This window comes from Nostoc sp. 'Peltigera membranacea cyanobiont' 232 (assembly GCF_002245985.1).
Lineage (GTDB): Bacteria > Cyanobacteriota > Cyanobacteriia > Cyanobacteriales > Nostocaceae > Nostoc.
Window position 1 is genome coordinate 1 of sequence record NZ_NOLK01000004.1, and the last position, 57671, is coordinate 57671.

43 protein-coding genes, 1 tRNA gene, 2 pseudogenes and 2 riboswitches (1 of these 48 running past the window's edge) are annotated in these 57671 nt (G+C 40.7%); of the genes and pseudogenes, 30 read left to right on the top strand and 16 right to left on the bottom strand.

Annotated elements, in window-relative coordinates; genetic code table 11:
- Positions 1-570, bottom strand: a pseudogene (locus CDG79_RS02210) (hypothetical protein); the annotation flags it as partial.
- Between the two features lie 265 nt (positions 571-835).
- Here CDG79_RS02210 and CDG79_RS02215 point away from each other — a divergent pair.
- The 7 genes from CDG79_RS02215 (at position 836) to CDG79_RS02245 (ending at position 12881) form a co-directional block, all read left to right on the top strand.
- Positions 836-1264 carry a DUF3110 domain-containing protein gene (locus tag CDG79_RS02215; RefSeq protein WP_094340191.1) on the top strand — a complete coding sequence of 143 codons (429 nt, stop codon included), beginning with the start codon at positions 836-838 and terminating at the stop codon, positions 1262-1264.
- Between the two features lie 102 nt (positions 1265-1366).
- On the top strand, positions 1367-2293 hold the full coding sequence (gene murQ / locus CDG79_RS02220; protein ID WP_094340193.1) for an N-acetylmuramic acid 6-phosphate etherase: 927 nt from the start codon (positions 1367-1369) through the stop codon (positions 2291-2293).
- 506 nt (positions 2294-2799) lie between these two features.
- Complete coding sequence (locus tag CDG79_RS02225) at positions 2800-4053, top strand: response regulator (RefSeq protein WP_094340195.1); 1254 nt, start codon at positions 2800-2802, stop codon at positions 4051-4053.
- Between the two features lie 621 nt (positions 4054-4674).
- The gene (locus CDG79_RS02230; RefSeq protein WP_094329653.1) at positions 4675-5040 is read left to right on the top strand and encodes a response regulator transcription factor; all 366 of its coding nucleotides are present in this window, start codon (positions 4675-4677) and stop codon (positions 5038-5040) included.
- Positions 5041-5156: 116 nt separating this feature from the next.
- Entirely contained in the window at positions 5157-5630 is a 474-nt protein-coding gene (locus CDG79_RS02235) for a chemotaxis protein CheW (RefSeq protein WP_094340198.1), read from the top strand.
- A 125-nt stretch (positions 5631-5755) separates the two neighbouring features.
- Positions 5756-9064 (top strand): GAF domain-containing protein, encoded by a 3309-nt coding sequence (locus tag CDG79_RS02240; protein WP_094340200.1) that lies wholly within the window; start codon positions 5756-5758, stop codon positions 9062-9064.
- Between the two features lie 193 nt (positions 9065-9257).
- A complete protein-coding gene (locus CDG79_RS02245) occupies positions 9258-12881 on the top strand; it encodes a hybrid sensor histidine kinase/response regulator (RefSeq protein WP_094340202.1) in 3624 nt (1207 codons plus the stop codon).
- 128 nt (positions 12882-13009) lie between these two features.
- Here the strand turns inward: CDG79_RS02245 and CDG79_RS02250 are convergent, their stop codons facing one another.
- From CDG79_RS02250 to CDG79_RS02260, 3 genes are read right to left on the bottom strand one after another with little or no spacing between them, the layout of a single operon-like run.
- Entirely contained in the window at positions 13010-13714 is a 705-nt protein-coding gene (locus CDG79_RS02250; protein ID WP_094340205.1) for a Uma2 family endonuclease, read from the bottom strand.
- A gap of 53 nt (positions 13715-13767) precedes the next feature.
- Positions 13768-14661, bottom strand: a complete 894-nt coding sequence (locus CDG79_RS02255) for an ABC transporter permease (protein ID WP_094340207.1) — start codon at positions 14659-14661, stop codon at positions 13768-13770.
- Between the two features lie 42 nt (positions 14662-14703).
- Positions 14704-15789, bottom strand: a complete 1086-nt coding sequence (locus tag CDG79_RS02260; RefSeq protein WP_094340209.1) for an ABC transporter substrate-binding protein — start codon at positions 15787-15789, stop codon at positions 14704-14706.
- Positions 15790-16318: 529 nt separating this feature from the next.
- Here CDG79_RS02260 and cruF point away from each other — a divergent pair.
- The gene (gene cruF, locus CDG79_RS02265; RefSeq protein WP_094329647.1) at positions 16319-17227 is read left to right on the top strand and encodes a gamma-carotene 1'-hydroxylase CruF; all 909 of its coding nucleotides are present in this window, start codon (positions 16319-16321) and stop codon (positions 17225-17227) included.
- Positions 17228-17340: 113 nt separating this feature from the next.
- The gene (gene cruG, locus CDG79_RS02270; RefSeq protein ID WP_442946160.1) at positions 17341-18570 is read left to right on the top strand and encodes a 2'-O-glycosyltransferase CruG; all 1230 of its coding nucleotides are present in this window, start codon (positions 17341-17343) and stop codon (positions 18568-18570) included.
- Positions 18571-18652: 82 nt separating this feature from the next.
- Here cruG and rnhA read toward each other — a convergent pair whose 3' ends face one another.
- Entirely contained in the window at positions 18653-19561 is a 909-nt protein-coding gene (gene rnhA, locus CDG79_RS02275) for a ribonuclease HI (protein ID WP_094340213.1), read from the bottom strand.
- Between the two features lie 488 nt (positions 19562-20049).
- Between rnhA and CDG79_RS02280 the strand changes: the two genes are divergently transcribed.
- From CDG79_RS02280 to CDG79_RS02325, 9 genes are all read left to right on the top strand, one after another.
- Entirely contained in the window at positions 20050-21234 is a 1185-nt protein-coding gene (locus CDG79_RS02280; RefSeq protein WP_094340215.1) for an esterase-like activity of phytase family protein, read from the top strand.
- Positions 21235-21520: 286 nt separating this feature from the next.
- Positions 21521-23143 (top strand): serine/threonine protein kinase, encoded by a 1623-nt coding sequence (locus tag CDG79_RS02285; protein ID WP_442946161.1) that lies wholly within the window; start codon positions 21521-21523, stop codon positions 23141-23143.
- A gap of 102 nt (positions 23144-23245) precedes the next feature.
- On the top strand, positions 23246-24769 hold the full coding sequence (locus CDG79_RS02290) for a serine/threonine protein kinase (protein ID WP_094340218.1): 1524 nt from the start codon (positions 23246-23248) through the stop codon (positions 24767-24769).
- 110 nt (positions 24770-24879) lie between these two features.
- A tRNA-Asp gene (locus tag CDG79_RS02295) sits at positions 24880-24953 on the top strand.
- A gap of 135 nt (positions 24954-25088) precedes the next feature.
- Entirely contained in the window at positions 25089-26534 is a 1446-nt protein-coding gene (gltX, locus tag CDG79_RS02300) for a glutamate--tRNA ligase (protein ID WP_094340395.1), read from the top strand.
- Positions 26535-26757: 223 nt separating this feature from the next.
- Positions 26758-27252 (top strand): hypothetical protein, encoded by a 495-nt coding sequence (locus CDG79_RS02305; protein ID WP_094340220.1) that lies wholly within the window; start codon positions 26758-26760, stop codon positions 27250-27252.
- A 371-nt stretch (positions 27253-27623) separates the two neighbouring features.
- Entirely contained in the window at positions 27624-29510 is a 1887-nt protein-coding gene (ftsH2, locus tag CDG79_RS02315) for an ATP-dependent zinc metalloprotease FtsH2 (RefSeq protein WP_094340225.1), read from the top strand.
- A gap of 133 nt (positions 29511-29643) precedes the next feature.
- Positions 29644-31941, top strand: a complete 2298-nt coding sequence (locus CDG79_RS02320) for a site-2 protease family protein (RefSeq protein ID WP_223277981.1) — start codon at positions 29644-29646, stop codon at positions 31939-31941.
- Between the two features lie 137 nt (positions 31942-32078).
- Complete coding sequence (locus CDG79_RS02325) at positions 32079-32624, top strand: hypothetical protein (RefSeq protein WP_094340227.1); 546 nt, start codon at positions 32079-32081, stop codon at positions 32622-32624.
- Positions 32625-32794: 170 nt separating this feature from the next.
- Here the strand turns inward: CDG79_RS02325 and CDG79_RS02330 are convergent, their stop codons facing one another.
- Positions 32795-34105 carry an aminopeptidase P N-terminal domain-containing protein gene (locus CDG79_RS02330; protein WP_094340229.1) on the bottom strand — a complete coding sequence of 437 codons (1311 nt, stop codon included), beginning with the start codon at positions 34103-34105 and terminating at the stop codon, positions 32795-32797.
- 913 nt (positions 34106-35018) lie between these two features.
- On the opposite strand from CDG79_RS02330, the gene CDG79_RS02335 reads away from it, so the two are divergent.
- Positions 35019-36260, top strand: a complete 1242-nt coding sequence (locus CDG79_RS02335; protein WP_094340232.1) for an FG-GAP repeat domain-containing protein — start codon at positions 35019-35021, stop codon at positions 36258-36260.
- A gap of 225 nt (positions 36261-36485) precedes the next feature.
- Here the strand turns inward: CDG79_RS02335 and CDG79_RS02340 are convergent, their stop codons facing one another.
- The 8 genes and pseudogenes from CDG79_RS02340 to CDG79_RS02380 all read right to left on the bottom strand — a co-directional run bounded on the left by CDG79_RS02340 (position 36486) and on the right by CDG79_RS02380 (position 43070).
- Positions 36486-37253 carry an MBL fold metallo-hydrolase gene (locus CDG79_RS02340; RefSeq protein ID WP_094340235.1) on the bottom strand — a complete coding sequence of 256 codons (768 nt, stop codon included), beginning with the start codon at positions 37251-37253 and terminating at the stop codon, positions 36486-36488.
- A gap of 15 nt (positions 37254-37268) precedes the next feature.
- Complete coding sequence (locus tag CDG79_RS02345) at positions 37269-37856, bottom strand: anthranilate synthase component II (protein WP_094340237.1); 588 nt, start codon at positions 37854-37856, stop codon at positions 37269-37271.
- Between the two features lie 237 nt (positions 37857-38093).
- Entirely contained in the window at positions 38094-38549 is a 456-nt protein-coding gene (locus CDG79_RS02350) for a diacylglycerol kinase family protein (protein WP_094329634.1), read from the bottom strand.
- Between the two features lie 152 nt (positions 38550-38701).
- The gene (gene ybeY / locus CDG79_RS02355; protein WP_094340397.1) at positions 38702-39229 is read right to left on the bottom strand and encodes an rRNA maturation RNase YbeY; all 528 of its coding nucleotides are present in this window, start codon (positions 39227-39229) and stop codon (positions 38702-38704) included.
- Between the two features lie 113 nt (positions 39230-39342).
- The gene (locus CDG79_RS02360) at positions 39343-39498 is read right to left on the bottom strand and encodes a DUF3285 domain-containing protein (RefSeq protein ID WP_094329633.1); all 156 of its coding nucleotides are present in this window, start codon (positions 39496-39498) and stop codon (positions 39343-39345) included.
- A 229-nt stretch (positions 39499-39727) separates the two neighbouring features.
- Positions 39728-40850, bottom strand: a protein-coding gene (gene prfB, locus CDG79_RS02365; protein ID WP_143855395.1) for a peptide chain release factor 2 whose coding sequence is annotated in 2 segments (ribosomal slippage) — positions 39728-40777 and positions 40779-40850 — 1122 coding nt in all. Because the reading frame shifts where the segments join, the coding sequence is not laid out codon by codon here.
- Between the two features lie 117 nt (positions 40851-40967).
- Positions 40968-42099, bottom strand: a pseudogene (locus tag CDG79_RS02375) (PCRF domain-containing protein).
- A 242-nt stretch (positions 42100-42341) separates the two neighbouring features.
- Entirely contained in the window at positions 42342-43070 is a 729-nt protein-coding gene (locus CDG79_RS02380; protein ID WP_094340245.1) for a Bax inhibitor-1/YccA family protein, read from the bottom strand.
- Positions 43071-43602: 532 nt separating this feature from the next.
- Between CDG79_RS02380 and CDG79_RS02385 the strand changes: the two genes are divergently transcribed.
- Positions 43603-44388 carry an RNA polymerase sigma factor SigF gene (locus tag CDG79_RS02385; RefSeq protein ID WP_069069688.1) on the top strand — a complete coding sequence of 262 codons (786 nt, stop codon included), beginning with the start codon at positions 43603-43605 and terminating at the stop codon, positions 44386-44388.
- A gap of 72 nt (positions 44389-44460) precedes the next feature.
- Here CDG79_RS02385 and bchD read toward each other — a convergent pair whose 3' ends face one another.
- Positions 44461-46497: a magnesium chelatase ATPase subunit D gene (gene bchD, locus CDG79_RS02390; protein WP_094340247.1), complete on the bottom strand. Its 2037-nt coding sequence runs from the start codon at positions 46495-46497 to the stop codon at positions 44461-44463.
- Between the two features lie 95 nt (positions 46498-46592).
- Here bchD and CDG79_RS02395 point away from each other — a divergent pair, with 95 nt between their 5' ends.
- The 5 genes from CDG79_RS02395 to rnc all read left to right on the top strand — a co-directional run bounded on the left by CDG79_RS02395 (position 46593) and on the right by rnc (position 50099).
- Positions 46593-47180, top strand: coding sequence for a Uma2 family endonuclease (locus CDG79_RS02395; protein WP_094340250.1), 588 nt, complete (start codon positions 46593-46595; stop codon positions 47178-47180).
- Between the two features lie 43 nt (positions 47181-47223).
- Positions 47224-47832, top strand: a complete 609-nt coding sequence (locus tag CDG79_RS02400; protein ID WP_094340252.1) for a hypothetical protein — start codon at positions 47224-47226, stop codon at positions 47830-47832.
- Between the two features lie 134 nt (positions 47833-47966).
- The gene (locus CDG79_RS02405) at positions 47967-48563 is read left to right on the top strand and encodes a Uma2 family endonuclease (RefSeq protein WP_094340255.1); all 597 of its coding nucleotides are present in this window, start codon (positions 47967-47969) and stop codon (positions 48561-48563) included.
- 516 nt (positions 48564-49079) lie between these two features.
- On the top strand, positions 49080-49316 hold the full coding sequence (locus CDG79_RS45350; RefSeq protein ID WP_094340258.1) for an HNH endonuclease: 237 nt from the start codon (positions 49080-49082) through the stop codon (positions 49314-49316).
- Between the two features lie 96 nt (positions 49317-49412).
- The gene (gene rnc / locus CDG79_RS02415) at positions 49413-50099 is read left to right on the top strand and encodes a ribonuclease III (RefSeq protein WP_094340260.1); all 687 of its coding nucleotides are present in this window, start codon (positions 49413-49415) and stop codon (positions 50097-50099) included.
- A gap of 58 nt (positions 50100-50157) precedes the next feature.
- On the opposite strand, the gene CDG79_RS02420 is transcribed toward rnc, so the two are convergent.
- Positions 50158-51348 (bottom strand): sensor histidine kinase, encoded by a 1191-nt coding sequence (locus CDG79_RS02420; protein WP_094340262.1) that lies wholly within the window; start codon positions 51346-51348, stop codon positions 50158-50160.
- 418 nt (positions 51349-51766) lie between these two features.
- A riboswitch (cyclic di-AMP (ydaO/yuaA leader) is annotated at positions 51767-51989 on the top strand.
- A 97-nt stretch (positions 51990-52086) separates the two neighbouring features.
- On the opposite strand from CDG79_RS02420, the gene ntrB reads away from it, so the two are divergent.
- From ntrB to CDG79_RS02445, 5 genes are all read left to right on the top strand, one after another.
- Positions 52087-52938 (top strand): nitrate ABC transporter permease, encoded by an 852-nt coding sequence (gene ntrB / locus CDG79_RS02425; RefSeq protein ID WP_094340264.1) that lies wholly within the window; start codon positions 52087-52089, stop codon positions 52936-52938.
- A 137-nt stretch (positions 52939-53075) separates the two neighbouring features.
- Positions 53076-54518, top strand: coding sequence for an ABC transporter substrate-binding protein (locus CDG79_RS02430; RefSeq protein WP_189524852.1), 1443 nt, complete (start codon positions 53076-53078; stop codon positions 54516-54518).
- Between the two features lie 154 nt (positions 54519-54672).
- The gene (locus tag CDG79_RS02435; protein ID WP_094340270.1) at positions 54673-55509 is read left to right on the top strand and encodes an ABC transporter ATP-binding protein; all 837 of its coding nucleotides are present in this window, start codon (positions 54673-54675) and stop codon (positions 55507-55509) included.
- A gap of 17 nt (positions 55510-55526) precedes the next feature.
- Positions 55527-55662: riboswitch (cyclic di-AMP (ydaO/yuaA leader) on the top strand.
- Positions 55663-55838: 176 nt separating this feature from the next.
- Positions 55839-56459 carry a universal stress protein gene (locus CDG79_RS02440; protein ID WP_094340272.1) on the top strand — a complete coding sequence of 207 codons (621 nt, stop codon included), beginning with the start codon at positions 55839-55841 and terminating at the stop codon, positions 56457-56459.
- A gap of 432 nt (positions 56460-56891) precedes the next feature.
- Positions 56892-57671, top strand: the 5' portion of a protein-coding gene (locus tag CDG79_RS02445) for an amino acid permease (protein WP_094340275.1). 531 nt of this gene lie beyond the right edge of the window; the window shows 780 of its 1311 coding nt (coding positions 1-780); its start codon is at positions 56892-56894; the stop codon falls past the right edge of the window.

Genomic DNA, 57671 nt, shown 5'->3' on the forward strand with positions numbered 1-57671 from the left:
CCCTGCTTCCCCTGCTTCCCCTGCTTCCCCTGCCTCCTCTACTCTCTTCTGCGGCATCAACGCCAGCTTGGCATTGCGAAACCGCAGGTAATCCAAATCGGTTTTAATGGCACCGCCTTCACCTGACGACGCGATGCTAGTGGAAACCCAGCGCTCTTGCTTATCCTGTTCAATATAAATATCTGGATTGACTAAGGTAACATCTAGCTTTAGATGGCGGTTAAAAATTAGTTGTAACAGGTCAAAACCCACTTCTACAGTTTCGACTGTAGCCCGATCTGGATCTGTGGGTGTAGCTGGGATAGATGAAGCCCCAAACTGAACTCCCATCAAGGAAAATTGTGTGACTCTTCCCAGTTTCACCGGACGATTGAGTGTAGTAGTCAGACTTTGTTGTGCCAGGGGTGTTAACTCTGTTTGGACAAAAGTCCACAACCGCCAAATACCAACGATAACTCCTAACAGTAAAAGTCCGCCCAAAGCAATACTACCCCGCCTCAACACCAGCAACCACAGACGCTTGCGGATAGGGCATGGAGAGTGAGTATCTTGATTGGGAGATTTAGTCATTTGCTTTCACTGTATTAATTGCCGGATGTCGCTGGCACACACAAGCATTAACTGACACATTGATTCAGTATGCCATTTCCAGGATACGCCAACTAAACCCAAGACCCCATTAGTTGAGTTACGGTATTTGCTTCATCCAATACTTATGCTTCATAATATTGGCGTTTTCAGGTAAATCTGATCTGAATAGAGTGAAAATTGTTCCTTTGACTTTTGCAGAGGGACAACCTAGAACTTTAATATGAATAGAACTTAAAAAAGACAGATGATTACACCAATGCGTGTTTTTGTGTTGATTTTTAATGCTCGAACGGAAAATGAGGGGATTCACACGATTCGGGAGGGCGAACGCAATAAAATTCTGATGTTCGAGTCAGAAGACGACGCGACGCGCTTTGCCCTGATGCTGGAAGCTCAGGATTTTCCCGCACCGACACCAGAGCCAATGGATGCTGAGGAAATCAAGGAATTTTGTGAAAGTGCTGGATATGAATGGGAAATCATCCCAGAAAACAGCAATTTAGTTGTCACTCCCCCAGAACTGAACGTGGAACAAACTGACTGGCAAGCGGATGCCCAGAAGGAGGATACTGTTGAAGACACCTTCCCTCTCAATCAACAGCCACTAGAAGAATCAGAATTATCTAATTCTGAATTAGAGAAGATGCGTCGCAAATTGGAAGGATTGCTGTAATTAGTCATTAGTCATTAGTCATTGGTCATTGGTCATTGGTCATTGGTCGCTAACTGACTAATGACAAAGGACAACGGACAAAAGACAACGGACAAAGGACAAATGACAAACTTGCAAGAACGCGGGCATCTTTTAACCGAGATGGTAAATTCTAACAGTCTTAACTTAGACCAGCTTAATTCTCTGGAATTAGTAGAACTGTTTAATAGCGAAGACCAAAAAGCAGTCGCAGCTGTTGCGGCGGCGAAAGTTCAGTTGGCTGAAGCAATTGATACCACCGCCGAGCGTTTGCGCCACGGGGGACGCTTATTTTATATCGGTGCAGGCACAAGTGGTCGGTTAGGGGTATTAGATGCTGCTGAATGTCCACCTACTTTTTGTACGCCCCCAGAGTTAGTACAGGGGATTATTGCTGGTGGTGCGGGTGCGCTGGTACGCAGTTCGGAAGATTTAGAAGATAGCATTGAAGATGGCGAGGCTGCGATCGCTGGGCGACACATTACCCAGCTAGATGTCGTCGTCGGCATTACTGCTGGTGGCACAACGCCTTATGTCCACGGTGCCCTTCATGCTGCTCGTCAACGGGGAGCCAGTACTATTTTTATCGCCTGTGTTCCGGCTGAACAAGTTAGCTTTGATGCCGATATTGACATTCGTCTATTGACAGGGCCAGAAATCATCGCCGGCTCAACTCGCCTGAAAGCTGGTACAGCCACTAAGTTAGCGTTAAATATCCTTTCCACTGGAGTAATGGTTAAACTAGGTAAGGTTTACGGCAATCGGATGGTGGATGTGGCAGTAACAAATCAAAAGTTACGCGATCGCGCTTTGCGAATTTTGCAAGACCTCACAGGTTTAAGTCGAGAAGCTGCTGGTTTTTTATTAGAACGCAGTGGGAAATGGGTTAAGCTAGCGCTATTGATGCACTGGACTAGTTTGGAAAAAGACGAGGGCGATCGGCTTCTTTCAGAACACCAAAGTAATCTTAGAGCAGCTGTTATGAGCTATCAAAACCACAATCAACCTTAAAGAAGTTTTCTTCAATAAATACTCTATAGGTGGCTGCTACTTGCCTGAGTAGCACACCTTTTTTAAGTATAAGATTCCCTAGAAAGCTCACTACAATTGGTGTGTATTAATAAAGGTATACTTAGATAAATATTGTTAACATTCAATAACTAAAGCAAAAATATCTAGAGACTGCTAATCTTTTTGTAAACAAAAATTCAGAACTTATACGGATATGATTCCGTATGGAAGTTATTAAAATAATGTATCAATACTGAATGCATCTTAAATGATGTGGACTATAGCAATATATTTGAGTTATAAAGCCTATTGATAATAAACTCTATTCTATAGGACTTATGGACTAGCAAGATATTTGCTCTTTTCCGATCGCTCTTGATTTTAATAAACTTGATTTAAACTGCTATATATCAAATGTATTTCCACTTTTTGAGGTGTCTGCTGACCACTATATAGCTAGGTGTTGGTTTATTCAATAACTGGCTTTTTAATCCAAGGAACAAAGTATGACCCACTCGGAACTTCTTCTTTCAAATAATCTGGTTAATGAATTTAAAACTTGTACTCAATTACAATATAATGGCAAATTAAATATTAAAAGTTCAAAAGGTAGCCAATGGACTTTTTACTATCGACTAGGACGGATAGTTTGGGCAACAGGTGGAACTCATCCCTTCCGACGTTGGCGTAGACAGATGGCTCAAAATTGTCCTCAGATTGAGGTTGATAAATTGCTGTTACGTTCGCAAGACGTATCAATGGATTACTGGGATTACCGTCTTCTAGAAATCTTTCATAAAAAACAGAAAATTCAGAGAGAACAGATTCAGTGTATTGCCGAAAACACCATAGCTGAACTATTATTTGACCTAGCTCTACAAGGAAATTTTGCTTCTATAAGTTGCAATCGCAGCCAAGAAGTTATCTTAGAAACACCAATAAGCTTCACGAGTGCAGAAATGTCTGTAAGGCACATGCAAGACTCTTGGAAAACTTGGTCAGAAGCTGGGTTAGCAAATTTTTCTCCTGACTTAGCACCAGTTCTGCGGCGACCAGAACAACTCCAGCAGATGGTAAGTCCGTCTGTCTACAAAAACTTTGTGAGTTTAATCAACGGCAAATTGACTTTGCGAGATTTAGCCGTGAAAATGAAGCAAAGTGTGCTACCGCTCACCCGTTCGTTGCTTCCCTATATCCTTAAAGGAATCATCGAATTGGTGGAAGTACTCGACACGCCCTTAGTGCCTTTAGTCGTGACTGAGGTCAATAATAAGCCTGTCACTGCACAACCAAAGAAATCAAATGCTCCACTAGTAGCCTGTGTGGATGATAGCCCTCAAGTCTGTAAAATGCTAGAGGATATTATCACTTCCAATGGATTAAGGTTTATGAAGATTCAAGATGCTGTACAAGCTCTCCCAACCCTTATTCAAGATAAACCAGACCTGATTTTCTTAGATTTAATTATGCCAGTCGCTAGTGGTTACGAAATCTGTACTCAACTGCGGCGAATATCTGCCTTTGCCAATACACCAGTGATTATATTAACAGGCAGTGATGGCCTTTTAGATCGAGTTCGTGCGAAGGTAGTCGGTTCTACAGATTTTATTACTAAACCCGTAGTGGCTGACAAGGTAATGAGTATAATACGTAAGTATTTACCTACATCGAGTGTCCCCATTGAGAAGAGCAAAGCTAAGGTCGATGTTTTTCAGGAGGCAGGAGGCAGGAGGCAGGAGGCAGGAGGAAGCCATGCTTAGAAACGCGAACTTCTCTTGTATGTAATTAGGGAGAATTAATCATTTTTATTGAAATTAATCATCAGCGAATCTGATGAGCTTGAAAATTTAATTTCTCAGCATTAACCTCCTGTCACAAACAGCCATAAAAAGTCCTTGCAAGGTATGTTTGCCGCCTCAATAAACATAAAATTACTGGGGTAATAAATAAGAAATCATAATTCAGAAAAAATTAGGTAGCAGTCTTAAAGCTACCTAATTTTTTGCAACTAATCAAATATTTATTTAGTGGATATATAGAATATACCTATTCATCCACTAATGCTACAAAATTACTCCTGAATTATAACGAATAATTCCTTTATTATTTATTGGTAAAATCATTTTGTATTCACAAATATATATATTAGGCTCTCTTCATTACGTACTTCTTCTGAGGTTAATACATAAAGATTGAATCAAAATTAGACAAATACAATTTTTTGTATTTATAGCAATTCTATTTGAATTGTGAAATAAATATTGGTTATAAAAAAGGCGTTAAGGTCTAGTCTCTAGTCTTTTCTATGTCTTTGTTCAGTAATCAGTTAGGATTTGTATATCTAATTTGTTTACATTCTTAAAAAATAAAGGGTAATTACCATGAATACTGTTTTAGTTGTTGAAGATGGCTTAACAGATATGGAGATAATCAGCCGTTACTTACAACAGGCAGGTTATTCTGTGATTAGCGCCACAAGCAGTGAAGAGGCTCAAGACAAAATAGATAAAAATAAGCCAGACCTAATATTTCTCGATGTAATCTTGCCAGGTAAAAGTGGCTTTGAGATTTGTCGAGAGCTAAAAAATAACCCCATCACTAGCAAAATACCTGTGGTTTTCTGTTCTACAAAAAATAGCGATGTAGATAAAATTTGGGGTAATATGTTGGGTGCTGAAGGTTATCTGTCAAAACCAATTGACAGAGACGAATTAGTAGTAATTGTAAAGCAACTAATTAATAAGTAGTAAATTAGTAGATAAATACTCAAAAAAGTCACTGTTTCTTAGAATCACCATCAGATTAAAGCATAACTGTAAATAGTGGCTAAAGATAAATCATCAAGGACAAAGGATCGATAACTTTGGAAACCAAGGAAAAGTTTTTAAGTTTTAATTTGGGAGTCAGGGATACAGCCGTAATTTCGTTACAACACATCACAGAAGTTTTGCAAGTATCATTACCAGAAATATGTGGCGTTCCTCAGATGCCTAGCTGCGTCTTGGGTATCTATAACTGGCGCGGTGAGATGCTTTGGTTAGTAGACTTAGAAGCAATGTTAGGTTATCCTCCAATTTCGCAAGGAGCAAATTTACTTTCAAAAATGATGGCGATTGTTTTGGAAAACAATGGTAAGTATTTGGGACTTTTGGTCAGAGAACTTATAGATATTGAAGGGCTGGACACTCAGCAAATGAAACCCCCAAGTGCCGAATTATTTTATCCTAAAATATCACCTTTCTTGCAGGGATACTTTATTAATGATTCCGAGGATATGATTTTCAGTTTGGATGCGATTACGATTATCCAAGCTCCTATGTGGAAAAATCATAATTGAACTTTTAATACTGAGTGATTAGGTATAGTATTTTGGCACTTTCTAATCCTTGACAACCAAATAATAGTTCATCTGTAATTGTCAAATATCCAACTGTTACCAATAACAAATTTGAGGTTAATTCAATGACATTTCTATATAACAATAGCCATGAGAATGAGCATCTAATGCCTGAAATAGAAAATATGAATGGAAACGCTAATATAGCAAATATTGCTAGCAATGAAATATCTTTGTTAAATGCGATCGCTCAAGAATTTAAAACTTGGAGACGACAGTTGCAAGACATCGCAACTCACATGCGCCAAGCCCCAGACATTGATACACTACTCAAAATTACTGTAGCGCAGATTAGAGAAAAGATTGGTTGCGATCGCGCCTTAATTTATCAGTTTACTTCCCTTGATTCAGGTAATGTTTTAGCGGAATCTAGAACACTAGGCTGGACACCGACTCTCGGCGAAAATATTCCCGGAATTATTTTTGGCTTATATACCAATCAAGACTATATAGAAGCTGTAGTTATTGATGATATCAATCAGATTCAACTTACCCCTTATCAAAAGCAACTGCTAGATAAATTTCAAATTAAAGCTAGTTTGAGTTTACCGATAGTAGTAGAAGGTAAAGTCTGGGGATTACTGGCAGTAAATAATTGCTACTCAACACGGCAGTGGCAAGAAGTAGAAATTAGTCTCCTATCCCAAATTACAACAGAACTGATCTACAAATTGCAAAGTTTTGAATTCAAAAGAGAAGAACAACAGCGAATACTCGCAAAAAAATCGGTAGCTAAAGTCATCGACAAAATTCTCCGAGCATCAAGTATCGATAAGATTTTTCAAACAACTACTCAAGAAGTACGTCAATTACTAAAATGCGATCGCGTCGGCGTTTATCGCTTCAACGCTGACTGGAGTGGCGAGTTTGTCGCTGAGTCTGTGGGTAATGGCTGGATAAAAATGGTCAGCCCTGATTTTTATATGGTATGGGAAGATACCCATTTACAAGACACCAAAGGAGGACGTTACGCCAAGGGTGAAAGCTATGTGGCCAAAGACATCTATAAAATGGGTCATGCTCAATGCCACATTGACATTTTAGAGCAGTATGAAATGAAAGCTTACATCATTGCCCCCATATTTTCTGGAGAGAAATTATGGGGTTTGCTGGGAGCTTATCAAAATTCTGGGCCTCGTGATTGGCAACCTTGGGAAGAAAGCTTTGTGACTCAAATTGGGCTGCAATTTGGTGTGGCTATCTCACAAGGCGAATATCTCAACCAAATGCATGAGAAATCTGAACAACTAGCTCAAATAGTTGAACAAGAAAAAGCTTTCACTAAGATAGTAGGCCGCATCCGGCAATCTTTAGATGTAGATAGCATCTTCAAAACAACCACTCAAGAAGTGCGTCAATCACTACGATGCGATCGCGTCGCAGTCTATCGCTTTAACCCTGACTGGGGTGGCGTATTTATGGCTGAGTCTGTGGGTAGTGGTTGGACAAAACTCGTAGGCCCTGATATTAAAACCGTTTTGGATGATACCTACTTGCAAGAAACGAAGGGAGGTAGATATGTCAGAGGTGAAAACTTTATCGTTAATGATATCTATAAAGTAGGGCTTGCTCCCTGTCATATTGAGATTTTAGAGCAGTTTGAAGCCAAAGCTTACATGATTGTTCCTATATTCTTCGGGGATAAACTGTGGGGATTGCTGGCAGCTTATCAAAATTCTAGCCCTCGTGAATGGCAAACCTGGGAAGTGAACTTTTTGGTTCAGACTAGCTTGCAATTTAGCCTAGCTAAATCACAGATAGATTATTTGGAATTAGTGCAGTTGAAATCTGAAAAACTATCTCAGATAGCAGAACAAGAGAAAGCTGTCACCAAGATTAGTAACCGCATCCGCCAATCTTTAGATGTAGAAGAAATCTTTAAAACAACCACTCAAGAAGTACGGCAATTACTGCGGTGCGATCGCGTCGCCGTCTACCGCTTCAATCCTGATTGGACAGGCGAATTTGTCGCAGAATCAGTAGGTCATACTTGGGTAAAACTAGTAGGCCCCGATATCAAAACTGTCTGGGAAGATACCCACTTGCAAGAAACTCAAGGAGGTCGATATACTCAGGCTGAAAGCTTTGTTGTAAATGACATCTATCAGGTAGGTCATTCTCCTTGCCATATTGAAATTTTAGAGCAATTTGAAGTCAAAGCTTATGTAATTGTTCCTGTATTTGCTGGGGAGCAATTGTGGGGATTGCTGGCAGCTTATCAAAACTCTGAAACTCGTGATTGGGAAGAATCAGAAGTCACCTTGTTAGCACGCATTGGCAATCAATTAGGATTGGCATTACAACATACCGAATATTTGCAACAAGTACAGGCACAGTCAGCAAAATTATCAGAAGCAGCAGCACGAGAAAAGGCAGCCAAGGAGTTACTACAACAACGATCTATTCAACTCCTAACAGCCCTTAGACCTGCACTCAACGGTGACTTAACAGTACGGGCACCCATTACAGAAGACGAACTAGGTACAATCGCCGATGCTTATAATAATACTCTGCAAGCACTGCGGCAAATAGTTCTTCAAGTACAAGGGGCTGCTCAACAAGTTGCCCAAACTTCTACCAATAGCGAGTCTTCACTAGCGGGACTGACTAATCTGGCGCAACAACAATCTGAGGAAATTACCGCAGCATTAGGTGAAATTCAACAGATGGTGGACTCTACTCAAGCTGTGGTAGCGAATGCTGAGTTAGTGCAACTAGCAGTAAAACAGGCTAATCAAACTGTAGAGTCTGGTGATACCGCGATGAATCTGACTGTACAAGCTATCCAAGGAATTCGCGAAACCGTTGCTCAAACCAGTAAAAAGATTAAACGCCTCAGTGAATCTTCGCAAAAAATCTCCAAAGTGGTGAATTTGATTGGTAATTTTGCCACACAGACAAACGTGCTGGCTTTGAATGCAGCCATTGAAGCCACCCGTGCCGGTGAATATGGCAAAGGCTTTGCAGTTGTAGCTGATGAAGTCCGTTCTTTATCTCGCCAGTCAGCAGCAGCAACCATCGAAATAGAAAAATTAGTCCAGGATATTCAAGCAGAAACCGGAGAAGTTGCAGTAGCGATGGAAACTGGTATTCAGCAGGTAGTAGAAGGCACAAATCTAGTTAGTGATACTCGCCAAAACTTAAATGCGATCGTTTCTGCAACTGCCGAAATTAGTCAACTAATTGAGCGAATTACCGCAGCGACTCAAAAGCAAATGACGCAATCTGTAACAGTCACAAAATCAATGCAAGATGTAGCAGGAATTGCTAATAAGACTTTTGCTGAGTCTCAAGAAATTGCCACTGTATTTCAAGATTTATCAGGGATGGCGCAAGATTTATTAACAACTGCTAGCAAGTTTAAAGTCAAATGAAAAATAGTTAGGAGTTAGGAGTTAGGAGATATAAATTATGGAGAAAAAGTATTTGTTTGATAAGCTATGCAGACGAAATCATTCTGATTTTGAGTTGAATAGTCAAGACAACTGAAAAATCAATTGGTCGATCAACTCCTAACTCCCAACTCCTAACCCTTAACTCCCAACTCCCAACCCCTAACTCTAAACTATGATTACCGACGCTGCAATTCGCGAACAAGGATACATCTATTTTCTAGCTGAAGCCCCGGAATTAATACAAATTATTGAGCAAGAACTATTTAGTTTATCAGAAGACTATAGTATTGCCAAAGTTCATAATTTAATGCGGGCTACTCATACGCTTAAAGGTGGTGCTGCTAATGTTGGGCTAGAAGTAATTAAGATGATAGCCCATTTTTTAGAAGATGTATTCAAGGCTCTATATAATCCTAAAGTAGAAGTTGATGCTGAATTACAAACACTTCTACTACAAGCTTATGAGTGTCTTAGCATAGCATTAAATACTGAGCTAATAGGCAGTACTGTTAATGATGAAGAACTACTTCATCGAACAACTTCAGTGTTTGCACAATTACAAGAAAAGCTAGGTGATGCATTTGGTGATGAGGCTCATATTCCCACTTCTGAAGAATTGGGGTTTGATATTGTGCAATCGGTTTTTGAAGTTGGAGTAAAACAACGTCTAAATAGTATTGCTGAAGCTGTTAACAATCCCCCAAATAAGGACGATTTTATCGAATTATTACACTCTCAAGCTGAAGTTTTTCTTGGTTTAGCAGAATCTCTAAACTTACCTGGATTAGGAGAAATTTCTCAAACAATTCTGTTAGCCCTGCAAGCAAATCCCACTCAGGTACACCAAATTGCAGAAATTGCCCTTGCAGATTTACAGCAATCACAAAAATTGGTATTAGAAGGCGATCGCACATCTGGCGGAGAAACTTCTCCAGCTTTACGAAAACTGACGATAGTCGCAAATAATGAGTTATCTGGAGAATGGCAAAATAATTTATCTACTGATACATTCGATGAAGAACAATTTTACCAGTTTCTTACTACATCTGATAATAATAAAAACGAATCTGTAAAGCCAATAACTGCCAAATTTTATTTAAAAGTAATTCGCTACATTTTTGGCTGGTTTAATCACGAGATCCAAATACCAGAGAAAGACCTTCATTTGGACTTACTAATTCCTAGCTTAGAAAGAGATGATTTACTTGATTATATTGAAAATTGGCTGAAAAACTTTCTTGATTATATCCAAGATGAGGAGGATAGCAAAAGTCTTTATATTTATCGAAATGGGATCGTGTTGATTATCTTATTTGCAGTAACAAAATTCAAGTATTCTATCAAAAAAGTTGATCGTTATCTTGCAGCAATAAAAATATTACAGAACCGAATTCATATATTAGCGAAAGAATATAAAAATTATCCTCCTGTTACTAGTAAAGAGATAAATTGGCTTGATAGTCCCAGGTTACAATCACTGTTAGCTATTAAAGAAATACCCCAATCTGTCTCTTCTCAAACAACTGATAACCTCCTAGAGGCAATATGGGGAGAAGAAGCGAGCCAAAATTTTACAGAAGAAGTGGTTACTACTCAAACTGAACATTCTCCAGAAAAGCTTGATTTATTAACTATCAATGAGCAGGTAGCTATAGATGTTCCTGAAACAGCTATTGAAGTCATGCCTGATTTAGCTACACAAATAAACAAAGAAATAGAAGATAAATCACAGTATGTTCAAACTAAAAATTTTCGTCAGCCTTCATTTATTCGAGTAGATACAGAGAGGCTGCAACATCTAAATTATCTAGCTGGAGAATTGCTAATTTATCAAAAACGGCGTAGTTTGCAAGATGAACAAGTCCAAGAAATCATTGAGCAATTAATCCGGCAAATCACTAGACATCAAATAACTTTAAATGAATTACGGGATTTACCATTACAAATACCAAATATTGCCTCACAACAAACGCAAAATTTTGCGGTAAAATTTGACTCTTTAGAAATGGATGTATATACAGAATTTCACATGACATTGCATGAAGCAATAGAAGAGACACTGCAACTACAAGAAACTACAGAATCTCTTGAATTGCTCGTGACGCAAGCTGCTCAAATTAGTAACAAACAAGAGAATTTAACTCTTAATATTATAGAGAGCTTAGTAGAAGCACGAATGTTGCCTTTGGGTAATATCTTAAATCGTTTCCCCCACATGGTAAATAAGTTTGGGAATGTTTATGCCAAACTTGTAGAATTGAAGCTAACTGGTACTGAAGTACTAGTAGATAAAGCGATCGCAGAAAAGCTGTACGATCCCTTGTTACATTTAGTACGTAATGCTTTTGACCACGGGATTGAAGCTCCGCAACTTCGCCGGGAGCTTGGTAAACCAGAACAAGGGTTAATCGAAATCCGTGCTTATCATCAGGGTAGCCAAACTGTTATCGAAGTTCGGGATGATGGTCAGGGATTGAATTTAGAAAGAATTCGCAGAAAAGCTGCTGAATTCTATCCCATACAAACTGAAGAAAAAACCAAAAGTTATGCTTCTAATCTGGCCGAACCTGAACTTTTAGATATGATATTTTCACCTGGATTTTCTACTGCTAATAAAGTGACTGAAATCTCTGGGCGCGGTATGGGGTTGGATATTGTTCGGACTCAGATGAATGCACTTAATGGCTCAATTTCAGTACAATCCTTACCCAACCAAGGAACAATATTCATGCTCAAAATTCCTTTTTCTATGACTACAGAAAAATTAATGCTAGTTCAAGCCAAAGGTGTTATTTATGCCCTTCTTTTGGACAGTATCGAAAAAATATTGATTCCCTCCGAGCAGCAGATTAAAGAAATTGAAGGGCAAAAAGTCTTGCATTGGAACACAGACAATGATGAGACTATGGTTAGCCTCCGTCAACTTTCAAAATTGATTAATTATAATGACTCATTCTTGAATAGTTCTGCTCCATACAACACATCAAATACTGACGACCCAAGCATAGCGAAAAATCCGGTGCTTTTGCTCCGACGAAATCAAGGAATGTTTGCTTTGGAAGTTGACCAAATCATTGGTGAACAAGAACTGGTAATCAGACCTTTAGGAAATGCGATCGCACAGCCAAAATATATTTATGGTTGTAGTAGTTTACCCAATGGTAATCTCATCTTAGTGATTGATGCTTCCCTGCTGGTAGAGTCTAACAGGCTCCAACAAACAACACTTGATATCATGGCGCGACCAATTGCTTCTCCCTCAAATAAAAAAGCCTTGGCGATATCGGGAGACACTTTTGCATCTACACCATTACTTGCTGCATCTACTTCCACAACAACTATAGAAACTGAACCCAGTTATTCTCAAGAGTCAGAGAATAAATCACCAAAAGTTGTTTTAGTAGTAGATGACGCGATTAGTCTGCGCCAAACTATCTCTCTCACTCTACAAAAATCTGGCTATCAAGTAATACAAGCTCAAAATGGTGTAGAAGCTCTAGAAAAGTTGCAGTTACATCCAGAAATTCAAGTCGTCGTCTCCGATTTAGAGATGCCACGAATGAATGGTTTTGAGTTGTTAGGCAATTTCCGTCAATACCCCAAATTAGCAAAAATACCTGTAGTAATTCTCACTTCTCGCAGTGCTGAAAAACATCGCCAACTTGCCCAAGAATTGGGCGCAAAGGCTTATTTAACCAAGCCTTATTTAGAAAATGAGTTTCTTTCTACAATTAAGGGTCTAATGAACAGTAATGCAGATGATTTAAATCATTTTCTCATGATGACAAATCATTAAAATTAAGATTAATTTTAGTTGGGTGCTATCGGTAAGTTATCTGTGAGACTTTAAGTTAAGTGATGCGAGAGTGGGGAGAGAGGCATAGCGTACCGATAAAGTGTATCAACCCTTGGGACGCGATCGCCTTAATTACCAGGTAGATTATTTGGATCTACACCTAGAGAACGTAAATACTGCGCTAACTGTTCAGCCCTTTGTCGCTCCTGTTGTGCTTGTTCTGCATCTGTAAAATAACGATTTCCTTGCTCATCATACCAACATAAAAATTCCTGTTGTATCCCGGCAATTACAGCTTGGTGTCGCCCAATACCTAACCCAACCTCTGGCATCAAATAAGGTTCACCTATTTGTAGTTGGTAATTTCCATCTATCAACTTATACACTTCAAAGGGTTGATGTTGGTCGCGTCGCCAAAATTCAGGGTTATAAATTACGTAGTACAATACACCCAGTTTTCTGTATATATCTAGCTTCTCTTCATATTCACCTCCGGGGGTGTGGGATACCATTTCTAATGTGAATATTGGAACTATCCCATTTTCTTCCCAAACCGCATAACTGTTGCGTGATTTGCCACCCTTTTTGCGCTCTACTCCCACACTTAAAAAAGCATCTGGCACTACAGGTACTCTGGGATTTACTCCCGTGGTGTGATATACTCCCATATCTACTCCGAAGTACCAATCTAGGCGATTTGCCCAAATGGAGTTGAGTAAGAATAATAAAATGTTGGGCAAAAAGTTTTGGTCTTCGTTATCCACTGGTGTATCGTCTGAACATGGGAGTTCATCAGTCGTTGGTAACGCATTTTTGAGATCGGGTGAGAGCATAACCGTTGTCTCGCTGGCGTTTGATGCCCTTATTATAAATGAGTGACGAAAAGTTAGCGTTTGGGTTCAGGTTCGCCAAACTTAATTAAAAGTGCGATCGCAATACTAACAAGCAAAATTAACGTCATACTTAAAGCTGAACCAAATCCCCAATTTTGGGTTGCTCCCAGAAACTGGTTATAAATTAACCGCGCCGCTGTCATACTAGAAGCACCACCAAGTAATTCTGGATCGACAAAATCCCCCAAGCCTGTGATGAATACAAGCATAGAAGCAGCCGCAATTCCAGGCAAAATTTGCGGTACGGTTACTTGGCAAAAAGTTTCCACTGGATTTGCACCTAAATCAGCAGCCGCTTCTAGCAACCGCTTATCTAGTTTTTCGAGAGAAGCATATAAAATCAAAACCATATAGGGTAACAAGCTATAACTCATACCAATAAATACAGCTTGACTCTGATTAAGTAATTGCAAAGTAGGCAAACCGAAAGTGCTGAGTAAACCGTTCAATAAACCAGTAGGACGAAGAATTGTAATCCAAGCGTATGAACGAAGTAACGAGGAAGTCCACAAAGGCAAAACAAAGCCTAATAGCAGCAAATTTCGCCAACGTTGCGGCGCTATTTGAGCAATCCAATAGGCGACGGGGAAGCCAAAAATTAAACAAATTATGGTGGTGCCAAACGCAAAAAATAGCGATCGCACAATCACTTGTACATAAAGCGGATCGAATATTCGGATGTAGTTTTGAAATCCGTTAGGGTTAACCAAATCTCCCGGCCGGATATCTGCAACTAAACTTAACTCGAAAATTATCAAAGTTGGCAACACCAACAAAAGTAATAACCAAATCCCCGATGGTGCAAGTAATATCAAAGGTTGCAGCCACTTCCCTGGCAGGGAATGCAATTCTTCTACTTGGAAAATATCATTTTTTTCAACATTCATCACTTGTAATTTCTCACTCCTAACTCCTAACTCCTAACTATTTTAGCTGCTAGTTAGTTGAGTCCAATAGCGATCGTAAACCTCTTCAAAGTCTCCTACAGGAGTAACTCGTTCGCAATTTGCTAAAAGCGACTCTGAGGGAAATAAATTACCATTGTTTTGGATGATTTTTGGCAATTGCTCAAATCCCGCCCTATTAGGTGTAGAAACACTCAGACGTTTACTGATTTGAGCGGCTATTTCTGGTTGCAAAATCATGTTAATCCAAGCATAGGCTCCATCTAAATTCGGAGAAGCTTTGGGAATTACAATAGTATCTGTCCATAATGAAGAACCACTGCGAGGAATCACATATTTGAGTTTAGGGTTTTCTTGAGAGATTTTCACTGCATCTGCTGAATAACACATTGCCAATAGTAAATCTCCTGCTAGAATTTGATTTTGCCAAGCATCGGTGTCAAAACGGGCGATGGCAGGTTTTAACACCTTCAACTTTTCATAAGCTTGTTTGATTTCTTGTTCATTTTTGGAGTTGTAAGAATAACCTAGCATCCGTAACGTCGCACCCATCACCTCTCGAACATCATTAAGCAAGGTCATTCTCTGATTAAGTTCCTCTTGATTCTGCCAAAGGTAATCCCAGTCTTGTGGTACATCTTTGATTTTTTCGGAATTGTACAGGAAACCTGTTGTCCCCCAGTTAAAAGGGATACTGTAACGGTTATTGGGGTCATAACTAGGATTCTGGAACCGGGGGAATAAATTCTCTAAACCGATTAAGCGATCGTGATTTATTTCTATTAACAAACCTTTGTTTACCATCTTCTGCACCATGTAATCGGATGGGTAGATGATGCTGTAAGTACCACCACCTCCAGCTTGCAACTTAGCCAGCATGACATCATTGGAATCATACACATCCGCTAGCACTTTCATGCCGGTTTGGATATTGAAAGTTCTCAGTAATTTTTGGTCAGTATATTGTGTCCAGGTAAAAATATAAAGTTGGTCACGCTGACTAGAAGTATTAGAATTAGCGCGGACTTCAGCCAGCCTCCAGCCACAACCAGCTAAAGATAAGCTAGAAAGTGCTGCCACCCCTTTTAAAAATTGCCGTCTGTTAGTCATTAAGTTAGAAATTATTCATCGACAACTTCTAGATTACGGTATGATTCCTAGCCCCTGGTGTGATTTACTGGCATGAATGTGTCATTCTTCACACTTACCAAACGCACCTTCTCCTGCGATCGCCTGCTCCGTAAATGTAATGCTCCTCGAACGGTTGGAATGTGGGGCTTCTATCAGATTTAGCTAAACACTTTATTTTACTTTCAGACTTGGTTAATCTATGATTGTTATCTTTCCTCAAGTGAAGATGCTTGGATGAAAGGAGTTTTTCACCATAGGGGTATCAGTGGGATAACAAACCAGAAGTTTTTGCAGATGAAATCATATAGATTTTGAGTATATAGCTTACACTAGTAGGTTTATCATCATATTTCTTATAGCTTCAATCAAACATCCTCTTATGCTCTTCCCAAGAAAGTCAAACAAGTTTGTAGAAAATTGCGGCACAAAGTATTTAAATATGTTGTTAAACATTTGTAAACTGTTAGCAGCTGAGTAGCCGCGTGTCACATCTTGTTAAGGAATTATCATGAGACAACTTGTTATAGCTGAACGCGTATGCCTGATTGGTCATATCGTGTCAAAAGCCTTTGGACTGGTAGGGATGCTACTGGTCGTACCTAATGCCGAAATAATTTTCAACTTATCGCAGGTTGGAGAAACTGCCGTACAGTTAAGTATGGCTGGCGGTGGTGTAGTTGATATCATTTTAGGGACAATAGCTGTCTCTATTTATGCCTACCGGACGCTAGGATTGGGAACTTGGCTAGCATTTATGCTGCCGGCTATGTTTATCTCTTTGGGAAGTGAACTACTGGGAACCAGCACAGGTTTTCCATTTGGTGATTATAGCTACTTGAGTGGCTTGGGTTATAAGATTGCGGGGCTAGTTCCTTTCACAATTCCTTTGTCTTGGTTCTATGTTGGGCTGTCGTCTTATTTAATTGCGAGAACTGGTTTGCAAGTGGCTCAAAAACCCAGTTGGGGTCGCCATATTGCAGCTATAGCCGTTGGTGCTTTACTCTTCACTTGCTGGGATTTTGCCCTTGAGCCAGCTATGAGTCAAACTTCTCTGCCTTTTTGGTATTGGGAACAACCAGGGGCTTTCTTTGGGACACCTTACCAGAACTATGCAGGTTGGTTTGGCACTAGCGCCCTGTTTATGAGTGTGGCAGGCTTGTTGTGGAGAAATACATCGATTAAATTAGAGCGATCGCAACTTAATCTACCCTTGGTCGTTTATTTAACTAATTTTGCCTTCGCCGCCGGACTAAGTTTGGCAGCTGGGTTCTCTATTCCTGTATTACTCGGCTTATTTCTTGGTGTGGTTCCCGCCGTGGCGCTGTGGTTAAGGAGTTCAACCAAACCTACTCAAGTTGCTGTTGAACCAATAAGCAAAGAAGTATCAGTAGCAAAGGTTGAAGTTGCCTTGAAATAGTCTAGATATTGGGGATTGGGGACTGGGGACTAGGGAGGGGAATAACCAATGCCCCATACCCATGCCCAATGCCCATTTATTTTGTATAGTCGCACTTTTAATTGATAAGTATTTTGACAACAGTAGACAACGCTTTGATAGTAGAAAGTGCCATATCACTTTTATTGCTACTTATCCAAGTACCAGCAACGGCAATTCTGTTTTCGCGTCTGCTAAAGGGGCCAAGACGGCTGCCCCCAATAGAACCGCAACAGCCGACACCAGAGCTTTTAGGTAGGGTTAGCGTCGTTGTTCCCACATTGAACGAGGCGCTTCGTATTAGCCCTCTGTTGGCTGGTTTAAGTCAGCAAAGTTATGAAGTTCGGGAAATTATTGTTGTAGACAGCAATTCCAATGATGGGACACCCGACTTAGTAAAAGCGATACAGCAAAAAGATCCGCGCTTTCGCGTGATGACAGACGATCCCTTACCCTCTGGTTGGGTGGGGCGGCCTTGGGCGTTGCATAACGGTTTTCTATATAGTTCTGAAGGTAGTCAGTGGTTTCTGGGACTAGATGCTGATATTCAACCACATCCTGGTTTGGTTGCTGGTTTAGTAAAAACAGCCGAAGCACAAGGTTATGACTTAGTTTCCCTTTCACCTCAGTTTATCCTTAAATATCCAGGGGAGTGCTGGCTACAACCAGCTTTGTTGATGACTCTGCTTTACCGATTTGACCCTGCTGGGATCAATGCAGAGCAGCCTGAACGGGTGATGGCAAATGGACAGTGTTTTTTGTGTCGTCGCTCTGTTTTAGCTGCTGTGGGTGGCTATAGCAGTGCTAGTAGTTCTTTTTGTGATGATGTCACATTGGCACGAAATATTGCAACTCTTGGGTATAAGGTGGGATTTTTAGATGGGGGAAAGGTGCTGAAGGTACGGATGTATGAAGGGGCAATGGAGACGTGGAAGGAGTGGGGGCGCAGTCTCGACCTCAAAGATGCAACTTCTCGTTCGCAGTTGTGGGGAGATTTATGGCTACTCACATCTGTTCAAGGTCTACCCCTTTTAATTGTCCTCACTTTTTTATTGATTTCTCCCCCATTCTCATCCTTGCTACAGACGCGATTAATCGCGTCTCCACCCACTCCCCCACTCCTTTTATTGGGACTGAATTTATTCTTGGTGGTGATTCGCTTTGCGATGCTAATTGCGATCGCACCCTCTTACGATCGCAAAAGTGCTAAAGGCGGTTGGTTATTCTGGCTTTCCCCTTTAGCCGATCCCTTAGCTGTGCTGCGAATCTTCTTATCTGCGTTCCGCAAGCCACGCGAGTGGCGAGGACGCAAATATATAATATAGTCGGGAATTGGGAATTGGATATTGAAAAAATTCCCCATCTTGTCTCTTTTGTCTCCCTAGTCCCAGTCCCCATTCCCTACTCCTACTCCTCTTCACCTCCTACTCGATCCCCGCGTTCCAGTTCCCAAAGAATTTGATTTCCTTCACGGCGAACCCGTGACACTATCCAGTTTCGCCAGCGCCATTGATCTCCCCGACTGGTAACAGCGCTGGCGTGGACATCCATCAAGTCTGCTAACTCAGAACTGGTGATTAAGTAGCCTTTTTCTGAAATTTCATCAGCGATACGCAGAGTTTCGACCAAGCTGCGGAGTTGCGAAACCCTAATTTCTGGCGGTTTTTCATCGGTTGTGGCCGCAGTTGGCCCAGTTGATGGTTCCATAATGGTTATTTCTGGTGCAGAAGTACTGATTTCTTGCGGACTTTGGTTAATTATTCGAGAGTTTTTTTCATAATCAGCTACTTTTGCTACATTTAGTTCATTTCTGGAAGGTAAAGATTGATAAAAATTTGCAGGAGTTAGTTGTTGTAGGGAAGGGATTTTGCCACTAGCATAGCTGCGAGCGATCGCATCACAACGTTCGTTACCTATGTTACCAGAATGTCCCCGGACGTGTTGCCATTTTACCTGTTGGGTATTGAGTTCATCAAGAGTTTCCAAAAGCTCTTGGTTTTGGACGGGTTTACCATCTGACTTTTTCCAGCCTTTCTTTTTCCAGCCTTTCACCCACTTAGTAACGCAGTTAATCAGGTATTCACTATCGGTATGGAGCGTAATTGGTTCAGCTTGTTGAGATGTTTGCAGGAATTGGAGGGCTGCGATCGCAGCTTGCATTTCCATTTTATTATTGGTGCTATGAGGGGATGCATCGCCCATTTCGTGAATTGAGCCATCGCTGAAGTAGACGACAACTCCCCAACCGCCAGGGCCAGGGTTCCCGGTACAAGCGCCATCGGTATATATGCTTTGGATTATAGGTTGAGTGGACATGGTTTAGGATATCGAACCGCAAAGGACGCTAAGGCAAGAGTGATTAGCTGCGAATTTTTAAAGAATATCCAGGCTATTATACCGATTAGCACTCCAGCAACAACGCTCCATTAGAAGGCTGTTGTGACGAAAAATGGTGTTTTGCTATTGAGTGGGTATTGAGCAACCAACACTGAAGATCCGATTTGGCTGGTTACTAACCCCATATCTGCGTTAATGATGAATGTTTTCTATGTTGCGATCGCTTTTTGCTTGGCAAGTGTGAATACTACCTTAAATTGTACTAATTAAATTTTGCTTTGCAGTCGGGTTAAGTAGGGGCTAAGGTTGATGTAATCTGTTTATATTTGCAACAGATATTTATCAGCGCTAAATTTCCTGGATTGCTTGATAAATTGGAGGTAGCTGTTGCTATTTTTGGTTCTAGCACTCCTCTTCTGTTACGACACTAAAATCAAGATTATATTCAAACTTTAACAAAAATATCTATGAAACTAATTAAAAAAGTATTCCCTATTCCACGAATTCTTCTCTTCTTAATTATATTTTTTTGCATCATTTTTTTGCTTAATAAATTATCGTTAAATGCTGTTGAAATTAGTAGCATAGAGTTTATCGGTGAAGCTACTTTGCCCAAAGGTTTAATTTTAAAAAAAACTGAAGTAGGAGGTTTGTCTGGAATTAGCTATGATGCAAAAAACAACCTTTATTATGCTATTTCTGACGATCGGGGACAAAAAGCTGCTGCCCGTTTCTACACCCTAAAAATAGACTTAAGTAAGGGTTATCTGCAAAAAGGTGGAGTTATTGCTGTCAATGTTACCACATTATTAAATGAAAAGGGTCAAACATTTCGCCCTGGTGAAACTGATACAGAAGGTATTGCCTTAACTAATAAATCAACTGTGTTTATTTCTTCTGAGGGTGATGTGGCAAAACTAATTAATCCTTTTATTAAAGAGTTTTCACTATCTTCTGGCAAAGAAATTACGACATTTACCATCCCAAACAAATTTTTGCCAGATAAAAGTGGTAAACAAGGTATCCGCAACAATTTGGCTTTTGAAAGCCTTACTATCACACCCGATAAAAACCATCTATTTACAGCTACTGAAAATGCTTTAATTCAAGATGGTGTTGCCGCCAAACCTAACATCGGTAGTCCTTGCCGCATTTTGCAATATAACTTGCTTAATAACCAGCCAGAAAAAGAATTCCTTTACCAAACAGAAGCCGTTTCACCCTTTTTAAATCTGACTGGCAAATTCGCTAGTGGATTACCTGATTTACTTGCTCTCGATAATCAAGGACACTTCCTAACTTTAGAACGGTCTTTTACTGGTTTAGGATTTGCTATTTCCTTGTTTCAAGTTTCTTTAGAAGGATCTGATGATATTCACAATATTGATAGCCTTTTAGCAGTTGACTCGAAAAATATTAAACCAGTTCATAAAAAACTACTGTTAGATTTGAGAAGCCTAAATGTACTGCTAGACAACATTGAAGGCTTAACTCTTGGCCCCAAACTACCCGATGGTCAACAATCATTAATTCTTGTCAGTGATAACAATTTTAACTCACTGCAACGGACTCAAATACTAGCCTTTAAAATGAAAATTGAAACACCACTGAATAGATTATTTCGGCGATTACTACTGAATCTCAACCGCTAACTGTACAGAGATATCGCACCTTTAATGCTATTTACTTATTCCTGTGTATTCACGGAATCTATTAGGCAACTTTATCTAGCCTATTCGTAGTTTCCGTGTAATTTCTCAGCCGTATTCCTTAATAAATATGTTACATAATGTTTAGAAAATTTTACAACCAGATTAACCTTGATGGCGGTGGATGATTAATTTCCTACAAATTATGATATTTTTTTAGATTGAATTTTAGTGCTTAACTATACTTATTAAAGTAATTTGCCAACAATATTTTTCATAAATGATTTTTATGCCACAAAAAAAAACTGAGAATATGGTAGGGCAAAAAGCAGAATTAGACGATTATATTGGGCAATTTTTAAACAATCGCTATTTAATCAGAGATTTGATTGGCAAAGGGGGGATGGGGAGAGTTTATTTAGCAGAAGATAGTGCTAAAGGTGCTATGCCGATCGCAATCAAAATTTTATCACTCAGTTTGGCAAATCAGCAAATGTCCCAACGCTTTGCCAGAGAAATTTTTATTGGCGCTCAATTGGGGCGTAAAAGTAAACATATTGTTCGCATTTTAAGTTATGGCGTTACTGAAGATAAAACCCCTTTTTTTGTAATGGAATACCTTCAAGGGAAAAATCTCAAACAAATTCTCAAAATTCAACCCTTAACAATACCCAAGTTTTTGGAGATTTGTAATCAAATTTGTTTAGGCTTACAATGCGCCCACCAAGGTATCAGCCTCAAAGGAGAGATTTATCCCATTGTTCACAGAGATATAAAACCCGAAAATATATTCCTTAGTGAAGATAGTAAACAAGGAGAAATTGTTAAGATACTAGATTTTGGCATTGCCAAATTTTTAACAGAACGAAGTGGGATGACTCTGACAGATTCTTTTATTGGCAGTTTACCTTATTGTTCTCCAGAACACATGGAAGGGCGTAAATTGCTAGATGTACGCTCTGATATTTATAGTTTGGGAGTACTAATGTTTGAGATGCTGACAGGAAAACATCCATTTCAGACAAAAAGTAACTCTTTTGGTACTTGGTATCAAGCCCATCGCTTTCAAATGCCACCTACAGTTGAAGAAGTGAACCCGCAAGTTAAAATACCGCAAGTATTACAAAAATTATTGATGAGTTGTTTAGCGAAAGAAGTAAGCGATCGCCCGCAAAATATTAATCAAATATTAGAAGAATTAGAAAAAGTTAATAATCAGATTAAGGATGTTATTCCTAACAAGAGTAGTGAGATTATTAAACTCCCACTTCCGGTTCAATTAGTCCCTGCAACTTTATTGTCAGAACAAGAGTGTTTGCAGAAAAACTGGCCTAAAAATAAGCCAATTGGTGCAATTGGTTTTCCCCATTTACTACAAACTCCTCAAAGACCTATACCAACTTTTTGGGCAATGTTGCCCAAACAAGAAATTACAAAATTTTTGGATAAAGTACATGGCACTGAATTTATTAGTCAAATTAACGTGTACCCAATGCTATTGTGGGTAACAGTCCTATACGATGCCCAGCCTTCTATGACTAAATGGCTACCTTATTTTCTAGATTTGAAAGATAATAAAGGGCAGAACATAGCACGAAGTTTAGCAGAGGTAGGGTATTATCATCTACTATTTTTTCCCCTAGAAGATCCAAACCGTTGCTCGCATGTAACGACTTTAAGCCTCACAGCTAATCAGCGCCAGCAACTTCTAGATTGGCTAGATATGAGTCAACAGTCAAATGAATTAATTTTGTCTAATCAAGCCAAAACTCTTCTAAAAACAGAGTACGAAAAATTGAAATTAGACATTTTACAAAAGTTAGCCGCAGATCAAAAAGCTGAGAAAGAAGGTTTAAAAAATTGGATGGCTAAATTTTTGGAGATTTTTTTTAAGCTTTTATCACATTCTTGAAATTTTGCGGCTCAAAATCAAAAAACTTACCACCATTACCTAAGCATATTCTTATGTGTGTATTGCTATCTTTAAATAGACTCAGTAGCAGAGGTGAATAAAGTGAATCAAAGCCCATTTATATCTCCAAATAGTACGGGCTTGCTTGCTAATCGTTATCAACTCAAGCAATTAATTGGTAGCGGTGGTATGGGTGAAGTTTTCTTAGCAAATGATATTTTGTTAGGAGGTATACCAGTTGCTATCAAGTTTTTGACTCAGACTGTTGTCGATAGCAAGATGCAACAAGATTTTGCTCGTGAAGCTTTGATGAGTGCAGCTTTGAGTCAAAAGAGCTTACATATAGTGCGGGCGTATGATTATGGTGTAAATGAAAAAGGAAAACCATATTATGTCATGGAATATCTAAGTGGTAAGAGTTTAAAAGATTTAATTCCGCTACCATTGTCGATATTTTTGACTCTCTCTCGCCAAATTTGTTTAGGCTTACAGTGTGCCCATCAAGGTATTAATATTGATGGAAAAATTTGTCCGTTAGTTCATCGAGATATCAAGCCTGCCAATATATTAGTTATTCCCGATCCAATATTGGGTCAGTTAGTTAAAATCCTCGATTTTGGAATTGCTAGATTTTTAAATTATGCATCAACAGCCAGTACAAGTAGAGGATTTAATGGCACTTTGCCTTACTGTTCTCCAGAACAGCTAGATGGGGAAAAATTAGATAGTCGTTCTGATATTTACAGTCTGGGTGCAATGATGTTTGAAATGCTCACAGGGAAAAAACCCTGGGAACCCGAAACGGATTACTTTGGTGCTTGGTATAAAGCACATCACTTTGAAGCCCCAAAAACGATCGCAGATGTTAAACCTACTCTGAAAATACCTCATAAGCTAAATAATTTAATCATGTCTTGTCTTGCAAAAAAGGCAAGCGATCGCCCACCAAATATCGCTCAGATTTTGCAAGTATTAAATAGTTTAGAACAGTCAGATTGTCCTGGCTTACCTACAGATTTAGCTTCTAATTCCATCCTTAGCCGTCCCTTAGATTCGGGATTAGCAATCGCAGTAGAAGAAAGCTGTCGGCAACTTTTGTGGCCTCAAAATAAACCAATTCAAGAAATTGTTTTTCCCCAGCTTATAGATACCCCACAAGGATCTATAACAGCACTATGGTTAATGTTACCTAAACAAGAAATCAAAAACTATACGGTTTCTAACCGTTATAACCAGTTTATCTTCATGACATCCCCTCACCCAATGCTGTTGTGGGTGACTGTACTCTACAATCGGCAATTGACTCCTAAGTGGCTACCGTGCTACTTAGATATGCAAAATCCTCAAAATCTTAGGCTGGTAAGTTTACTGGCTGAAAATGAACACTATCCTTTGATTTTCTTTACTCTGGAAGCACCACATTCCTGCACCAGCGTTCTCAGCAGTCCTATTGAACTAACTCAGCGACAAATGTTGAAAACCTGGGTGCAACAGGCTCATCGTCTACCACCAACTTCTCAGCCCCAATTGAGCAAACAGCTATTAAAGCAGCAGTATAAACAAATGCAATCCCGGATATTGCAACATCTGGAATCCAAGCCCCAGGTTGTTTTATCAAGGTTTTAACGGTAAATTCGCACCTGAGAGAGACGGGGCAAAAATGATTCTTAATTTCCCACTCCAAAACACTTGACAAGTTAAAAAAAAATAGTGATAATAGCAAAGTTGACAAACAAGGGACTGTAGTTCAATTGGTTAGAGCACCGCCCTGTCACGGCGGAAGTTGCGGGTTCGAGCCCCGTCAGTCCCGTTCTAAATTTATAAATAGCGAATCACCGAAATGAACTTCGGTGATTTTGGGTTTTGAATTCAAAGGGATTGACTCAGAATTCAGGGTTTGAATATAAGCTACATTTATCATGCTTTGCAAAAGAGAGAATTAACTGTGACTGTTAGAGTCCGTATTGCGCCGAGTCCAACCGGAAATTTACATATTGGTACAGCTAGAACGGCTGTATTTAACTGGTTATTTGCCCGCCACCACGGCGGGAAATTTATCCTGCGAATAGAAGATACAGATTTAGAGCGATCGCGTCCCGAATACACCGACAATATTCTTGAAGGATTTCGCTGGCTAGGACTTAACTGGGATGAAGGGCCATTTTTCCAATCTCAGCGTCTGGAGCTTTATAAGGAAGCAGTAGAAAAACTGCTAGCTCAAGGATTAGCCTATCGCTGCTACACTACTTCTGAAGAACTAGAGGCGCTCCGAGAAGCCCAAAAAGCTAGAGGCGAAGCACCCCGCTATGACAACCGTCACCGCAACCTCACCCCAGAACAACGCGCCGCTTATGAAGCCGAAGGTCGTTCTTCTGTGATTCGCTTCAAAATCGAAGATAGCCGGGAAATTGTCTGGAATGACCTAGTCAGGGGAAAGATGTCTTGGCGAGGTAGCGATTTAGGTGGTGATATGGTCATCGCCCGCGCCTCAGAAGAAGGGAGCGGTCAACCACTGTATAACTTTGTCGTTGTAGTGGATGATATCGATATGCAAATCACTCACGTCATCCGCGGAGAAGACCACATCGCCAACACCGCCAAGCAAATTTTACTGTATGAAGCAATGGGTGCAAAAATCCCAGAGTTTTCTCACACGCCGTTGATTTTGAATGAGGAAGGGCGTAAGCTTTCTAAGCGAGATGGTGTCACTTCCATTTCTGAATTCAAGCAAATGGGCTTTACTGCTGAAGGCTTGGTAAATTACATGACATTGCTGGGTTGGTCGCCACCAGACTCGACGCAAGAAATATTTACTTTAGAATCAGCAGCTAAGGAGTTTGGCTTTGAGCGTGTAAATAAAGCGGGTGCAAAATTTGACTGGGACAAGCTAGATTGGTTGAATAGTCAGTATATCCACCATACGCCAGTAGATAAACTCACAGATTTACTTATACCCTTTTGGGAAGCGGCTGGGTATAAATTTGATGGTGGAAGAGAACGCTCCTGGTTAGAGCAGCTAGTAACTTTAATTAGCCAAAGTTTGACTCGTTTAATAGATGCAGTAGCTCAAAGCCAACTGTTTTTTAGCGATACAGTTGAATTTAGCGAGGAAGGCAGTACGCAACTGAAGCAAGAAGGTTCTGCTGCTGTCCTTGAGGGGATTGTCACAGCTTTAGAAAATCAGCCGCAACTGTCAGAAGCCGCCGCCCAAGAGATTATTAAACAAGTGGTGAAAGAGCAAAAAGTCAAAAAAGGTTTAGTAATGCGATCGCTCAGAGCGGCCTTAACTGGAGATGTTCATGGCCCCGACCTCATTCAATCTTGGTTACTACTAAATCAGATTGGTTTAGACAAGTCGCGCTTGAGTAGAGCAATAACAGAAGCTAATTAGCAATTATTTCCGAACTTTAGAAATATTTTAGATTTTAGGGGCGCACATTTGTGCGCCCCTATCCATAAGGTAGAGCAACTATAAGAACAAGAAATCATTGACTAATTACTAATGAATTATCCCCAATTTCAAATCTAAAATAGGTAGTCAATTCTCCTCATGTTGGGAACTTGGTGTGTAAAATTCATGTCTTCAAAAACACTTAGAAGCGAACGTAATTACAATGCCGACAAAAGCGCTCAATAGAGGGATGAGATTATCGTTGATGATAGTTACGCTCTTCATCACATCGACACTTAACGCTGTGACGGATGCTCAGGAAGCGCCAACGATATTTGGAGATGTCACCATTGGCCGTCAGTTTTCGCCAGACCCCTTGACAGTTCGCGGGATGAGTGGTGGTTCAATATCTGGGAGTAAAGTCGCTGGGAGAAGCGAAACAGCCACTGGCCCTTGTACCGGATTTGTTGATGAAACACCAGACCACACATTAGCACTAACAAGTAAATTTGACTACCTGAAGCTGCAAGTCCAAAGTCCTGAAGACACCACGATCGTTATTAAGGGGCCGGGTGGTACTTGGTGCAATGACGATTTTGATGGCAAAAATGCTGGCATTATTGGTGAATGGCTGCCTGGAAGTTACCAAATTTGGGTTGGTTCCTACGAAAAAGGTAAGTACCTTCCTTACACTCTAAAAATTACAGAAATTAAGTAGGGAATGGGGAATGGGGAATAGGACAATAATCGCTTCTGTAGAGACGCGATTAATCGCGTCTCTACCCCTAAATATGATGATTGTGAGGGGTTGGAAGGACATGAGGAGCCTTGTGGATAAATTCTCCGTGGCTTTGCATCCCGTTGCACTCCCTTTTCTCGTGCGATATTGTATTAAAATTAAGTTAACTTTGATTAAGATTCTTGTTAGCATCGCCATAATGGGCCAATCGCTCTATGGCAGTGCATGTAAGAGATCAAATTAAACAAAATGGATTTATAGACATCCGTTTAACAGCTTAAAGTGACAGAGTGATGAACATTCGGTTGCTAAGGCTAACGAGTTGTATAGGCATCTAGAGGCAAATTAAGATGAAATTCTCTTGGAAAGTCGTAGTACTCTGGACATTGCCGGCTTTGGTAATTGGCTTTTTCTTCTGGCAAGGGGCTTTTGCAGGCGCTCCTACTGACATGAACAAGAATACAGCCAATACCCGCATGACTTATGGTCGCTTTCTAGAATACTTGGACGGCGATCGCGTCAGCAGCGTGGATCTGTACGAAGGCGGTAGAACAGCTATTATCGAAGCCCGCGATCCAGACATCGAAAATCGCGTCCAAAGGTGGCGGGTAGATTTGCCTATTAACGCTCCTGAGTTAATTAGCAAGCTCAAAGAAAAAGATATTAGTTTTGATGCTCACCCCATGCGGAATGATGGCGCAATCTGGGGATTGTTGGGTAATCTCGTGTTTCCAATTTTATTGATTACCGGACTGTTCTTTTTGTTCCGGCGTTCTAGCAACCTTCCCGGCGGGCCAGGTCAAGCGATGAACTTCGGCAAATCCAAAGCGCGTTTCCAAATGGAAGCGAAAACCGGGGTTAAATTTGACGACGTGGCCGGGATTGAAGAAGCTAAAGAAGAACTACAAGAAGTCGTCACCTTCTTGAAGCAGCCAGAAAGATTTACGGCTGTAGGCGCACGGATTCCCAAGGGAGTGCTGTTAGTTGGGCCTCCAGGAACTGGTAAAACTTTACTAGCAAAAGCGATCGCAGGGGAAGCAGGCGTACCTTTCTTCAGTATTTCCGGTTCGGAATTTGTAGAAATGTTCGTTGGTGTGGGTGCATCTCGCGTCCGCGATTTGTTCAAAAAAGCCAAAGACAACGCCCCTTGCATCATCTTCATCGATGAAATCGACGCAGTAGGACGACAACGGGGTGCTGGTATTGGTGGCGGTAACGACGAGAGAGAGCAAACCCTCAACCAATTGCTGACCGAAATGGACGGGTTTGAAGGTAACACAGGCATCATTATTATTGCTGCCACTAACCGTCCCGACGTACTAGACTCAGCCTTGTTGCGTCCCGGTCGCTTTGACAGACAAGTAACAGTCGATGCACCCGATATCAAAGGGCGTTTGGAAATCTTGCAAGTCCATGCGCGGAACAAGAAACTAGACGCTAGTGTATCTCTTGATGCGATCGCTCGCCGCACTCCTGGATTCACTGGGGCTGATTTAGCTAACTTACTCAACGAAGCGGCAATTTTGACCGCTAGAAGACGCAAAGAAGCGATCGCTCTCCGCGAAATTGATGACGCGGTGGATCGGGTAGTTGCAGGGATGGAAGGCACTCCTTTGGTAGATAGCAAGAGCAAGCGCTTAATTGCCTACCACGAAATCGGACACGCTTTAGTTGGGACTTTATTAAAAAACCATGACCCAGTGCAGAAAGTCACCTTAATTCCACGGGGACAAGCACAAGGTTTAACTTGGTTTACTCCCAACGAAGAACAGGGATTAATTTCTCGTTCTCAGTTGAAAGCCAGGATTACTGGTGCTTTGGGTGGTCGCGCCGCCGAAGAGGTGATTTTTGGGGCTGCGGAAGTCACAACTGGTGCTGGTGGAGACTTGCAGCAGTTATCGGGAATGGCACGGCAGATGGTGACTCGGTTCGGGATGTCCGATTTAGGGCCACTTTCATTGGAAAGCCAGCAGGGTGAAGTATTCTTAGGTCGTGACTGGACAACTCGATCTGAGTATTCTGAATCCATCGCTTCTCGCATTGATGGACAAGTCCGAGCGATCGTGGAAGAATGCTACGAAAACGCAAAGAAAATTGTCCGAGATCATCGCACTGTTACCGATCGCTTAGTCGATTTGCTCATCGAAAAAGAAACCATTGACGGCGAAGAATTCCGTCAGATTGTGGCTGAGTATGCTGAAGTTCCTGAGAAGCAGCAGTACGTACCGCAACTGTAACTACTGTTCTAAAATCACTGAAATGGGTATGGTCAAAAGGCTATACCCATTTTTATTTTAGGTATTTGCAATCTAAGTTATTTTTTATTTAGTGTAAGGGAATACTAAGTATAGTTAAAAATTTGATATTGCTATGCAATACTTAATCTACCCGATTGCAATTTACGTTCTACTGATTGTTATTCGCTATTTCATTCTCTTTTTACTACTTTGCAAATCTCAGATTCAATATCCCAAGTACCAGATTACAAAGGCTGATACAGTTCCTATCTATTTAAAAGATTTATTTCAAACTCCCATTAAAGAACTAGAGCAATTCGGCTTTCTTCCATGCAGCTATTTGCAATATCAACCAATCACCAAAGCCTATCAGCAAACAAATTGGGAACTTCTTTTATATCACAAAGCACTCAAAAGCTATGCCACAGTAGTTATTCGTCGTTTAGCCGAACCTGTCAATTTATTTGATATAGAGTTTTATACCTTTTTTAAGGATAAAACTTTATTACTGACTGTCAACGGCAAACAGCATGGACTTATAGGTGAGTTTCCCAACACTATTGTTCAGGATGTTTATACCAGCGAAGTATCAGTACAATGGCAGACTCATCAAGATCATCTTAAACAATTAACTACCAGCAAAACAGCTTGTGGTTTATCACCAGAGTCTTTTGCACAAGCACTACAGATACAGATGAGGGGCTATGTTAGTAACTTAGCCAAGACGGGGAAAATATCACCAATTAAGGGAACAGAGTTATTTGAGATCCATTGGTTAACAGTCCTGCGATCGCTTAACCCAATGACGCAGGGTAACAAGAAAGCAGCAAATATCATCAAGCAACGCAGACAACAAGCCAAAACTGATTCCAGCATTTTACAAGAAATCCCTATAGAACTGGAAGTAGAGGGATTTAAACAAATGGAGTATACCCAAACTGGTCTGGTGGGTAAAAAATTTCGCACTTGGCTTTTGTTGGGTAGTCTAGGGTTGTTTATCGCCAGTTATACAAGCTTTCTTAGTCCACAAAGTGTGGTGATTTTCATCGCTGTACTGTTTTTCCATGAAGGCGGACATTTATTGGCGATGAAACTGTTTGGCTATCGTGATACCTCTGTTTTATTCGTACCGTTTTTAGGCGCTTTAGCAACTGCCCATAAAGATGATGCTACACTCAGCCAAAAGTTTTGGATATCTTTAGCAGGGCCATTACCAGGGTTAATTTTGGGGATTGGGTTGGCGATCCTTGCACCTTTTGGCAGTGGTTATCCTGATTGGGTACAAAAAACAAGCTGGACGCTGATATTTCTAAACTTGTTTAATCTCCTCCCGATTTATCCTCTAGATGGAGGACAAATTGCTGATTTACTGGTGTTTTCTCGTTTCCCTTACATTGGTGTTTTATTTAAAGCCTTTGGTGTGATTATCTTAGGATTTATAGGAAAAGATAGACCAATGATGTTGTTATTTGCGATGCTGATAGCTATAGGCATCCCTAATAGCTTTCGCAGCGCTAAAATTAATCAGAAATTTCAAAAAGAACTACAACGAAATCCACCCATAGATCGGGATAATATTCTGCATTTCATTTTCAAGTATTTGAAGCAACTCGGATATGGAAACTTGCCTTTCAGTAAAAGATATGCTTTAGTCAAGGGATTGATTCAACAGCAGTACGAATTCCGTAGTAAATGGAAAACTAGAGTTTTTCTATTAGTTATATACTGTGTAACCTTGTTAGGTGGAATGGTAGGTATTTTGCAAGCTATGGCTCCTAGCTGGGTAAAGTTATTGACTTATTACTCTCAAAATTCTCAGCAAAGAATTGAGCAGATCAGAAAAAATAGACAACAACAGATTGAGCTTACAACTGCTGCTTTACGTACAAATCCCAATGATGTCGATGCTTATGTAAAGCGATCGCGGGCGCGTTTGGGACTGCATGACTACAAAGGCGTACTAGCAGATTATGACCAAATTATCCGCTTAAAACCTCACGATATTGAATCTCGTTTGACTCGTGCCAGCTTTCGTCATAGATTAAAAGATTATAAAGGCGCGATTCAAGATTATAACGAGATTTTGCGCCTAGATTCCCAAAATGTTATTGCGTATCATCAACGGGCAAAATCTCGCGATCTCATACAAGACTATAAAGGAGCGATCGCTGATTACAACGCAATTATTAAATTGAATGCTAAAGATACCTACGCTTATATCTCTCGTGGATATACTCGTCAAAAACTCCAAGATTACAAAGGTGCGATCGCAGATGCTAACTATGTAATTCAGCTAAATCCTAAAGAAGCAGAAGCATATATATTGCGTAGCCAAATTCGTGGTCATTTGGGAGACAATCAAGGAGCGATCGCAGATGAGCAAATTGGAAATACTCTTTTTAAAGCTATGGATGAGGAAGATCGTAGTTGATAAAAACTAACATAACAATAATATCGTTGGTTTGATCGAAGTAATATCAGAATTTCGCCAATCAACAACTTGAAAATCCGAAACTTGCAGCATCGGTGCTGTATACAAAAATATACCCACTTTTATTTGCACAATTTATGAATAATAAAGTTAAATTATTGACTCTTACTTCCTTAACGTTGGCAGTTTCTTTTCTAACTGTCGGCACAGTTGTAGCACAGGCGAAACTGACAAATAAATCGAAATTGTTCATCAATGGTATCGGAGAGGTAAGAGTTGGGATGACTGTTTCTCAAGCGGCAAAGGCTGCTGGTACTAAGCTAGTGGGCGATCCATCGAATAACAGTTGTTACTATGTTAAGCCACAAAACCAACCCAAAAATCTTTCATTCATGGTTACAAAAGGTCGCATTTCTAGAGTCGATGTGCGGCAAAATACCCAGATTACTACCCTCAAAGGTGCAAAAATTGGTGACACCGAAGCGCAAATCAAGTCTCTCTACCCAGGACAAATTAAAGTCACACCTCATAAATACGTCCAAGGTGGACATTACTTAACATTTATCCCGAAAGACCGTGCCGATCGGAACTATCGCCTTGTCTTCGAGACTGATGGTAAGCTTGTGACTGAGCTTCGCTCAGGTAAACTACCTGAAGTTCAATATGTCGAGGGTTGTTCTTGATTTAATAACTTTCAGCTATTGCTCCTAGTGCCAAAAGTTACGATCGCACAGATTAAGCCCAATTTTCTATAATTACATAAATTACCCCGACTTACTTTGTTGAAGCCGGGTTTTCTAACGCCTCCCAATCTGAGAGAGAGGTTTTGAAATTAGCTCCTCTTTCCCATTTTCTATCTTTCCACTTCATCTACTGCCTTGAGAACTCCCGCAGTTAACACCTCATTTCCATCAGATGTAACTAACACATCATCCTCAATGCGAATACCAATACCAACCCATCGCGGGTGAGTTGCTGGTTGGTCTTCTGCTAGTTTGGTATCTGGCACAATATATATTCCCGGTTCCACTGTCAAAATTTGGCCTGGTTGCAAAATCTGCGGTTTATCTTCACCATGCTGGTAAACTCCCACATCATGAACATCCAAACCTAACCAATGACTGGTGCGGTGCATATAATATGGTTTATATTTCTCTTCTTCAATTAACTTATCAATTTCACCTTTGAGGATGCCAAGTTCAACTAAACCTTCGGTGATAACACGCACTGCTGTATCGTGAACTAATTTAAAGGGATTACCTGGTTTAATTTGAGCGATCGCTTGTTTTTGCGCCTCTAAAACAATCTCATACAGTGTCTTTTGTTCTGGCGTAAATTTACCCCCCACAGGAAATGTCCTGGTAATATCTGAATTGTAATAACCGTAAGCACACCCAGCATCAATTAGCAGTAATTCTCCATCCTGCATTTGACGATTATTTTCAATGTAGTGGAGTACGCAAGCATTCACTCCAGAAGCCACAATCGAAGGATAAGCTGGCCCCATTCCACCCCTGACTCGAAAGATGCGTTCCATCTCCGCTTGAATTTCATACTCATAACGTCCAGGTGCGGCGATTTCTTGGGCGTAATTGTGTGCTTCGACTGCGATCGCCACGGCTTGACGCATTAACCCCAATTCAGCTTCACTTTTAATTAGTCTCATGCTATTGAGGACAGGGCCAGTATCTTCAATCGCGACAGGCCCTGTACCGCGTTTAGGATAAGTCCGCAGTAAACTTTGGTAATGTGTAAGGATTTGGTCGTTGAAAGTGCGATCGCGTCCTAAGTGATAGTAAAGGCGGCTGGCTTTTTCCAAATACTGCGGCAATTTTTCATCTAACTCGCTAATGGGGTACGCTTCATCAGCACCATACATTTCCTTGGCTGCATCTACCCCAGAAAGATAACCAGTCCATACTTCCTTTTCGCGATCCTTCGGTTGGACAAACAGCACAAACCGATGTTCTGAATGATGCGGCGCTAGCACTGCTACTGCCTCTGGTTCGTTAAAACCAGTCAGGTAGAAAAAATCACTGTCTTGGCGATAAACATACTCGACATCGTTGTGCATCACTGCCATTGGCGCACTGCGAAAAATAGCTGTGCCATCACCAATTTTTGCCATTAACTGCTCGCGACGCTGCCGATATTCTGCTTGCATAACTAAATGTATGTATTAAAGTATTGTGTTATTTTACACTCTGGGCAACCTGCTATTGCACAGTTTGTGCTTCTCGGTAGTTGCTAATCTAAGTTATTCTAACCAATATTTGTTTCAACTCTAATCATAAATCATTGAAAAATAATTAATTCTCTTGAAAAACTCAGATTTTCTAAGTTTTAAATAACTCAAAAATCTTGTTGCTATCGAATACTTTAGGAGATTCATAAAATAATTAATTTTTTACTCGTTTATCTTATTTAAATTATGGTAGTTCATAAATTAAAAAACACGCTGTAAAAACTATGTCTACTCAACCCACAACACAAAAAGCGCTCGTTTACGTAACCAATAGATAGTTAGTGTAGATATTGTTCGTATGACTACTTAACTATATTTAGATATCACAAAACATAGATATCAGAGATGGAATATCTACAAATCATCATATATGACTTGGTTGGATTTAAGGGACTTATTTAGATAAAGTGTTTAATGTTTTAGTCTCAATATGCTTATTAGAAATCAAACTATAGGAATCCGATTTGATTTTTGAAAATATACGTAGGATGTGTTAGCGACAGCGTAACGCATCAAACCCATGATAAGAGTGCGTTACGAACTTCGTTCTAACACACTCTACAATACCTAATTTCGTTCAAAAATCAAATAGTAACCCTATAGATTTATATGTACATAAAATACAGCAAAACTTTTTTTAATTGTTTATGTAAGACTGGAGAATTTATTAGCATCGTTAAAAACAAACATTTATTTATCTTAAAAGACTGACATTTATAAAAAATAAATGGTTATAAATAAATATTGAAAAATTAGTAAATGTTATTTCGTTACAGAAAAGTATTTCCAAAAAAAGTTAAAAGAATATGACAACCAATCATAAAAATACACCATGCCTGCAAATACAAATTCCTCACCCTTATCTTTAAATACATCTGGATGGGCATCAGACTCTTTCAAAAAATCAGAAATCTTGACATCTTCTTTTGAGAATTTAAATTATGATTTGGGATTTGGGGGTAAGAGTTCCTCGTATGCACTACAAAATGAACCAGCTACCCAGCCTGTAAAAATGTCATCAAATCCCAATCCTAATCCTTACCTAACCAGTGCAGCCATTACTCCTGACTTCAATGGTGATGGCAAAACAGATAAAGTTTGGGTCGATTCTACAACTGGTGAGATTATCATTCGGTTGATGGATGGCACAAAAGTTCTTGAACAGGGTTCTCTGGGTAAATTCGACCTATCCGCCTATGATTACAAAATTGCTGACTTTAACGCTGATGGCAAAACCGACTTCTTATTACGGAATAAGACAACCGGCGAGAATAGCATTGTGCTGATGGATGGAACCAAAGTTGCTAATTCGGCTGCTCTAACTAGCGTTGACCCAGCTTGGACTCCTCAGATTGGGGATTTTAACGGCGATCGCAAAACTGATATCTTCTGGCACAATAGTACAACTGGTGAGAACGCTATTTGGGAGATGGATGGCACAACAGTTCTGAGTGCAACTGTTTTAGATAAAACAGACCCAGCACTAACTCCTAGCATTGTTGATTTCGATGGCAATGGCAAGAGTGACATCTTCTGGCGCAATCAGACAACTGGCGATAACACCGCTTGGTTTATGGATGGTACGCAAAAGACTGAATTTGCCCTCCAATCACAAGACGCAGCCTGGACTGCTAGTCTTGGTGATTTCAACGGCGACTATAAGACTGACATTCTGTGGAGAAACGCTGCAACAGGTGAGAACAAGGTTTGGACGATGAATGGTATCTTAGTCACAGAAGGAGCTTTGGGAACACTTGACTCATCCTGGACTTCCAAAATTGGTGATTTCAACGGTGATGGTAAGACTGATATCTTCTGGCACAATGGCACAACCGGTGCAAATACTGCTTGGTTGATGGATGGTACAACAGTTGCTACTGAAGCTTTCTTACCAGCTAATAACGCGGCCTTGACACCATCCCTTGGTGACTTCAATGGCGATGGTAAGACCGATATCTACTGGCGCGATCAGACAGCAGGTTCAGATAATATTTGGACTATAGATGGGACAACAGCCGTTGAGAATCCCATCGGTGACGCAGATAAGCTTGGTGGACAGTGGTATACGTTCTAAAAGTTAGAAGTAGGAGTTAAGAGTTAGCCCGGATTTCTCACCACATCTCTTAAAACCTTGTACTCTTGAGCAGGGGAGCAGAGGAGCAGGGGAGCAGGGGAGCAAAGGAGAGTTATTGTACAAGTTCTTTCCCCTCTGCCCCTCTGCCCCTCTGCATTTCAAGCTTGTGAGAAATGCGGGTTAGGAGTTAGGAGTTCTTTCTCCTGCTCCCTCGTCTCCTAACAATTAAAACTTGTAAGTCAAAACCTGAATTTCCCCATTTTCTGGCAAATCTTTAGGGCTAATGGAGATACTATCTCCATTGCTGCGTCGGACTTTCATACCTTGCATTAAGGTTAAAAAATCATCAAGTGGTGAAATATCGCACTTAGCAGCGTCAGCCGCCTGTGTCCGATAATGGGTTGGAATCACCAGCTTGGGATTTAATACTTGAATAGCCTGCTTTGCTTCCTGAGCATTGTAGGCTTTTGCGCTGCCTCCCACTGGAATGAATGCCACATCGGGCCGTCCCATCAAGATTTTTTGCTCAATGGAAATGGGTGCAGCAGCCCCGCCTAAGTGTAGGATATTAATTCCGGCTTGCTTCCAACTCCAAGCAGTATTTAAACCAAATTGCTTACCACTTTTGCGATCGTGGTCTATGGCAATTCCTTGAAACTTAATACCTTTAAACTCATAAACTCCTGGTTCGTAGATGAGTTTTGCATTTCCCGGTAGTACGTCCACAGCACCTTCATCCAGCAGTTGACTGCTAATTAGTACCAAATCTGCTGCAACTTTTGGTGGACGATACTTAGCAGTACAGCCGACCGACCGAAATGGATTGACGAGAATTTTCGCACCGCCACCAGTAAAAAGAAAGCAAGTATGACCCAACCACTGAACTGATAAACTGCTAGATTGTGCGTCAGCTTGAGATTCAGAACTCAAGGTAGTAACGAAAGCTGTGGCCAACCCCGCCCCAGCATAGCCCATCAACTGTCGTCGTTTCATTAATTATGCTCTTGACTATAACTGTTCCAGAAAATTTCGCAATAACTGTTTTCCTGAAGATGTCAGGACACTCTCTGGGTGAAACTGCACGCCCTGAATGTGAGGATAGTTCCGGTGTCGCACTCCCATAATAGTGTTATCTTCAACCCAAGCGGTGATTTCTAACACATCTGGGCAAGTCTCACGTTCGATTACCAAACTATGATACCTAGTGGCGATTAGAGGATTTTCTAATCCCCGGAAAACCCCCACCCCACTGTGAGACACCTGAGAGGTTTTGCCATGCATCAACTCTGGAGCAGAAATTATTTTACCACCGAATACTTGACCGATGCTTTGATGTCCTAAACAGACACCCAAAATTGGCAATTCTTGTCCTAGCTGTTTAATCAATTCTAGGGAAATACCGGCATCTTCTGGGCGACCTGGCCCAGGAGAAATAACCACGGCTTCCGGTTTTAATGCCCGAATCTCATCTATTGATATCTTGTCATTACGAAAAACTTTAATATCATCTGCTACTGAGAATTCTGCTGCCAATTCTCCCAAATACTGCACTAGATTATATGTAAAACTGTCGTAATTGTCGATAATTATAATCAAAGCTCATCACTCCTGGTTTTTAGCACTCATCAGACTACTCGTGCTATTTGTTCGCTAGGTCTAAAAATAATGCTGATGTAAACGTATAAATATGAAGCGGCTACTCTACGACCAGCCACTTCTCAAACTTTGAATTGCTTATAGTGTCTTCTCCAAAGTGGATTGGGTAGAGTGCGATTTCTCTTACCAAGTCACTTGGCGATGCCTACGGTTTTTGCTAGCCGACGCAAATCATATTTACAAAGTCAATATAATTAACTTTACCAAAGGAGGGAGCAATAGCGTACCAGCTACCAGCACCGCTACCAAGGCAGAGACAAGGACTGCACCAGCCGCACAATCTTTAGCAATTTTTGCCAATTCATGGTATGTCTGCTTAACGGTTAAGTCTACAAGAGACTCGATCGCTGTATTTAGTAACTCTAGTGCCAAAACTAAACCACTAGTTATACCAATTACCGCTATTTCCACAGCTTGCAGATGCAAAAAAACGCTTAAACCAATAGCCATTGCACAAACACTTACGTGGATGCGAAAATTCCGTTGAGTCCGAAAACTATAGCTGATTCCAGCCCAGGCATATTTAAAACTAACAAATAAATTAGAGGCTACTTTCCAGGAAAATTCCCGTTCGTTAGACACCAGTGGTTGAAAAGAGGTAGGCGTTGGTGATGGAGAAATTTTTGGGGACATAGACTTAAAAAATACAAAAATAGAGTTGCTACAGTGGGAATATTCGCCGATCTTAATGGCAGAATTAACTTTGAGGCAATCTTTAAGCAATTTTCCACAGAAGTATTATAAAAGTATTACCCCAAATTAACATTAAGGACACATAACTACTGCTATTCTATGTCAATAGCAATACCTATTACGTTCAGCAATTTTACTTGCTGTTTTAACATTCGCCCCAAACTTTCCTCATCAGGATGATCCCAGCCTAATAGGTGTAATAAACCGTGAGTAGCTAACCAGGCTAGCTCAGTTGGTAAGCTATGTTCCATCTGTTGAGCTTGACGCTGTGCTGTATCTACAGACACGATAATATCACCTAAATATAATGGCACAGAAGCAAGCATTTCTTTATTTTGCGGAAAATCCACTTCTAAAGCAGCAAAAGCTAAAACGTCTGTGGGCTTATTTTGTTGACGATACTGGGCATTCAGTTCTTGAATTTGCGAGTCATCTGTCAAACGCAACCCAATTTCATAACTTGGCGCTGGCGGAATTTGAGGGTGAAGTATTTTCAACCACTGATTAAACCAATTTTCCCAAGTTTCAGGAGGAATTCGGGTATCGGTGTCCGCAATTTTTACAGATTTTGTCGAGGATAAATCGTAAAAAGAATCCTCCACATATAATTCAACGCTCAGGGGCACATAGTCTCCTTGTCTGTCGCTAAGACTGTCCTTTGTCATTGGTCATCTGTCCTTTGAAGTATAAATGACTAATGACTAATGACAACCCTCACCAGTTGCGTAATAGCTTAGTGAGTTAAGTAAGCAAGACCAACAAGGAGAGCTAAAAGCCCTACGGCAGTCAACCCAAAATGCTTTAGGGAAGTTGCACCCTTCCGCACCATGTTTCGCATGGCGAGTTTTACGTAGCTGGGTTGAGGTTCTGTTGAAGGTGAGTTGCTCATAGTTATTTGTCTACAGACTCTTTTATAACTGTAACAGTTGGTCTGAGATAGAATGGCGATCGCTTGCATATTGCTAAGGAATTTCTCCGAAAACGCCCCAATAAGATGAAATGCTATGCGATGTCTAGGACGGGCTACGCCTGCACGCCAATCTGAAAACACTAAAAATAAGTAACAAGTGCTAAGTAATGTTAAAAATCATTACTTAGCACTTGTAAATAATTTCGATTTATGCAATAGTGCTTTCTACTAATTTATTCTCTTGGCGCAGATAAGCTTGAATGAATGTATCAAGTTCGCCACTCATCACATCCCCAATCGCCGTAGTCTCTGTATTTGTACGTAGATCCTTCACCATTTGGTAAGGATGAAATACATAGTTACGGATTTGGTTTCCCCAGGAGGCTTCCACCATATCGCCACGAATTTCGGCAATTTCTTGGGCGCGTTGCTCCTTGGCGATGACCAAAAGCTTGGCTTTGAGACGATTTAGGGCTTTCTCTTTATTTTGCAGCTGCGATCGCTCTTCTGTACAGCGCACGGCAAGACCTGTGGGAAGGTGAACAATCCGCACCGCAGTTTCTACTTTGTTGACGTTTTGCCCACCTTTACCACCAGAGCGAGTTGTGGTGATATCCAAATCCTTATCTGGAATATCCAATTGCACAGAGTTATCAATCTGTGGCATCACTTCCACCCCTGCGAAACTGGTTTGTCGCTTGCCGTTGGCATTAAAAGGTGAAATCCGCACTAAGCGATGTGTACCCATTTCCGATCGCAAATAACCATAAGCATAGCGACCAGTAATTTCTAGGGTTGCCGATTTAATTCCGGCTTCATCACCTTTCGACTCTTCAGCTAAAGTTACCTTATAGCCATGAGCTTCGCCCCAACGGGTGTACATCCGCATTAGCATAAATGCCCAGTCTTGGGAGTCTGTGCCACCAGCACCAGCACTAATCGTCAGTACAGCACCTTCCGCATCATAGGGGCCGGATAGTAACTGTTGTAACTCCCACTGATCTAGGTCACGATTCAGTTTGGTGATGGTAGATTCTGCTTCTTGGAGTAGTGCCTCATCGGTTTCTAACTCCAACAATTCAACAACTGCCTTAGTATCTTCTAAATTAGTGTGCCAGCGATCGTATTGCTGGAGGTGGGCTTTCAGGTCATTGAGTTCTTGCAGAGTTTGTTGGGCTTGGGTTTGGTCATCCCAAAATTCTGGTTGAGCGGATATTTTTTCGAGGTCTTGAATTTTGGCTGTTAGTGCAGGTACGTCAAAGATAGTCCTGGGTTTTACCCAGGCGGCTAGACAACGTTTCGATTTCGCGTTTGAGTTCTAGGACATCCATAAATGCTTGCTGAATGATAGATAGAGCTATTTGGATTAAAAAATTGCTCTTTATTCTACTTGTGTTTCTTGATTTTAGCTGTAGTTGGGCAAATTTTTTCTGCACTAGTTACAAAAATCACTTGAAATTATCAAGCGCTTCTTTACCCACTGAAGTAGTGTGATTTAGTTGTTGCAGATAGGCTTTGATAAACAAATCAATCTTACCGTCTAATACCTCTGTCGCAGCAGTTGTTTCTATATTGGTACGTAAATCTTTCACCTTGGTGTAAGGATGCAAGATGTATTCACGGATAAGCTTGTTGGATAAAGATTTTATCTGTCGGGGTTGAATTTCGTCAAGCTGGACATTTTGGGCTAGTGTGATAGCAAACAGTTTACTCTTGAGAATAGCCAAAGCTTTCTCTTTGTTTTGCATCTGACTACGCTCTTCGTTACAAAATACACTAATCCCAGTAGGAATGTGAAACAACCGTACCCATGTTTCTGGGCGGTTGACATTCCTCCGATGCCGGGGCAAAGTAATTTCTAAATGCTTCTCTGGAATTTCAAAATCAACAGACTCATCTAAAATCGGGCTGACTTCTACGCTGGCTAGGCAAGTATGCCGTCTGCCATTGCCATCAACAGGAGAAATTCGCTCTATTCTTGCATGAGTTCCTTGTTCCGATTTTAGTCAGCCATAAGCATAACGCCCTGTAATTTCTAGGGTGGTATGTTTAACCCCTCCTAAATCATCTGCTGACTCTTGCACTAGATATAGTTTATGGTTATGATTTACTGCCCAACGATGGTATAGCCGCAATAACATCGCTGCCCAGTCTTGGGAATCTATATCTCCAACCTCAGATGCAATTGTCAAGAATGCACCCTTTTGGTCGCAGGGGTCAGACAATAATTGTTGTATTTCTACTATTTCGAGTTCTTGCTGGAGTTGGGTAAGGTTGGTTTGTGCCTCTTGCAGCAATTCCTCATCAGCAGATAATTCTAGTAGTTCTAGTGCAGCCTTGATATCTTCTAGAATGAAGTGCGATCGCTGATATTTTTTCTTTGTAGCGTTGAGGAAATCAATTTCTTTAAGTATCTGATAAAAACTGGCAGAATCACCCCAGAAAGTAGCTTGAGAAATCAATTGATTCAACTCTTCAATTCTTGCACTCAGTTCTGGGAGGTTAAAGACAGCCTTCAGCCTTGGTCAAGATATTAGACAACCTTTCTACTTCGCGTTTGATGTTTAAGAGTTCTAGCATGGTTTTGCTCACTTGAGGCTGAACTTATCTACATATTCTAATACGATTCAGTTAAGGGCTACTGGCAACAATTTTGGGTTTTCAAGACGCGATAAATCGCCGTCTCTACAAGTGTTTTGGCCTTATCTGAACTGTATTGCTATATATTTTACTATTAAAACGATGAAAAAACCGTGGTTGCTAAAAATTTAACCACGGTTTTTGCTTTATCAAAGGTTACTTGTGTTCTTGCCTACAGATAATTAATCGCGGCCATTGATGGCAATTAGCAACCGCAAGATAAAGACAAACAAGTTGATGTAAGTTAAGTACATCGACAAAGCAGCAGGCAGATATTGGTCATCGCTGTAAGTGCGGGGCAAGATGTAGAAATCGACAACAGAAACCCCAACAAACAGGAATACTCCTAAACCGGAGATGGCAATTTCTAACCAATTTGGCGTGTAAACACCAAACATAGCAAATCCGAATTGGGCTAGACACACAACCACCAAGGCAATGACACCAAGATTGATGGTTTTCGTCAAAGCCATCCCATCTTGTTCGGAAAGATTTGAACCAATTTGACGGGCAGCAATAAAGGTGACACCACAACCAAGGGCAGCTAACCCAATGCCTTGAATGCCAACACCTTGGGATCTCAAAGCGACAAATATCAAGCCACTGAGAGTATATCCAGACAACAGGCTGTAGGTTGCCAACAGGGGTAGTGCAAGGCCCTTGTTACCTTTCTGGGCAACATTTTGGGCAACAAAGAACAAAATTAACTCCAAAATGACCGCACCAATGAAGGTGGGAAAGAATATTTCGGGGTTAGTACGGATAACTCCTAAACCGCCGTAGGTTCCTAATGCCGTTAGCACCAATCCACCACCAACGTAGGGGAGGGCGTTGGCAATCACGTTTGGGCCAACGAGGGCGTGAGATTTAGCCTCACGGATAGCTTCACGAAAATTACTGGTATTGCTCATATTGAAAAACTGTTTTTTAGGAAAATGTTCTGCTTATTCCTATTCTTACCAATCTTTGCGGTTAACAGCTAAGGATTTAATATCGTTGCCAAATCTGAAGGGCGGCTTTGTTGTTGAAAATTAGAGTCGTCAGTTTTTGAGGATTTCACAGCCTGTTTAGTACTGATAGCATCCTCTTTACCCTTGATTGCAACCTATTTTGCGATTAATTCAGTACCGATCCACTTGCGCTCAGTATGACAGATGACTATTAGGTAAGTTATGCATTTTTCAGCATAAATAGCTAGTTTTTGTTGCAAAAGCTAAAGATTATTTACCATTCAAAAGTTATATAAAAAGCAAAAATTACCTGTAACAGAGGGGTTCGCAAAATCATGCGTACAAATACTGAATTGTGGAGTTAGACCCCTAACAAGTTCAGTGAAACGACGATGGCTTATTCTTCCCTGACTCAGCAAAATAATAACAGCTTAGAAGAAAATATACGCAACTCCATTTTCTCAGGAATAGGAGTTACAACAAGGGAATGTATATGGCAACAAGTGAGTCCTCTTTACGAACTGATGGTATAGAATTATTGCACTTGTACCACCAGAATCCTTCTATTAAACTTCGTAATAAACTTGTACAGTTACATACTGGCTTAGTACGGAAGATGGCTCATAAATTCAGCCATCAATGTAATGAACCTTATGAAGATTTAGAACAAATTGGGTATTTTGGTTTGATTAGGGCTATTGAGCGTTTCGACCCTAGCCAAGGATATGCTTTTAGTTCCTTTGCAGTGCCATATATTCGCGGTGAGATGCTGCACTTTTTGCGCGATCGCAGTACTCTATTAAAAATTCCCCGTCGTTGGCAAGAATTATACAATGAAGGGCAAAAGATTCGCAAAGATTTAGCAATGTCTTTAGGTCGCCAGCCCAAGGATGCTGAAATTGCCAGCCAACTCCGGGTATCTGTGCAAGAATGGCAAGAAACCAAGTTAGCTGCTCAAAATCGGATGCCTTTGAGTTTAGATGCAACCGCAGTTAACTATGTTGATTGCCAAATAACCTTGGGTGAAGCACTTCCTTGTCCTCGTTCTCATGTCCTCCTGCAACAAGAAGAAGAACGCCAACAACTGCAAGGTGCAATCAATATGTTGGAAGAAAAGCCCCGTATGGCCGTTGAAATGGTATTTTTAAAGGAACTTTCTCGCAAAGATGCTGCTAAAAACATTGGCACGAGTCCAATGACGGTAACGCGCTATTTGCAAAAGGGAATCCAGGATTTGATTTGCTATTTGCAACCACAAGTAATGCCCACTGGATCGTAGTCATTAGTCAATGGTCAGTGGTTAGTAGAAAAGCAACTGACAAATGACAAATGACAAATGACAAATGACTAATTATCTAGATTTTAAATCAGCGATCGCACCTTTGGTCATAGCAGCAATAGCTTGATCTGTCGCTTTCGGCAAATGATAATATTTACCGCCTGCTGTTTGCGATAATTCCTTAGCAAAGCCAGTAGATACAAATTTACTTTCCGTATCAATTACTAATAGTTGCATCCCCAAAGCCCGGATTCTGGCAGCAATTTCTAATAATTCTCCTTTGATATCTGGCTTTTCTCCTGGTTCTAGCTGTTCACCCAAAGAACGCGCTAAGGGAATATTACCCCTTCCATCGGTAATTGCTACAAGGACAACTTGCCCAATATCTCCACTCATCTGAGCATTTAAGCCGACGCGCACAGCTTGAGTTAAACCATGCGCTAATGGCGAACCCCCACCACAGGGCAACCTTTCCAAACGGTTACGCGCCAAAGCAATAGAACGTGTTGGAGGCAATAATACCTCTGCTTGTTCTCCTCGGAAGGGAATTAATGCTATTTGGTCGCGGTTTTGATAAGCTTCAGTCAACAGTTGCATCACCGCACCTTTAGCCGACTGCATTCGATTCAAGGCCATTGAGCCAGAAGCATCTACCACAAATACTACCAACGCCCCGGCTTTGCGTACCAGGCGTTTCGAGCGAATATCAGGCTGTTCTACAATAACTTTTCTATCTGGTTGTCTTTCTCTTCGTGCTTTTTGATAAGGAGCAGCTGCTCTCAGGGTAGCATCTACTGCAATGCGTCGCGCTTTCCCCTTGGGCAACATTGGCTTAATGTAGCGTCCCCTATCATCGGAAAAGATAACACTGCGACTACCAGATTTACCTTGCCGCTTCGCCATTTGAGTAAAGTACAGCACGTTGTCATCAAGAATTACCCCTTCTGGATCAAAGATAAATTCTTCCGGGATGCTGGGGGGTTCTTGCTCTTGATTTTCTTCCTGTTCTTCCTGTTCGTCTTCTTCTTCCTCTTCAGATTCGTCTTGGGGTTCTTCTTGATTCTGTTGTGGTGGCGGTGGAGGAGGTGGTGGTGATTGTTCGGGTGGCGGTGTCTGCACAACTGTGGCGCGTGGTACAATCACGAGTTCCACCGCCCGGCGCAAATCTTCAGCATTAACTGTTGTCCGTCCCTCCAAAGCCGCCGCAGCTTTGGCCACCCGCGTGGCGAATAACTCGGCGCGATGTCCCTGAACTCCGCCGCGAATCGCTTCATCCACTAAGTAGGCAATTTGTTCATGGGTGATGATGACTTCTTTTAACCATTCCCGCGCCAAGATGATTTGGGTTTTGAGGGAGTCTAAGTCTTCGTTGTACTGCTTGAGGAAATCTTGGGGAGATTTAGAATAAGCGATCGCTTGCTCTACTGCTTCTACTCTTTGATCTAAGCCAAGTACACCGTCAGCAGAAAGTGCGATCGCAATTCTATCTAGCAAATGCTCCCGTAATCCGCCTTCTTCTGGGTTGTAGGTGGCAATGAATAAGGATTTACACGGATGCTGAAAACTAATCCCTTCCCGTTCAATCTGGTTGCGTCCGTCAGATAATACTGTTAAAAGCTGATTTGATATTTGGTCATCTAATAAATTAATTTCATCTACGTACAGTACACCACGGTTTGCTGTAGCGAGTAATCCAGGCTGAAAAATGGTATCACCTTGTTTTACCGACTTTTCCACATCTACTGAACCTAATAGTCGGTCTTCTGTAATACCTAGAGGAATTTGTAAAAAAGGTGCGGGGATGATTTCGACGGGAACATCTTGAATGTCTTTGTCTGCATACTCTGCTAAAAGTTGATCGTCCCATTCTTCTGGGTGATTGGGGTCACAATTACTGATTGAACCTTTGACAACTTCAATGGGCGGTAGTAGAGCGTGGATAGCACGAGCCATTACAGATTTTGCCGTACCGCGACGACCTGCGATCGCTACTCCTCCCAAACCAGGATCGACTGCGGCTAACAGCAAGGCTAATTTAATTGCTTCTTGACCGACTACGGCAGTCAAGGGAAAGGCAGTGATGGTGGGGTTGATAGTAGGCGCAGGCATTGTTTGCTTTTATAGCGAGTCTCGGCCTTTAGCATACCAATTTCTGACGCATTTAGAATAAGTATTATGTATGGCAAAGAGAGAAAGGTAAGGTTATGAGTATTGCTCAGGCTAAACGCTTCACACTGGATGAATACCACAGGCTTGGAGAATTGGGCTTTTTCCATGAAGATGACCACATTGAATTAATTAACGGGGAAATTATTGAAATGGCATCCAAAGGTACAGCCCATGAAACCTGTTTGAGAAGTTTGTGGAAACAACTTCCAAAACTTGTAGGTGATAGGGCAACTTTGCAATCTCAAGCCCCGATTACTTTGCCACCTAAGAGCGAACCTGAACCGGATTTTGCGATCGTTCAAAATCGTGCTGATGATTATCTATCGGCTCACCCAAAACCGGCGGATGTGTTATTGGTAATGGAGGTTGCAGATTCTTCTTTAGCTTATGACCAAGATGTGAAAATACCTCTCTATGCTAAAGCAGGTATTACTGATTATTGGATATTCAATTTATTTGATAATTATTTGGAAGCTTACAGTGAACCATATCAGGATAATCAAGGCAGATATGGCTATTCAAATAAGCGAATTTTATTATCAAATGAGGTAATAATTTTTCCCTGCTTCCCTGATTTATCTCTTGATTTAGCTAAGGTGTTTCCGCCAAAGCTGAATTTTTAAACTTTGTTATAGGATTCAGTCATAAGACAAAGGAGTAAGTTTTATGGCTTATAGTGATTTTAAACTTATTGAAGTTATTGATTCTTTTGGGTTAGTTATCCACGAGTCATCTGGACTATTCGCAAATGTGCAGGAGCAAGAGTGTAGTGATTTATTATCTACTATTCTTAGAGAAAATGTTGATTTAGCAGTAGCGATAAGTTCGGAAAAAGCTCGTAGTGAAATGATAATAAGTCCAATTTTATTAGAAATTAGACGTAAATTTAATTATGAAATAAGCTTTTTTTCGGGAGTGGATTTTACTGTTGATAGTCAACGAGGATTAAATGGTTTTTGTGATTTTATTTTGAGTCTTTCTTCGGAGCAGTTGCTTGTACGTAGTCCGGTGATTGTTTTAGTAGAAAGTAAAAATGAGAATTTGAGGTCTGGTTTAGCACAATGTATAGCTGAAATGGTAGCTGCTCAGTTATTTAACGAGAGGGGCGGAAATCAAATAAAAGCTATATATGGTGCTGTTACTATCGGTACTATCTGGCAATTTCTCAAGCTTGAAAGCAATGTAGTTTCGATTGATTTGAGCGAATATTATATTAAGGATATTAAGATAATTTTAGGTATTTTGTATGCTGCGATCGCGCAAAGTAAACTGTAAATTAGTCCAATAAATTACCATAAGATTAGATATTAACAGTAGGTGAGCGCTCTGCTCCTAAAAGAAGTTAAAATAAACAAACTGCCTTCCTAAGCCAGAATTATTTCTCATCTGGAAACAGACTGGAGACTCAAATGACCCTAGCAGCGATCGCTACGCCCCGTCAGGAATCACCCCTGTTGTTTGAGGGATTAACCTGGAGAGAATTCAAAACAGTTCAGCAGTTGCTAGACCGTCCAGGATATAGGCTCTCTTTTCTAGATGGAGTTTTGGAGATCCGAAGAATGCCTGGAGAACCACACGAAACCGTTAAGAAAAGAATTGCTGCATTGCTGGAACTGTACTTACTTGTAGCAGGGTTTGACTTTACTCCTACTGGCTCAATGACCTTGGAAAGTGAAGTCGGTGCTGTCAAGCATGAGGCGGATGAATCTTATAAACTGGCTCCAGGTCGAGTGCGTCCCGATCTGGTGATTGAGGTGGTATTTACCAGTGGCGGGATCGACAAGCTGGAGGCATATAAGCGGCTCTTGATTCCAGAAGTGTGGTTTTGGGAAGATGGTGTATTAGAAGTTTATCACCTGCGGAAAGAGGGCAATGCACTTCACTATGACAGGGTTTCTAGTAGTGAGGAGGTCAAAGGGATCGATCTGGATTTGTTATTGCGTTGCATTAATATAGTGAATCATGTTGATGCCATCAAGACTTTTCAGCAAGCGCTTCAAAAATAGTTAGCGGTCTGCTTTTATTTTTAAATAATATGGTGGCTTTGAGAGAATACCATAGATGATTTTAAAGTTAATAGATTTCAGGCGATGTCTAACGACAAGCCCATATTGACAGCCAGCATTATTTATACTAATCTCTATGTAAGACAGCAAAATAACCGCACTCTAAAGCGCAAGTTTTTGGTGTTGTCTCAGCAGCAGAATTCCTAGTTTCCTGCCGAGCTTCGTGTCATCCCTTCGGCTGAATATTCAGTCCAATGTCAGGTCAACTGATTGATTAGACTTTCAACGGGAAGACAAGATATTTGGATTAATGTTCAGGGGAAAGGATGACGCGAAACTTGGTAGGAAGCCAGGAGTTCTACGGCTGAGACTTGAACCAAATGCAAACGTAGATAACAAATTGTTTGTATGGGAAGATTAATTTTTGATTAATTCCCTCAGTAGAAATTTTTTATCCCTAGATGCCTAATATTTCAATGCTGTTCCAAACAATAAGCGAAATGGAACATAGACAAAATGAATCCCAAACAAAAACGTAATAAGAAGCAGCAACTCATTGATTTGTATGGTTCTTATTGTTGGTGGTGTCGTCAAAATATTTCACAAAAAAATATGACATTTGATCACCTTTTACCTAAAAGTCATGGCGGTTCTGATTCTTTTGAAAACTTACGACTTTCTTGCTTTCCATGTAACAATTCTCGTGGAAACAGTCTTTATCCACCTTCCCGGATCAAGAATAACTATTTCTAGGTAGCATCTCAATTTTATTAGGATCTTATCTTACAGGGTGGGCATCTTGCCCGCCTTTTCCATTCAATTAACTACGAAAAAGAGGAAAAAATAACAATGCACAAAATACTAATATTCCATAACGAAAAACTTCTCCGCCGTGCGCTTACGCATCGTTCTTATGTCCATGAAAATCCCGGAGAAGGCGAACATAATGAACGCCTAGAATTCCTTGGTGATGCTTTGCTGAATTTCTTAAGTGGCGAGTATTTATATAGTTGTCACCCAGAAATGGGAGAAGATGAATTAACTCGACGGCGTTCGGCGCTGGTAGATGAGAAGCAATTGGCAAAGTTCGCCGAGGAAGTGGGTTTAGACTTTAGGATGCGGTTAGGAAAAGGCGCAATTCGAGACGGAGGCTACCAAAATCCTAATTTGCTCAGTAGTACCTTTGAAGCAGTTCTTGGTGCTTACTATTTGGATAATGATTCTAATATTGAAACAGTTCGCGCAATTATAGAACCACTATTTGATTCTGTAGATCCTAAAAATATAGTTGTGTCTCGTTCTAATGTAGACTCAAAAAATCGCTTTCAAGAATGGGTGCAACGTAATGTTACTCCAAATCCCCCCAAATATTTCACGGAACAAATAGGAGGCCCTTCTCACGCGCCAGAATTCATCGCAAAAGTATTGGTAGATGAAAAAATTTACGGCGAAGGTAAGGGACGCAATAAGAAAGATGCAGAGAAAGCTGCTGCTGAGGATGCGCTAGCTAAGTTGAAAAAACAGGGTTTGTTGTAAAAATGTTTTTTGATTTCACGCAGAGGCGTAGAGAATAATTTTACGTCTTGGCGCGAAATCAACTCTCTATTTCTAAAGGCAAAATTACAGTGAAGGTAGAACCAACTCCCACCTCAGATACTAAGTTAATTGTACCTTGGAGGAGTTTTACCAACCGCGAAACGATCGCTAACCCCAATCCTGTACTATCGGGTAGATAAGGACGATCGCTAGAACTAACCCGAAAGTAGGGTTCAAATATCTGGGCTTGGTTTTCTGATGCAATGCCAATTCCAGTGTCACAAACTGCGATCGCGCATCTTTCCTTATCCAACACCTGACACATTATAATAACAGTCCCCGACTCTGTATAGCGAATTGCATTACTAATAAGATTTGTAATAATTTGTTGGCATTGAAAAGGATCTGTGATTAATTCTTTGGGGGCGCGATCGCAATCTACTACGACTTTTAAACTTTTCCCAGCAGCTAAAGGTTCCAACATTTCACAGATATTATTGATTAATTCACGCACATCGGTAGGGGCTAGTTGTAGTTTTATCTGCCCTGCTTCATATCGTGAAAGTTCTAATACATCGTTAATCAGGTGGAGTAATTGTCTACCATTGCGTAGTACCCGCTCAATATGTTCGAGATTGGCAGGGGTGTCTTTGATCTCAGTCTTGCGCCGTTGTTGACGTAAAAACAGATCCGAGTAGCCAATAATGGAAGTTAGAGGATGTTTCAACTCATGGGCTAGTTGCGAAAGATACTGTTGATTAGCGCTAATTAAGCGTGTGAGTTCATCATTATGGAGCGTTAGTGATGACTGCAACTGGTGTAATTCTCGTAAGCGTTGCTCAACATAACTCTTGAAACACCGAGCGATCGCTTCGTCTATGATAGCGTCAATCAAACGCATAGAACGAATTATTTCTAAAGGTGTTCCCCCGATTAAATCTGGTTGTAGAGCATCAAATATTACTGTTCGCAACAAATGATATTCTCTAGCTATTTCTGCTGGATCGTAACCTTGTTCCGCTCGAATAGCTCCATGCTGAAAACTGGCAGTAACTATCGACTGAATATCATTATCCTGAGATTTTGAAAGCACTGTCACCATTGCTTGTAAAACATCAGGGATATGATCCTTTACTGCTGTATAAGATAGGTCATCAGCACTTTCAATCCGTCTATCCTTGCGAACTGCTGTAACCCATTTATCGAGGATGGTGTCCGTTTTTTCAGCCAGTACTTGACTAAAATCCATTATGTTAAATTCAGCTAGGAGATAGATGAGTAAACTTCCATATCCAATTAGTTTAGCGAGTGCAGTGAGTTTTTACCAAATTTAGCAATTTAGTTCACCTACCAAAAGAAATAGATTCTAAATGTTTTTTTATTTGCTGGTTAACTAACCTCATATAAAACTCCCTCAGTATAATCCAGCTTAAAATTAAGAAATATTAATTAAACACGTAACAATCTTTATGCTTGACTAAACTATATTGTTTAGCTTTCTGGGCAAGGATTTCAGTCAAAATTCAATTATAAATATGTATTGTAATTATTACCATGAGTTAAGTAAAAACCTTTAATTACAGCATAAAATCTAACTGTACTTCTCATAAGAGAGATGGCTTTTACTGAGCATCGATGTTATATTATGCATAATTTAGTAATCCATTAGAGTAAGTCAGCCTAATTCAGCGGGTCACAGTGCATAACGCTGGAGCGGAGGAACCAAATTGTGGGGCGTATCTCATCGAAAGTGAGGAGTTGAGACTGAGGAGTTAGAAATTACTAATATTTAACTCATAACTTATAACTCATAACTCATCACTTTCTTGTGAAGGGCATCTCTCAGCCCTAGCCCGTCAGCTAACTTCGTAGGCATTGGGGGGAGACTGAAGAGACGGCATTTTTATAATGTTGCGATCTCATCGGTGTCCAAGGCTGGTACTGCTCGGATTTTTTGTACCTGCACTTAAATCTGTTGAGGTCGTAAATGATATTTCAATTAAATTTTGTTGCGATCGCAGCGATCGCAACGCAAGCTGCGTGGAAAAAGACAAAACCTGTCATCCTCAGAGATGTATTCATCTTACCTGTATTGGGCTTCTTGGGAATAATTGTTCTGTGGTGGATTATTGCACTTGCCAATCATGAATTAATGCCCACCCCACCAGAAGCCCTCATCGCTAATCTAGACTACATCTTAAATCCCTTTTACCAAAGAGGCCCTGGCAACTTGGGAATTGGTTGGTTGTTGATCGCAAGTCTGCGTCGGGTATTACTAGGTTTTTTATTAGGTGCGGTAGTAGCGATTCCTCTGGGTTTTCTCATTGGGATGTCCAGATCGGCAATGTTAGCGCTCAATCCCATCATTCAAATTTTTAAACCTGTATCGCCCTTAGCTTGGCTGCCCATCGCCTTAGCAATTTTTAATTTAGCAGATCCTTCCGCCATTTTTGTAATTTTCATTACCTCCTTATGGCCGACAATTATTAATACCGCATTAGGAGTTTCTAGCGTTCCCAAAGATTATTTAGATGTGGCACAAGTGTTAGAAATGCCCCGTTGGAGGCGGATTACCAAAATCATTTGGCCAGCAAGTTTACCGTATATTTTTACAGGTTTACGAATTAGTTTAGGCATCGCTTGGCTAGTAATCGTTGCCGTGGAAATGCTTACAGGCGGCATTGGTATCGGCTTTTTCGTTTGGGATGAATGGAGTCGTTTAAACTTGAGTTCAGTCTTTTTAGCTGTCTTCATAATTGGCTTAACTGGGTTAATTTTGGATTATGCCGTGGGTAAAATTGAAGAATTCGTAACCCATCGCCCGAAAACTTCCAACTAACTAAACGGAATTTTAGATTTTAAATTTTAGATTTTGGATTAAGAATTGAAAATCCAAAATTTAATAATATCTGTTCACGCAGCGTCTAATCGAACAAATCTAAAATCCAAAATTGATCCACCAATGGAGCTATGAAAATGGGTGATATAAACTGGACTCGACGAGATTTTATTAAGGGAATAGGAGGAACTACAACCGGAATAGCCCTGTCCTCCTGTGGAATTTCAGGAGATAGATCCGCCAAAGGATTAACTGAAGAAGCCTTAGCTGTACAACCAGTAATTAGATCGCAAGACCTAGAAAAATCCGACCTTACCATTGGTTACGTTCCCGTTAATGATTGTGCGCCATTTGCGATCGCCTGGAAAAAAGGCTTCTTCCGCAAATATGGTTTGAACGTCACACTCAACCGCGAGGCTAGCTGGGCCACCTCCCGCGACGGTTTAATTTTTGGTCGTCTAGATGCTTCACCCGTCGTATCTGGTGCTGTCACCAACGCCAGAATTGGAGCCGAAGGCGCACGCCACGCCCCCTTGTGTGCGGCCATGACCATTCACCGCCACGGTAACGCCATGACTATGAATAAAGCCATGTGGGACTTTGGGCTGCGTCCGTGGTATGAATATCAAGAAAAATATGGCGATGGTGCTTTAGAAGCCTTTGGACGCGATTTTCGAGGCTACTTTGACAAGCAACCGCCAGAAAACAGAGTTTGGGCGGTGGTATTAAGTTCCGCCATTTACGAATATTTTGTCCGCTACTTATCCGCCGCCGCCGGAGTCGATCCTTTAAAAGAGTTTCGCGTCATCATCGTTCCGCCACCGCAAATGGTGACAAACGTAAGGATTGGTGCAATGCAAGCTTACATGGTTGCAGAACCCTGGAATACACGAGCAATAACAGGCAACGAAAACATCGGTTTTACCTTTGCACAAGGCAAAGAAGTCTGGTTAGGACACCCAGATAGACTTTTGGGGGTGATGGAATCTTTCATCGACAAATATCCCAAAACCTATCGTTCCCTAGTTAAGGCGATGATTGAAGCTTGCCAATATTGCAGCAAAGTAGAAAATCGCCAAGAAGTAGCTGAACTGCTTACAGAACGTTCCTTTACAGGTGCTAAACCCAAAAAGAAAGATGCCCCAATTACGAAATTTACAAGTCCGGGAATTCTCGGTAACTACAACTATGGCGGCTTTGATGGTAAAGACCGCACCATCAAAGCTGCTGACACCACGATTTTCTTCGATATTCCTGACAACCTTCCCAAACAGCCAGGAGAACACTCAACATTCTTATGGAGATCCAGAAGTATCTGGTTGATGACACAAGCAGCACGGTGGGGACAAATAAAAAAATTACCCAAAAATGCTGAAAAAATAGCAGAACAAGGCTGGAGAACAGATTTATATCGGGAGATAGCATCTGAAATGGGCATCAAATGTCCAAAGGATGATTACAAGGTCGAACCACCAGAAGTATTTATAGATAAGAAAGGCTTCGACCCCAGCGATCCTGTGGGTTATCTGAATAGTTTTGCTATCAGGGCTAATGCTCCCACTAAATTTTACATGTCTTAAGCTGTCGTGCATTTAATTTGCACAACTAGGGTACTTATGTTGTCCAACCCACAAAAGATTTACTTTTTGGAGAATGCAAATTAATGCAATTTTAGCTGAAATGCTAAGTTCAAATATTGACTGATGACTAAATAATTTCGGGAGCATTTTGATGATGGAATATACCTCATTACCTATTAATACCCAGACCGAAGTTCTGCCCCGCACTGGATTTTTAGAAATTGAAAATTTAGTCAAGTCTTATCCGACACCTGATAAAGATAACTTTGTCGTTTTAGATGGGGTTAATCTAACGATTGGTGAAGATGAATATATTTCTGTAATTGGTCACTCAGGTTGTGGAAAATCAACTCTAATAAAGATAGTAGCTGGTTTAGAAAAAGCTACTTCCGGCTCAGTCAGGTTAGATGGAAAAGAAATTCGTCAGCCAGGAGCCGAAAGGATGATGGTGTTTCAGAACTATTCGCTGTTACCTTGGTTAACAGTGCGAGAAAATATCCGTTTAGCTGTGGATGAAGTGCTAAAAAATGCTAATAAGGCTGAAAAAATTAGCATTGTAAATCAACACTTGGCAATGGTAAACTTGACGGCGGCGGCTGACAAATATCCTGATGAAATTTCTGGAGGGATGAAACAACGAGTAGGTATTGCCAGAGCTTTAGCAATTCGCCCGAAAATGTTGCTGATGGATGAACCTTTTGGGGCACTAGATGCGCTAACTCGTGGCAAATTACAACGGCAGGTATTGGATATTTGGGAAAATAATCGTCAAGCAGTGATGATGATTACCCACGATGTAGACGAAGCAATTTATATGTCCGATCGCATCGTCTTGATGACCAATGGCCCATCTGCTACTATAGGAGAGATTTTAGAAGTTCCTTTCGAGCGTCCACGCGATCGCGCCGCTATGCGAAACTCAAAAGAATATTTTGAACTCCGCAACCACGCCTTAAATTTTCTCGATCGCTATTTTGCCCAAGACGAGTAAATTAGATTATCATTTTTTTTAGTGGGTAGCCTAATTCAAATTCATGAAAGCTGGATTTGGAACGGAGGAACCAATGTTTGGGGCTAATCTTACGAGAGACACCTTCCAGTCTTAGCCCGTCAGCTAACTCCGTAGGCAATGGAAGGAACCCCCAAGATTTTGGCTGTAATACAGTTATTATTGGGGTTTCCTTGACTGATTTCAGATTTGCAATTTTGGTTATCGTCACTCAATCTAAAATCCAAAATCTAAAAATCTAAAATTCGTCCCCCTGCTTCTCATTGTTAATTCATTTCGTTGGGAGAAGTAAAGCTGTGCAAATCAAGCCAATGTTAGCACGTCTGCAAAGTGCCACAGGTCGAGATGACTTAATTGAACAAATGGTACTGCTGCCAGAACAAAAAAAACCTTTTTCTAAAAAACCTCAAGAAGCAAAAGCAGTTAATTTAATTGTTGCTTATGATGCATCTCCTAACAGTCATACGGCGCTAGATATTGCTTTCTGGATTGCCCATCAAACCCGTTTAGCTACTAATGCAGAAGTCACCGTTCAAGCTGTTTATGTGGTAGAAGATAATCAAAGCAATCAATATTCAAATATTTTGAGCTTTCCAACACAACAGTCTTCATTAGAATGTCAAATTAGTGAAGGATCAAACTCTATCACACAGGTATTAACTCAACCAAAATTGCAGACAGTGGTAACTCCCCTGCAACAAGCAGATATAATTCTCTGGCAAGCCCGGAGTCTGGCTGAAGAATGGCAGGGTTCTTTCAAATCTCATTTGCGATTTGGCTGCATTTCTACAGAACTTCACAAAGTTGTTGAATCAGAAGCTGCTGATATTCTGTTTCTAGGTTGCAACTCTGTCAATCATCCGATGATTGAAGCATTAGGTTCTAATTTTCCCTGTGCTGTTTTAGGTATTCCCAGTTGTATTGATGAATAATCGCTGTTTAAAATTACGGTAATTTTAGTCATAGAAAAGTCACCTAAAAGTAGGTGGCTTTTTTAGCTCCTACATTCCGCAGGTTGCTCAAGAAAGTAGATAATATTTCTGACAAGCAGAATCAAGAAACTGTAGTATAAACTTTCGTTCATGAGTGAGGTTAGAAATAAGCTTGACCTCAGAAACGACAACTAGATGAACAGCTTGAAAACATTGAAAAATCATGCTGTGCGTCCTTACCAACCTATTTATATCAACTTTAAAGCAAAATAGTATAAGCCTCTTCGCGTTAGTATAAAATATTTGATTACGCTCATGGGGTAATAGACTGTAAAGCGATCGCCTGAAATACTGACAAAACCTAAAATCAGGGTTTTTGTGAAGAATATTTACGTATGTTAATATTGCTTGGTTTAGGTACAGATATTCAGTATGGTTCCAATAAAGACTGTTCTTACAGATTCAGAGGAAGTCACTCAGTTGTTTTCTCATCTCGAATTTGATGGAAAAAAGCTCAGTCATCAACCGGGTAGTGTATTGGGAAGTACTGCATTAATTGCGGGCACCACAGTTGGGGCAGGAATTCTCGCCCTACCAGCCGTTACCCTGCCATCTGGGATTGTGCCATCCACATCTGGACTGATTGCTGTTTGGCTCTACGCTTTAGTTTCCGGGTTACTAGTTGCAGATGTTACCTTAAACACGATGCGAACAGAAGGGCGTGCGAGTATCGGTTTTATGGGAGTTGTTGAGAAAATCCTTGGTAAATTGGGAGCGCGACTTACAGGCGGCGCATATTTATTTATGCACTATGCTCTCTTGGTGGCATACATCACCGAAGGTGGAGAAATTTTAGCTTATGCGGCGGCAAAAATTGGGGGTGTGCAGATATTGCCTACATGGGTGGGCACCACGACTTTCACGCTTTTATTTGGTGGCATTATGTATCTTGGGCGAGAAAAGTTTATTGAAAAATTAAACAGCGCCTTTGTCGGAATTGTCATCGTTTCTTTCTTGGGACTATTGTTTTTGGCGAGTAGGCACATTCAGAGTGCCCAATTGTTATTTCAGAATTGGAGTGCCCTTGGTAGTGCCATCTCAGTCATGTCTGTGGCACTATTTTTCCAAAATGTTGTGCCTCTGGTTGTAACGCAACTTGAAGGGGATGCCCGCAAAATTCGTCAGTCTATCTTAATGGGTTCTGTGATTCCT

What these genes read in the sequence shown, in the direction of transcription:
- CDG79_RS02215 (WP_094340191.1), top strand. Translation starts at nt 836, where the DNA reads ATGATTACACCAATGCGTGTTTTTGTGTTGATTTTTAATGCTCGAACG.
- murQ (WP_094340193.1), top strand. Translation starts at nt 1,367, where the DNA reads ATGACAAACTTGCAAGAACGCGGGCATCTTTTAACCGAGATGGTAAAT.
- CDG79_RS02225 (WP_094340195.1), top strand. Translation starts at nt 2,800, where the DNA reads ATGACCCACTCGGAACTTCTTCTTTCAAATAATCTGGTTAATGAATTT.
- CDG79_RS02230 (WP_094329653.1), top strand. Translation starts at nt 4,675, where the DNA reads ATGAATACTGTTTTAGTTGTTGAAGATGGCTTAACAGATATGGAGATA.
- CDG79_RS02240 (WP_094340200.1), top strand. Translation starts at nt 5,756, where the DNA reads ATGACATTTCTATATAACAATAGCCATGAGAATGAGCATCTAATGCCT.
- CDG79_RS02245 (WP_094340202.1), top strand. Translation starts at nt 9,258, where the DNA reads ATGATTACCGACGCTGCAATTCGCGAACAAGGATACATCTATTTTCTA.
- CDG79_RS02250 (WP_094340205.1), bottom strand. Translation starts at nt 13,714, where the DNA reads ATGCTCTCACCCGATCTCAAAAATGCGTTACCAACGACTGATGAACTC.
- CDG79_RS02255 (WP_094340207.1), bottom strand. Translation starts at nt 14,661, where the DNA reads ATGAATGTTGAAAAAAATGATATTTTCCAAGTAGAAGAATTGCATTCC.
- CDG79_RS02260 (WP_094340209.1), bottom strand. Translation starts at nt 15,789, where the DNA reads ATGACTAACAGACGGCAATTTTTAAAAGGGGTGGCAGCACTTTCTAGC.
- cruF (WP_094329647.1), top strand. Translation starts at nt 16,319, where the DNA reads ATGAGACAACTTGTTATAGCTGAACGCGTATGCCTGATTGGTCATATC.
- rnhA (WP_094340213.1), bottom strand. Translation starts at nt 19,561, where the DNA reads ATGTCCACTCAACCTATAATCCAAAGCATATATACCGATGGCGCTTGT.
- CDG79_RS02280 (WP_094340215.1), top strand. Translation starts at nt 20,050, where the DNA reads ATGAAACTAATTAAAAAAGTATTCCCTATTCCACGAATTCTTCTCTTC.
- CDG79_RS02285 (WP_442946161.1), top strand. Translation starts at nt 21,521, where the DNA reads ATGCCACAAAAAAAAACTGAGAATATGGTAGGGCAAAAAGCAGAATTA.
- CDG79_RS02305 (WP_094340220.1), top strand. Translation starts at nt 26,758, where the DNA reads ATGCCGACAAAAGCGCTCAATAGAGGGATGAGATTATCGTTGATGATA.
- ftsH2 (WP_094340225.1), top strand. Translation starts at nt 27,624, where the DNA reads ATGAAATTCTCTTGGAAAGTCGTAGTACTCTGGACATTGCCGGCTTTG.
- CDG79_RS02320 (WP_223277981.1), top strand. Translation starts at nt 29,644, where the DNA reads ATGCAATACTTAATCTACCCGATTGCAATTTACGTTCTACTGATTGTT.
- CDG79_RS02325 (WP_094340227.1), top strand. Translation starts at nt 32,079, where the DNA reads ATGAATAATAAAGTTAAATTATTGACTCTTACTTCCTTAACGTTGGCA.
- CDG79_RS02330 (WP_094340229.1), bottom strand. Translation starts at nt 34,105, where the DNA reads ATGCAAGCAGAATATCGGCAGCGTCGCGAGCAGTTAATGGCAAAAATT.
- CDG79_RS02335 (WP_094340232.1), top strand. Translation starts at nt 35,019, where the DNA reads ATGCCTGCAAATACAAATTCCTCACCCTTATCTTTAAATACATCTGGA.
- CDG79_RS02340 (WP_094340235.1), bottom strand. Translation starts at nt 37,253, where the DNA reads ATGAAACGACGACAGTTGATGGGCTATGCTGGGGCGGGGTTGGCCACA.
- CDG79_RS02350 (WP_094329634.1), bottom strand. Translation starts at nt 38,549, where the DNA reads ATGTCCCCAAAAATTTCTCCATCACCAACGCCTACCTCTTTTCAACCA.
- CDG79_RS02360 (WP_094329633.1), bottom strand. Translation starts at nt 39,498, where the DNA reads ATGAGCAACTCACCTTCAACAGAACCTCAACCCAGCTACGTAAAACTC.
- CDG79_RS02380 (WP_094340245.1), bottom strand. Translation starts at nt 43,070, where the DNA reads ATGAGCAATACCAGTAATTTTCGTGAAGCTATCCGTGAGGCTAAATCT.
- CDG79_RS02385 (WP_069069688.1), top strand. Translation starts at nt 43,603, where the DNA reads ATGGCAACAAGTGAGTCCTCTTTACGAACTGATGGTATAGAATTATTG.
- bchD (WP_094340247.1), bottom strand. Translation starts at nt 46,497, where the DNA reads ATGCCTGCGCCTACTATCAACCCCACCATCACTGCCTTTCCCTTGACT.
- CDG79_RS02395 (WP_094340250.1), top strand. Translation starts at nt 46,593, where the DNA reads ATGAGTATTGCTCAGGCTAAACGCTTCACACTGGATGAATACCACAGG.
- CDG79_RS02400 (WP_094340252.1), top strand. Translation starts at nt 47,224, where the DNA reads ATGGCTTATAGTGATTTTAAACTTATTGAAGTTATTGATTCTTTTGGG.
- CDG79_RS02405 (WP_094340255.1), top strand. Translation starts at nt 47,967, where the DNA reads ATGACCCTAGCAGCGATCGCTACGCCCCGTCAGGAATCACCCCTGTTG.
- CDG79_RS45350 (WP_094340258.1), top strand. Translation starts at nt 49,080, where the DNA reads ATGAATCCCAAACAAAAACGTAATAAGAAGCAGCAACTCATTGATTTG.
- rnc (WP_094340260.1), top strand. Translation starts at nt 49,413, where the DNA reads ATGCACAAAATACTAATATTCCATAACGAAAAACTTCTCCGCCGTGCG.
- CDG79_RS02420 (WP_094340262.1), bottom strand. Translation starts at nt 51,348, where the DNA reads ATGGATTTTAGTCAAGTACTGGCTGAAAAAACGGACACCATCCTCGAT.
- ntrB (WP_094340264.1), top strand. Translation starts at nt 52,087, where the DNA reads ATGATATTTCAATTAAATTTTGTTGCGATCGCAGCGATCGCAACGCAA.
- CDG79_RS02430 (WP_189524852.1), top strand. Translation starts at nt 53,076, where the DNA reads ATGGGTGATATAAACTGGACTCGACGAGATTTTATTAAGGGAATAGGA.
- CDG79_RS02435 (WP_094340270.1), top strand. Translation starts at nt 54,673, where the DNA reads ATGGAATATACCTCATTACCTATTAATACCCAGACCGAAGTTCTGCCC.
- CDG79_RS02440 (WP_094340272.1), top strand. Translation starts at nt 55,839, where the DNA reads ATGTTAGCACGTCTGCAAAGTGCCACAGGTCGAGATGACTTAATTGAA.